This window comes from Brevibacterium sanguinis (genome assembly GCF_039528855.1).
Taxonomy (GTDB): domain Bacteria; phylum Actinomycetota; class Actinomycetes; order Actinomycetales; family Brevibacteriaceae; genus Brevibacterium; species Brevibacterium sanguinis.
Genome location: NZ_BAAAMB010000009.1, coordinates 318,372 through 363,983 on the forward strand (window position 1 = coordinate 318,372; position 45,612 = coordinate 363,983).

The 45,612-nt window shown below is 69.0% G+C and carries 39 protein-coding genes, 1 tRNA gene, 2 rRNA genes and 1 pseudogene; 9 read left to right on the top strand and 34 right to left on the bottom strand.

The genetic code is table 11. The annotated features are described in order from the left end of the window. Nucleotides 1-49 precede the first annotated feature (49 nt). From ABD154_RS11745 to ABD154_RS11765, 5 genes and pseudogenes are all read right to left on the bottom strand, one after another. Nucleotides 50-1,426 (bottom strand): NAD(P)/FAD-dependent oxidoreductase, encoded by a 1,377-nt coding sequence (locus ABD154_RS11745; protein WP_198498263.1) that lies wholly within the window; start codon nt 1,424-1,426, stop codon nt 50-52. Nucleotides 1,427-1,492: 66 nt separating this feature from the next. Continuing rightward, on the bottom strand, nt 1,493-2,803 hold the full coding sequence (locus tag ABD154_RS11750) for a S8 family peptidase (protein ID WP_198498262.1): 1,311 nt from the start codon (nt 2,801-2,803) through the stop codon (nt 1,493-1,495). Then, nucleotides 2,800-3,738, bottom strand: a complete 939-nt coding sequence (locus ABD154_RS11755; RefSeq protein ID WP_198498261.1) for a Ppx/GppA phosphatase family protein — start codon at nt 3,736-3,738, stop codon at nt 2,800-2,802. Before ABD154_RS11755 ends, ABD154_RS11750 begins: the two co-directional genes overlap by 4 nt. Nucleotides 3,739-3,861: 123 nt before the next feature. Then, nucleotides 3,862-4,356, bottom strand: a pseudogene (locus tag ABD154_RS11760) (DUF501 domain-containing protein); the annotation flags it as partial. After that, complete coding sequence (locus tag ABD154_RS11765; protein WP_198498260.1) at nt 4,356-4,856, bottom strand: FtsB family cell division protein; 501 nt, start codon at nt 4,854-4,856, stop codon at nt 4,356-4,358. The gene ABD154_RS11765 and the pseudogene ABD154_RS11760, both read right to left, overlap by 1 nt. A gap of 640 nt (nt 4,857-5,496) precedes the next feature. Between ABD154_RS11765 and ABD154_RS11770 the strand changes: the two genes are divergently transcribed. Next, nucleotides 5,497-6,600: a DUF559 domain-containing protein gene (locus ABD154_RS11770; RefSeq protein ID WP_198498259.1), complete on the top strand. Its 1,104-nt coding sequence runs from the start codon at nt 5,497-5,499 to the stop codon at nt 6,598-6,600. 421 nt (nt 6,601-7,021) lie between these two features. On the opposite strand, the gene eno is transcribed toward ABD154_RS11770, so the two are convergent. The 4 genes from eno to mfd all read right to left on the bottom strand — a co-directional run bounded on the left by eno (nt 7,022) and on the right by mfd (nt 13,315). Continuing rightward, nucleotides 7,022-8,302, bottom strand: coding sequence for a phosphopyruvate hydratase (eno, locus tag ABD154_RS11775; RefSeq protein ID WP_137824267.1), 1,281 nt, complete (start codon nt 8,300-8,302; stop codon nt 7,022-7,024). Between the two features lie 105 nt (nt 8,303-8,407). Further along, entirely contained in the window at nt 8,408-9,250 is an 843-nt protein-coding gene (locus ABD154_RS11780; protein WP_198498258.1) for a tyrosine-protein phosphatase, read from the bottom strand. Then, entirely contained in the window at nt 9,247-9,774 is a 528-nt protein-coding gene (locus tag ABD154_RS11785; RefSeq protein ID WP_232623534.1) for a MazG nucleotide pyrophosphohydrolase domain-containing protein, read from the bottom strand. Before ABD154_RS11785 ends, ABD154_RS11780 begins: the two co-directional genes overlap by 4 nt. Nucleotides 9,775-9,781: 7 nt before the next feature. Next, nucleotides 9,782-13,315: a transcription-repair coupling factor gene (mfd, locus tag ABD154_RS11790; protein WP_232623897.1), complete on the bottom strand. Its 3,534-nt coding sequence runs from the start codon at nt 13,313-13,315 to the stop codon at nt 9,782-9,784. Nucleotides 13,316-13,619: 304 nt separating this feature from the next. Here mfd and ABD154_RS11795 point away from each other — a divergent pair, with 304 nt between their 5' ends. Further along, nucleotides 13,620-14,336, top strand: coding sequence for a rhomboid family intramembrane serine protease (locus ABD154_RS11795; protein ID WP_198498256.1), 717 nt, complete (start codon nt 13,620-13,622; stop codon nt 14,334-14,336). Nucleotides 14,337-14,437: 101 nt separating this feature from the next. On the opposite strand, the gene pth is transcribed toward ABD154_RS11795, so the two are convergent. The 6 genes from pth to ABD154_RS11825 form a co-directional block, all read right to left on the bottom strand. Further along, nucleotides 14,438-15,040 (bottom strand): aminoacyl-tRNA hydrolase, encoded by a 603-nt coding sequence (gene pth / locus ABD154_RS11800; protein WP_198498255.1) that lies wholly within the window; start codon nt 15,038-15,040, stop codon nt 14,438-14,440. A 221-nt stretch (nt 15,041-15,261) separates the two neighbouring features. Next, a complete protein-coding gene (locus tag ABD154_RS11805; protein WP_198498254.1) occupies nt 15,262-15,909 on the bottom strand; it encodes a 50S ribosomal protein L25/general stress protein Ctc in 648 nt (215 codons plus the stop codon). Nucleotides 15,910-16,045: 136 nt separating this feature from the next. After that, nucleotides 16,046-17,098, bottom strand: a complete 1,053-nt coding sequence (locus tag ABD154_RS11810; RefSeq protein WP_198500921.1) for an alpha/beta fold hydrolase — start codon at nt 17,096-17,098, stop codon at nt 16,046-16,048. A 204-nt stretch (nt 17,099-17,302) separates the two neighbouring features. Further along, complete coding sequence (locus ABD154_RS11815) at nt 17,303-18,274, bottom strand: ribose-phosphate diphosphokinase (protein ID WP_198498253.1); 972 nt, start codon at nt 18,272-18,274, stop codon at nt 17,303-17,305. Further along, nucleotides 18,267-19,724: a bifunctional UDP-N-acetylglucosamine diphosphorylase/glucosamine-1-phosphate N-acetyltransferase GlmU gene (gene glmU / locus ABD154_RS11820; protein WP_137826788.1), complete on the bottom strand. Its 1,458-nt coding sequence runs from the start codon at nt 19,722-19,724 to the stop codon at nt 18,267-18,269. Before glmU ends, ABD154_RS11815 begins: the two co-directional genes overlap by 8 nt. A 35-nt stretch (nt 19,725-19,759) precedes the next feature. Continuing rightward, a tRNA-Gln gene (locus tag ABD154_RS11825) sits at nt 19,760-19,831 on the bottom strand. Between the two features lie 66 nt (nt 19,832-19,897). Here ABD154_RS11825 and ABD154_RS11830 point away from each other — a divergent pair. Together ABD154_RS11830 and ABD154_RS11835 are read left to right on the top strand one after the other, a co-directional pair. Beyond that, entirely contained in the window at nt 19,898-20,326 is a 429-nt protein-coding gene (locus ABD154_RS11830) for a hypothetical protein (protein WP_198498252.1), read from the top strand. A 139-nt stretch (nt 20,327-20,465) separates the two neighbouring features. Beyond that, entirely contained in the window at nt 20,466-22,994 is a 2,529-nt protein-coding gene (locus ABD154_RS11835; protein ID WP_198498251.1) for a UvrD-helicase domain-containing protein, read from the top strand. A 115-nt stretch (nt 22,995-23,109) separates the two neighbouring features. On the opposite strand, the gene ABD154_RS11840 is transcribed toward ABD154_RS11835, so the two are convergent. From ABD154_RS11840 to purN, 4 genes are all read right to left on the bottom strand, one after another. Beyond that, nucleotides 23,110-23,292, bottom strand: coding sequence for an antitoxin (locus tag ABD154_RS11840; RefSeq protein WP_137826786.1), 183 nt, complete (start codon nt 23,290-23,292; stop codon nt 23,110-23,112). A 230-nt stretch (nt 23,293-23,522) separates the two neighbouring features. Continuing rightward, nucleotides 23,523-23,774 carry a hypothetical protein gene (locus ABD154_RS11845; RefSeq protein ID WP_232623533.1) on the bottom strand — a complete coding sequence of 84 codons (252 nt, stop codon included), beginning with the start codon at nt 23,772-23,774 and terminating at the stop codon, nt 23,523-23,525. Between the two features lie 91 nt (nt 23,775-23,865). Further along, the gene (purH, locus tag ABD154_RS11850; RefSeq protein ID WP_198498250.1) at nt 23,866-25,413 is read right to left on the bottom strand and encodes a bifunctional phosphoribosylaminoimidazolecarboxamide formyltransferase/IMP cyclohydrolase; all 1,548 of its coding nucleotides are present in this window, start codon (nt 25,411-25,413) and stop codon (nt 23,866-23,868) included. After that, nucleotides 25,410-26,072: a phosphoribosylglycinamide formyltransferase gene (gene purN / locus ABD154_RS11855; protein WP_198498249.1), complete on the bottom strand. Its 663-nt coding sequence runs from the start codon at nt 26,070-26,072 to the stop codon at nt 25,410-25,412. Before purN ends, purH begins: the two co-directional genes overlap by 4 nt. Before the next feature lie 93 nt (nt 26,073-26,165). Here purN and ABD154_RS11860 point away from each other — a divergent pair, with 93 nt between their 5' ends. Beyond that, nucleotides 26,166-26,618 (top strand): hypothetical protein, encoded by a 453-nt coding sequence (locus ABD154_RS11860; RefSeq protein ID WP_137826783.1) that lies wholly within the window; start codon nt 26,166-26,168, stop codon nt 26,616-26,618. A 113-nt stretch (nt 26,619-26,731) separates the two neighbouring features. Here the strand turns inward: ABD154_RS11860 and ABD154_RS11865 are convergent, their stop codons facing one another. Continuing rightward, nucleotides 26,732-27,952 (bottom strand): cell division protein PerM, encoded by a 1,221-nt coding sequence (locus tag ABD154_RS11865; RefSeq protein ID WP_198498248.1) that lies wholly within the window; start codon nt 27,950-27,952, stop codon nt 26,732-26,734. A 117-nt stretch (nt 27,953-28,069) separates the two neighbouring features. On the opposite strand from ABD154_RS11865, the gene ABD154_RS11870 reads away from it, so the two are divergent. After that, nucleotides 28,070-30,307 (top strand): hypothetical protein, encoded by a 2,238-nt coding sequence (locus ABD154_RS11870; RefSeq protein WP_232623532.1) that lies wholly within the window; start codon nt 28,070-28,072, stop codon nt 30,305-30,307. Nucleotides 30,308-30,419: 112 nt separating this feature from the next. Here ABD154_RS11870 and ABD154_RS11875 read toward each other — a convergent pair whose 3' ends face one another. From ABD154_RS11875 to clpS, 10 genes are all read right to left on the bottom strand, one after another. Beyond that, entirely contained in the window at nt 30,420-31,838 is a 1,419-nt protein-coding gene (locus ABD154_RS11875; RefSeq protein ID WP_198498247.1) for an amidase, read from the bottom strand. A gap of 24 nt (nt 31,839-31,862) precedes the next feature. Next, nucleotides 31,863-33,641 (bottom strand): dipeptide ABC transporter ATP-binding protein, encoded by a 1,779-nt coding sequence (locus ABD154_RS11880; RefSeq protein ID WP_198498246.1) that lies wholly within the window; start codon nt 33,639-33,641, stop codon nt 31,863-31,865. 1 nt (nt 33,642) lies between these two features. After that, the gene (locus tag ABD154_RS11885) at nt 33,643-34,551 is read right to left on the bottom strand and encodes an ABC transporter permease (RefSeq protein ID WP_198498245.1); all 909 of its coding nucleotides are present in this window, start codon (nt 34,549-34,551) and stop codon (nt 33,643-33,645) included. After that, on the bottom strand, nt 34,548-35,495 hold the full coding sequence (locus tag ABD154_RS11890) for an ABC transporter permease (RefSeq protein ID WP_198498244.1): 948 nt from the start codon (nt 35,493-35,495) through the stop codon (nt 34,548-34,550). The genes ABD154_RS11885 and ABD154_RS11890 overlap by 4 nt, the downstream gene beginning before the upstream one ends. Before the next feature lie 12 nt (nt 35,496-35,507). Next, a complete protein-coding gene (locus ABD154_RS11895; RefSeq protein ID WP_198498243.1) occupies nt 35,508-37,007 on the bottom strand; it encodes an ABC transporter substrate-binding protein in 1,500 nt (499 codons plus the stop codon). A 145-nt stretch (nt 37,008-37,152) separates the two neighbouring features. Then, entirely contained in the window at nt 37,153-37,758 is a 606-nt protein-coding gene (gene rdgB / locus ABD154_RS11900) for an RdgB/HAM1 family non-canonical purine NTP pyrophosphatase (protein WP_198498242.1), read from the bottom strand. Then, nucleotides 37,755-38,480 carry a ribonuclease PH gene (rph, locus tag ABD154_RS11905; RefSeq protein WP_198498241.1) on the bottom strand — a complete coding sequence of 242 codons (726 nt, stop codon included), beginning with the start codon at nt 38,478-38,480 and terminating at the stop codon, nt 37,755-37,757. The genes rdgB and rph overlap by 4 nt, the downstream gene beginning before the upstream one ends. Before the next feature lie 119 nt (nt 38,481-38,599). Continuing rightward, nucleotides 38,600-39,421 (bottom strand): MBL fold metallo-hydrolase, encoded by an 822-nt coding sequence (locus ABD154_RS11910; RefSeq protein ID WP_198498240.1) that lies wholly within the window; start codon nt 39,419-39,421, stop codon nt 38,600-38,602. Beyond that, nucleotides 39,418-40,002 (bottom strand): DUF2017 family protein, encoded by a 585-nt coding sequence (locus ABD154_RS11915; protein ID WP_198498239.1) that lies wholly within the window; start codon nt 40,000-40,002, stop codon nt 39,418-39,420. The genes ABD154_RS11910 and ABD154_RS11915 overlap by 4 nt, the downstream gene beginning before the upstream one ends. A gap of 3 nt (nt 40,003-40,005) precedes the next feature. Continuing rightward, on the bottom strand, nt 40,006-40,311 hold the full coding sequence (gene clpS / locus ABD154_RS11920; RefSeq protein ID WP_140955566.1) for an ATP-dependent Clp protease adapter ClpS: 306 nt from the start codon (nt 40,309-40,311) through the stop codon (nt 40,006-40,008). Between the two features lie 52 nt (nt 40,312-40,363). On the opposite strand from clpS, the gene ABD154_RS11925 reads away from it, so the two are divergent. Further along, entirely contained in the window at nt 40,364-41,683 is a 1,320-nt protein-coding gene (locus ABD154_RS11925) for a nicotinate phosphoribosyltransferase (protein ID WP_198498238.1), read from the top strand. A 7-nt stretch (nt 41,684-41,690) separates the two neighbouring features. On the opposite strand, the gene ABD154_RS11930 is transcribed toward ABD154_RS11925, so the two are convergent. Together ABD154_RS11930 and ABD154_RS11935 are read right to left on the bottom strand one after the other, a co-directional pair. Beyond that, nucleotides 41,691-43,472, bottom strand: coding sequence for a DEAD/DEAH box helicase (locus ABD154_RS11930; RefSeq protein ID WP_198498237.1), 1,782 nt, complete (start codon nt 43,470-43,472; stop codon nt 41,691-41,693). After that, nucleotides 43,473-43,727 carry a DUF3039 domain-containing protein gene (locus ABD154_RS11935; RefSeq protein WP_137826860.1) on the bottom strand — a complete coding sequence of 85 codons (255 nt, stop codon included), beginning with the start codon at nt 43,725-43,727 and terminating at the stop codon, nt 43,473-43,475. 31 nt (nt 43,728-43,758) lie between these two features. On the opposite strand from ABD154_RS11935, the gene ABD154_RS11940 reads away from it, so the two are divergent. Together ABD154_RS11940 and ABD154_RS11945 are read left to right on the top strand one after the other, a co-directional pair. Then, nucleotides 43,759-44,274, top strand: a complete 516-nt coding sequence (locus ABD154_RS11940; protein WP_198498236.1) for a flavin reductase family protein — start codon at nt 43,759-43,761, stop codon at nt 44,272-44,274. Between the two features lie 131 nt (nt 44,275-44,405). Next, complete coding sequence (locus tag ABD154_RS11945) at nt 44,406-45,062, top strand: GNAT family N-acetyltransferase (RefSeq protein WP_198498235.1); 657 nt, start codon at nt 44,406-44,408, stop codon at nt 45,060-45,062. A gap of 185 nt (nt 45,063-45,247) precedes the next feature. Here the strand turns inward: ABD154_RS11945 and rrf are convergent. Both rrf and ABD154_RS11955 read right to left on the bottom strand, forming a co-directional pair. Next, nucleotides 45,248-45,367, bottom strand: a 5S ribosomal RNA gene (rrf, locus tag ABD154_RS11950). Between the two features lie 135 nt (nt 45,368-45,502). Then, nucleotides 45,503-45,612 (bottom strand): 23S ribosomal RNA (locus ABD154_RS11955); the annotation flags it as partial.

Sequence of the window (45,612 nt, forward strand, 5' to 3'; positions counted from 1 at the left end):
GGGGCTTCGGTCTCGCCTGCGGACTCTCATCCGTCAGACGCGGTCAGGATCAGGCCTTGACGGGCTCTTCCTTCTTGGGAACCGGCTTCGACTCCGCAGCCTCGACGAAGCTCTTGCGGGGCACGTCGAGGTCGACGAGCTCCGTGGTGTCGCGACCGAGGACGAAGTTGAGGATCCAGTTGCCGAAGACCTTGACCTTGCGGTCGATGCTCGGGATCGCGTAGCCGTGGTAGGCGCGGTGCATGAGCCATGCGAGGAGACCGCGGGCTTCGAAGTCGCCCATCTGTGAGACGCCCTTGTAGAGGCCGAGACCGGCGACCGATCCGATGGTCTTGTGGAAGTACTGCTTGAACTCGGTCTCTCCGCGCAGGGCGGCGAGCACGTTGGCGGCGAGCACGGGCGCCTGACGCACCGCATGCTGGGCGTTGGGCACGCAGTAGCCGCCGACACCGCCCCCGGAGAGGTCGGGCACCGCGGCATTGTCACCGGCGGCCCATGCCCCTTCGACGACGCCGTCTTCGCCCTCGACACGGAGGTCGGCGCGCACGGTCACGCGGCCGCGCTCGTCGATCGGCAGGTCGGAGTCGATGAGGACGGGGTTGGCCTTGACGCCGGCCGACCACACGATGGTGTCCGCGTCGAACTCCTCGCCGTTCGAGAGCTTGACGCGCTTGTCGGTGCAGTCCTGGAGGAACGTCTCGAGGTAGACGTCGATGCCGCGCTCGCGCAGGTGCTCGACGACCCAGCGGGCCTGTGCCTCGCCGACCTCGGGCATGACGCGGCCGAGGGCCTCGACGAGGACGAAGCGGACGTCGGCCTCGGTGAGGGTCTCGTACTGGGCGATCGCCGAGCGCACGACGTCCTCGAGCTCGGCGAGGAGCTCGATGCCGGCGAAGCCGCCGCCGACGAAGACGAAGGTGAGAGCCTTGCGACGCTCGTCGTCGTCCTCCATGAGGGCGGCGTCGGCGAGGCGGGAGAGGAGGTGGTCGCGCAGCGCGACGGCTTCTTCGATCCGCTTGAGGCCGATCGCGTTCTCCTTGAGGCCGGGGATCGGCAGGGTGCGGGCGACGGAGCCGGCGGCCATGATGATGTGGTCGTAGTCGAGTTCGAACGGCTCATCGTTCTCGGGTTCGACGACGACGAACTTGTCGGCGTGGTTGATCGACGTGACCTTGCCGGTGATGACCTCGGCGCCGGGCAGATTGCGGCGCAACGGCACGACGGCGTGGCGGGGCTCGATCGAGCCGGCGGCCACCTCGGGGAGGAACGGCTGGTACGTCATGTACGGGTTGGGGTCGATGACGGTCACGGTGGCTTCACCGCGGCCGAGATTCTTCAGCAGATTCTGGGCCGTGACGAGACCGAGGTATCCGCCGCCGACGACGAGGATGCGTGGACGCAGTTTCGAGTTTCTGATGAGAGCCATGACCCCATCCTAGGCCCTTGTGAAAACTTTCACTAATCATCATCGACGTCCCAGATGAGACGCGTATCACGGCTCGCCGAGTCGCCTGCGCATCCGCTTCCGGCGGGCGAAGACGATCGCTGCCACGGCGAGGAGGATGAGTCCGATGCCGCCGCCGACGCCGAGTGCGGCGTAGCCGAGCGTCGGCGTCGACTGGGTGGCGACGACGTCCTTCGGCGCGACGGCCTTCGGCTGTTCGCCCTCGGCGGGGGCGGCGGTCTCGGTCTCCGCTGCGCTGCCTTCGGCGCGCCGGTGCATCGTCACCCAGGAGGCGAGATCGTCGGCGGCGCTCGGCACGGTCTTCGGCACATCGGAGTCCATCGCCGCCTGCGGGTCGAGCCGACCCCAGCCGACGGTCGGGTCGGGCTTGTCGGCCGTGCTCTGGCCCGTGTGTCCGGTCACGGGCTTCGCGGTCGAGAGCAGCTTCGCGGCCACCTCGTCGGCGCTGAGGTCGGGGTTGTCCGCGCGGATCAGGGCGGCGACCCCGGAGACGACGGGCGCGGCGAACGAGCAGCCCTGGCCTTCGGCGTACCCGCCGGAGTAGAACGGGATGGGGATGTCGGCGGCGGGGCCCATGAGGTCGACGGCGGTGCCCGGTGCCGTCGAGGCGTCGAGCACCCGGCCGTTCTTCCCGAGTCCGCCGACGCCGATGACGCCGGGCACCGTCGACGGCGACCACGCCTGGGTTGCGCCCTGGGAGGCGTTGCCGACGCAGGCGACGACGAGGACGTCCTTCTCGTAGGCGTACTTGAATGCCTCGTCCCAGCTCGACGGCCACGCGGGGTCGTCCCAGCCCAGGGACATGTTGATGATCTTCGCGCCGTTGTCGACGGACCAGCGGATCGCCTCCGCCGCCTGCTCGCGCGTCGACCCAGAGTCCTTGGGACGGTCGGGGCCGAGCCACATCGAGGCGGAGAGGATCTCCGCGTCCGGGGCCACCCCGATCGGCCCGGCGCCCTCGCCCTGACCGGCGATGACGCCGGCCACGGCGGTGCCGTGGTGGATCGTGTCCTTGCCGCCGATCGGCGTCGTGCCGTCCTTGCCGAGGCCGCTGAAGTCCTTCGCGGCCGTCACGACGTCCTTGAGGTCCTCGTGGTCCTTGTTGACACCCGAGTCGATGACGGCGACCTTGACACCCTTGCCCGTCGTCGTCTTCCACAGCTCTTCGATGCCGTAGTCGCCGATGAACCACTGCCCGGGCCCCGGCTTCGGGGCGGCCAGCGCCGGCTGCGCGGTGCCGACGACGAGTCCGAGGACGAGGCCGATGAGCGCAAGCTTCGTCAGCGCACGGGGTCGGCGCCCGGTGCGCGTCGTCGGCGGTGCGCTGCTCCCGGTCATGACGCGAGGTCGAGGGCGATGCCGTCGAGGATGTCCGTCTCGGAGACGGTGATGGTGAGCTTGCCGCCCGCGGCGCGCACGGCGTCGGCGACCCGGGCGACGACGCGGGCGAAGATCAGCCCGCCGGCGGCGATGACGTCGACGCGTCCGGGGTGCATGTACGGCAGCGCGGCACGGGCCTCACGGTCCATCCGGAGGAGCGCGTCGACCTGGCGTTCGACGTCGGCGACGGTGAGCTTCGCCCCGTGGATGCGCTCGCGCTGGTAGCTGTCGAGGTCGAGGATGCCGGCGGTCAGGGTCGTCACGGTCCCGGCGACGCCGATGAAGGTGCGGGCCGCGGCCAGGTCGACCACCTCGGCGGCGCGATCGAGGTGCTCATCGATGTCGGTCACGGCGGCGCGGACCTGGCCGTCGTCGGGCTGATCGGTGCTCATGTGGCGCTCGGTCAGGCGCACCGATCCGATGTCCATGCTCACCGCGGACTCGACGGCCTCGGTGCCGAGGACGAGCTCCGTCGATCCCCCGCCGAGGTCCATGACGAGGAAGGGGCCCTCGGAGGCGCTGCGGCCCGCCGTCGCGCCGAGGAAGGAGAGGTGGGCCTCCTCATCGCCGGTGATGACGTCGGGGACGACGCCGAGGATCGCGAAGATCCCGGCGAAGAACTCGTCCCGGTTCTTCACGTCCCGGCTCGCCGAGGTGGCGACGAAGCGGATCTTCTCCGGTGCGAACTCTGCGGCGGCATCGGCGTACTCCTGTGTCACGGCGAAGGTGCGCTCGAGCGCTTCGGGGGCGAACTCCCCCGTGGCGTCGACTCCCTGGCCGAGGCGGACGATGCGGGTCTCGCGGAGGAGCTCGGTCATCGTGCCGGCCTCATCGATGTCGGCGACGAGCAGGCGCAGCGAATTGGTTCCGCAGTCGAAGGCGGCTACGCGCATGGTTCTCTCCTAGTCCGTCGTCTGCGAGGCGGCGTCGGCCGATGACGCCGCGGCCGGGGATCCCTGCCCCGTCTCCGAGCCCGCACCCGGGATCGACTCCGCGGTCGCCTCGGCGGGGGTGACGGCAGGGGTGGGAACATCGGTCATCAGTCCGATCGCGCGGTCGCCGATCGGGTTGGCTCCGGGCCCGGCGGCCAGGGCGTGGCCGACGAGGGCGTGAAGGCACTTGACCCGGGTCGGCATGCCGCCGGCGGAGAAGTCCGCGATCTCCTCGACCTCGGCGATGCCGGCGGCGCGGCCGATCTCGGACCGGACGGCGAGATAGGAGTCATGGGCCCGGGCATAGGCGGCGGCGAGCTCGTCGTCGGCGCCGAGCTCCGCGGTCCATTCGGCCATGATCCCCGCCGCTTCGAGGCGGGAGGACTCGGCGACGTAGGCCGGGTGGGTGAGGTAGAAGGTCGTCGGGAAGGGGGTGCCGTCCTCGAGGCGCGGGGCGGTCGCGACGACGAGGGGCTCACCGGTGGTGCTGCGGGCGGCGATGCCGACGACCCCGCGGGGAATGCGTCCGAGCTGCTCCTTCAGCGTTGCGAAGTCCGCCTCGGTGCACTCTGTGATCATCAGTCCGTTCCCGTCGTGTTGCTCGAATTGCCGACCTCCTCGATCGACTCCAGCAACTCAAGGTACCAGGCTTGGCTGCGCTGTGGGCGCGTTGTGTCCGAATCGTCATCGTCTTCCGAGTCCTGGTTGGTGACGATGACAGCGTTCTTGCCCTCTTCGACGTAGTACTGGTCCTCCCTGGCCTTGCGGGCGATGTAGGTCGGATCCTTGAGATTCTCGTTCTTCTCCCGCAGCGCCTCGACCTCGGAGCGGGTGGAGTCGATCTCGTTGTTCAGCGCAGCGATCTGCTGCGCCTGCTTGAGCGCGGAGTTGATCGAGGGGAGGAACGTCACGAGCACGATGGCGATGACGGCAAGGAAGACTCCGGCCTGCCAGGACATCCGGCGGCCGCGCGCATCACGGCTCGCGGTCGCCTCGACGACGGGTTTCGGGCGTCGCCGAGGAGCGGCCTTGCCGGGAGCCGTCTTCGGGGCAGTTCTTCTCGGTTTGCTCGGAACCATGACTCTTCCTCTGCGGCCGGGGATTGGGAAGGCAGCCGCAACACAGATAAGTCTGCCTGGTCGCATCGGGGCGAGCCGGGATTTCCACGCCGTGGCGTGTTCGGTGTCGGGGATTCCGCAGGCGTCGCGATGGCGTGGGAGCCTCTGCGGGAATCCTCGAGCGCGGGCAGGCCTCCGAGGTGGGTGCGAGCGGGACGGTGGCGACGATTAGCAACCGGGCTCAAGCCGCGATTCACACACCGCGCAGATTCACCGACGACCCGCAAGCGCACGCACAACCCGTGAGCCCACGTACGACCCGCAAGCTGCCTGCGCGACAACCCGCAGGCCCACGCACAACCCGCAGCTGCACGAACACCGCGGAACTCTCTGCGCACAACCCTGAGCCGCAGATCCACCGCGTGCACGGGTTGTCTGTGCCGCTCCACGGGCGGGATGCGAGAAACCGCCCGCCGACCGCGCCCCGCTCCGGACCAGCAGCAGCGCTCCCCCGTCCCGCCCGCGCATCCTCACCCCGCCCCTGCCACTGCGCGCCCGCCCGCCCTCGTTATCCACAGCCGCCCACACGCCATCCCCAGAGTTATCCACAGGACGGGAAGTTTCTATTGCGCTTTACTGACGTTTGATGCACTTTGTATCCATGTACCGAATACTGACGACCCAGGAACTCAACCGGCTCGGCTTCACCCACGAGGACATCCGATTCGCTCGCACATGCTGTCTGCTCCGACTCTCGCGCGGGGTCTATGTGGCCAGGCGCGTCTGCACGGTCGAGCGTCATCGCCCGCTCTGGGCGGGCATCGCGGAGAGAACGCATGACGAGCTCGTCGAGCATGGCGACAATCGCGACGCGATCAACGAACTCAGCGCCAAGGTCATGGCCAGGCGCGAACTCCAGTTCCAGCGACGGAACGCGAGGACCGCCTCGGCGACTGATACCGGGGATTCGGGCGCGGTGGGATCCGGGGATTCCGGTGCGGACGAGACGACCGACCACCCGAACCGCGAGGCGCAGTCAGGGGTCGACGTCGAGGTCGTCTCCCACATCTCGGCCGCCCTCGTCCACGGTCTGCCGGTCGCCTACCCGGTCACGCACCAGGTCGAAGTCGTGCGTCCCGGCGTCAACCGCCGGTACCCGAGCCTCCACGTCCGCGGCACGACGATTCCCGCTGCGCACTGGCAGCGCGTGGGCGGGATGCGGGTGACGACGCTCGAGCGCACCCTCGTCGACGTCGCCCGCACGTACAGTCTCGAGATCTCGGTGGCGATGATCGACGACGCCCTCCGGCGCTCACTGACGACGCTGGAGAGGATCCGCGCCGTCGTCGCGCAGGCGGTCGAGAAGCGGAACACGAAGCGGGTCGAGCGCGCCCTCGACCTCGCCGACGGACGTCGCGAATCGCCCGGAGAATCGATCGCCGCCGTCCGCTTCTACCAGCACGGCATCGTCGGGATGGTGCCCCAAGTGACGTTCCCGACCGAGCGGCAGAGGCCCGACATCCGCGTCGACTTCTGCCACAAGGGCGCGCGGCTCATCGTCGAGGTCGACGGAATCGGCAAGCTCTACCTCGGATCCGGCGTACCCCGCGAGGAGCTCGAGAAGGAGCGCCGCCGTGAGCAGTGGCTGCGCGAGCGCGGGTGGCGGGTCATTCGCATCAGCTGGAAGGAACTCTTCGAAGAGGCGAAGTTCAACGAGATCAAGCACGTCGTCATGGCGTCCGCGTCCGCCGCCTCGGCGGGGTGAGGTGCCGCCGGGGAGGGCGTGGGTGCCGCCGGCGCGGGGTGAGGTGTCACCTCGGCGGCGTATCGGGCAGCCGCTGAGCGTGAGGGCACTCCCCCTGCCCTCATGCTCAGCGGCATGAACAACCCCAGGACGGGGAGGGTGTCGCGCTCCGCGGGTGGGATGGCGAGCCACGGGGTGTGCATGGACGGGCACGGTGGACGAACCGCCCAGGGTTGTGCGTAGAACTCCGGGTGGTGCACAGAGTTCCGGGAGGTGGACCGAGCCCAGGGCAGTGGGCCGAGCGCAGGGTTATGCGTGATGTCCCTGGCGGGAGGAGAATCCTTCAAGCGCCGAGGCGGGGGCCGGGTGACCGCGAACGATCACTCGGCCCCCGCCTCGGTGTGGGTGCGACCCGCCGACAGGAATCTGCCGGCCCAGCCCCTCAGGCTTCGAAGCGCGGGAAGGCGCGCTTGCCGGCGTAGCGGGCGGCATCGCCGAGCTGCTCTTCGATGCGCAGCAGCTGGTTGTACTTCGCGACGCGCTCGGACCGAGCGGGCGCGCCCGCCTTGATCTGACCGGCGTTGGTCGCCACGGCGAGGTCGGCGATCGTCGTGTCCTCGGTCTCCCCGGACCGGTGCGAGATCATCGTCGTGTAGCCGTGCGTCTGCGCGAGCTCGACGGCGTCGAGGGTCTCGGTGAGCGTGCCGATCTGGTTGACCTTGACGAGCAGCGAGTTCGCGGTGTCGTTGTCGATGCCGCGCTCGAGGCGCTCCGGGTTGGTGACGAAGAGGTCGTCGCCGACGAGCTGGACCTTCGACCCGATCGCGGCGGTGAGCTTCGCCCAGCCCTCCCAGTCGTTCTCGTCGAGCGGGTCCTCGATCGAGACGAGCGGGTACTTGCTCAGCAGGTCCTCGTAGTAGGCGGCCATGTCCTCGGCCGACTTCTTCTCGCCTTCGAACTCGTAGGCGCCGTCCTTGAAGAACTCCGAGGACGCGACGTCGAGGGCGAGCGCGATGTCACGGCCCGGACGGTGACCGGCGATCTCGATGGCCTCGAGGATGAGGTCGAGGGCCGCGGCGTTCGACTCGAGGTTCGGTGCGAAGCCGCCCTCGTCGCCGAGCCCGGTGGAGAGGCCGCGCTCCTTGAGCACGCCCTTGAGCGCGTGGTAGACCTCGACGCTCCACTGCAGCGCTTCGTGGAAGCTCGCCGCACCGATCGGGGCGATCATGAATTCCTGGATGTCGACGTTCGAGTCGGCATGCGATCCGCCGTTGAGGATGTTCATCATCGGCACCGGCATGACGTGGGCGTTCGGGCCGCCGAGGTACCGGTAGAGCGGGAGATCGGCCGACACCGCTGCCGCACGGGCCACGGCCAGCGAGGTTCCGAGGATCGCATTCGCGCCGAGGCGGGACTTGTTCTCCGTCCCGTCGAGGTCGATGAGCGCCTGGTCGACGAGGCGCTGATCATCGCTTTCGAGGCCGACGATGGCCTCGTGGATCTCATCGATGACGGCTTCGACGGCGTTCGTCACGCCCTTGCCGAGGTAACGCTCGGGATCGCCGTCACGCAGCTCGACGGCCTCGAACTCACCGGTGGAGGCGCCGGAGGGCACTCCCGCGCGACCGACGGACTCGTCGGCCAAGAGCACTTCCACCTCGACGGTGGGGTTGCCCCGGGAATCCAAGATTTCACGGGCGTTTGCGGCAACGATCTCAGCCACTGATTACTCCTTAGCAGTCGGTGTCACATGGGAAACATGTGCCTGCCCGCAAGCTTAGTGCACAACCGGGCACCGCCCGGCCCCGATCGATGCGTGAAACCGGGCCTACGCCGCCTGCCCGTCGCTGACCTGCAGGAGCCGTTCACGCAGCCGCGCCGGAGTCTGCGGATCCATGCCGTTCTCGAGCAGGTACTTCTCCACCGCATCGTTGCCGTACGTCCGATCGAGGGAGGTCAGTATCCCCGCCAGCAGGTCGCGCGGGGCCGAGGTCGCCGCCTCGGCGAGGTTGCCGGAGATGCCGGCATCGGAATAGTTGCGCCTGATGCTCTCGAGGAAGGATCCGCCGAGGTGGTCCTCCGTGGCCGTGTAGTCGTCGAGGATGTCGTCCCGGTCGACCCCGAGGAGGGCGAGGACGAAGGCCGCGACGAGACCGGTGCGGTCCTTGCCGGCCGAGCAGTGGAAGACGACGCCGGTCTCGCAGCGATCGGCGACGGTGTCGACGGCGAGGGCGAGCCGGGGACCGAAGTGGGCGATGAGGTAGTCGTAGATGCGGCGCAGGGACCGGTCGCTGAGGTCGATCCCCGTGGTCTCGGCGAATTCGATCATCTCCTCCTGCGACAGCGGGGCGGCCGGGAAGAACTTGTCCTCGAAGACCGGCAGGGCGATGTAGTCGACGTCGAGGCCCTCGAGCGCATCGGGGTGCTTGGCCCGCTCGCCGATGTCGCGCAGGTCGAGCACCGTCGTGATCCCGAGGCGGGCGAGCTCCTCCCGGGACCGGTCGGTGAGCTGGGCGAGGCCGTCGGCGCGGAACACCCGACCGGTCGCCACCGACGATGCGCCGGCCGCCCCGGCGATGGCCCCGGCTGTCGCTGCTCCCCCGGTCACCGGTGCCCCGCCGAGGTCGCGGAAGTTGAAGGTGCCCTCGATGTCGATCCTGTCCAAGCTCACTCTGCGTCCCTCTCTGCTGGTGGTGCCGCGTCTGCGGCTGCCGCCGTCTGTGCGCGCTCTGCGGCTTTCTGTGCGCGCTCTGCGGCTTTCTGTGCGCGCTCTGCGGCTTTGATCCGACGGTACTCCCTCTCGACGTCGGCCAGTGCCGGCACGGGTCCGCTGCGCCCCTGACCGTCGAAGGTCAGCGGGTGCCGGCGGATGAGTTTGGCCTCGAGCCGCTCGATGACGTCTGTGAGCGTCGTCCCGTAGTCGCTTCCGCCGCTCTCGTCGAGGAGCGCGGCATGGAAGAGGATCTGGTAGAGGACGTCACCGAGTTCGTCGACGACGTGGTCGCGGTTGCCCGGCGACGGGTCGGCGGTGAGATCCTCGAGGGCCTCGATGAGCTCCTCGGTCTCCTCCCGGGCGTACCGCATGAGGCTCCGATGGTCCTGCTCGGACGACCACGGGCACCGTGCGCGCAGCACCGCCATCGCCTCGACGGCACCGTCCAAGCGCTCGGCCATGACCCCCGCGTTCTCGTCCACGGCCGCCTCACACCCCCGCGTCGACGACGTCGGAGGGGACGACCTCGGCGGGTGCGGCGGGCACGATCGCGTCGAGGAACTGGTGGGCCCAGCGGAGGATGTCCGAGTCCGTCATCTCCTTGGCCCCGAACCCGTCACCGGCCATCGGCTTGGGCACGAGGACCGAGCGGATGGCGGGTTTGAGCAGGGACTTCGGGTAGAGGCGCTTGAGCCGCACGAGCTGGGAGTCCTCGAGTTCGACGGGTCCGAAGCGGACGAAATTGCCCTGGACGACGATGTCGCTGACACCGGAGGCCCGGGCGCGGATGCGCAGTCGGGCGACATCGGCGAGAACCCCGACGGCCTCAGGATAGGGACCGTAGCGGTCGACGAGTTCGTCGAGGACCTCCTGGAGTTCGTCCTCGTTCGCCGCCGCCGCGAGCTTCCGGTACGCCTCGAGGCGCAGCCGTTCGTGGTCGACGTAGTCGGCGGGCAGGTGCGCGTCGACGGGCAGTTCGATGCGCATGTCCGCTTCCGGTTCGGTGTCCTCGCCGCGGAAGTTCGCGACGGCCTCCCCGACGAGGCGGACGTAGAGGTCGAAGCCGACCCCTTCGATATGGCCCGACTGCTGACCGCCGAGGAGGTTGCCGGCTCCGCGGATCTCCAGGTCCTTCATCGCCACCTGCATGCCCGCACCGAGCTCGGTGTGCGCGGCCAGTGTCGTGAGACGGTCGAGTGCGGTCTCGGTGAGCTGGGTGTCGGGCGGGTAGAGGAAGTACGCGTACGCGCGTTCGCGACCGCGGCCGACCCGTCCGCGCAGCTGGTGGAGCTGGGAGAGGCCGAACCGGTCGGCGTGGTCGATGATGAGCGTGTTCGCGTTCGCGATGTCGATGCCGGTCTCGACGATCGTCGTGCACACGAGGACGTCGTACTTCTTCTCCCAGAAGTCGACGATGACCTGTTCGAGCCGGTTCTCGTTCATCTTGCCGTGGGCGATCGCGATGCGCGCCTCGGGGACGAGTTCGGCGAGATGCGCGGCGACGGCCTCGATGTCCTTGACCCGGTTGTGGATGAAGAAGACCTGGCCCTCGCGCATGAGCTCTCGCCGGATCGCGGCCTTGACCTGCTGGTCCTCGTACTTCCCGACGTAGGTGAGGACGGGGTGGCGCTCCTCCGGCGGGGTCGCGAGCGTCGACATCTCCCGGATGCCGGTGACCGCCATCTCCAGGGTGCGCGGGATCGGGGTCGCCGACATCGCGAGGACGTCGACGTTGGTCCGCATCGCCTTGAGCGTCTCCTTGTGCTCGACGCCGAAGCGCTGCTCCTCGTCGATGATGACGAGTCCGAGGTTCTTGAACCGCACCTCGCCGCTGAGCAGGCGGTGGGTGCCGATGACGAGGTCGAGCTTGCCGTCGGCGAGGTCGGCGACGACCTTCTCCGATTCCGCCTTCGTCTGGAACCGCGAGAGCGCCCCGACGGTGACGGGGAATCCCGCATAGCGTTCGGCGAAGGTCTCGAAATGCTGTTGGACGAGCAGGGTCGTCGGGACGAGGACGGCGACCTGCTTGCCGTCCTGAATCGCTTTGAAGGCCGCACGCACGGCGATCTCCGTCTTGCCGTAGCCGACGTCGCCGCAGATCAGACGGTCCATCGGCATGGACTTCTCCATGTCGGCCTTGACCTCGTCGATCGTCGTGAGCTGATCGCCGGTCTCGACGTAGTGGAAGGCGTCCTCGAGTTCGCGCTGCCACGGGGTGTCGGGTCCGTACGCGTGGCCGACGGTGGCCTGGCGTGCGGAGTAGAGGCGCACGAGCTCCCCGGCGATCTCCTTGACGGCCTTGCGGGCCTTCGCCTTCGTCGTCTGCCAGTCGGCGCCGCCCATCTTGTTGAGGCTCGGGTTCTCCCCGCCGACGTAGCGGCTGACCTGGTCGAGGGCGTCGCTGGGGACGAAGAGGCGGTCACCGGGCTGCCCGCGTTTGGCGGGCGCGTATTCGATGATGAGGTATTCGCGGGTGTGCTTCGCCGCGCCCTTGCCCGTCGTCCGCTGGGTCATCTCGACGAACCGGCCGACCCCGTGCTGTTCGTGGACGACGAAGTCGCCGGGGGCGAGGTTGAGCGGGTCGACCTGGTTGCGCTTGCGACGGGTCGGCAGTCGGCGCATGTCCCGCGTCGAGGTGGCGGCGGCGCGACCGAGGACGTCGGCTTCGGTGAGCACGGCGAGTTTGAGGTCGTCGAAGACGAAGCCGCCGAACGGCGCGGCCGTCGTCACCGTCACCAGCGCCGGGGGCACATCGGTGGGGTCGTCGACGAAGGTCGCGGGGATGCCGGCCTCGGAGAACACCTCGACCATGCGCTTGCCCGGTCCCTGGCCCTCGGTGAGGACGAGGATCCGCCACTGGTCGTGGATGAGGCCCCTGACATCGGCGAGGATCGCCTCGACGTCCCCGGCGTAGCCCTTCGGGGGTCGGGCCGGGAGGGAGAAGATGTTGTCACCGGGAGCGGCGATCTCGGCGTCGGCGGCGAAGCCCCCGATCTCCCACCACGCGAGCCCGATGAGTTCGGCGCCCTCGCGCATCTCGTCGACTGTGCGGAACGTCGCCGCGGAGAGGTCGATGGGCGTCTCACCGCCGCCGGCGGCCCCCGACCACGCGGCTTCGAGGAACTCGTTCGTCGTCACGACGAGGTCGGCCGCGCGCGCCCGCACGCGCTCGGGTTCGGCGATGATGATCTTCGTGCCCGCCGGCAGGAGCGCGATGAGCGGCTCCATGCCGTCGGCGAGGACCGCAGTGAGCGACTCCATGCCCTCGACGGCGATGCCGGCGGCGATCTTCTCGAGCATGTCGGCAGCCGCCGGCAGGGTCGGGGCGAGCTCGGCGGCGCGTGCCCGCACGGAGTCGGTGAGGAGGAGTTCGCGGACCGGGGGTGCCGAGAGGCGCAGGGGCTCGGCGTCGGCCTCGGCGGCGATCGACCGCTGATCGGTGACGGCGAACTCGCGGATCTCATCGACCTCGTCGCCGAAGAACTCGATGCGCAGGGCGTGATCGGCCGTCGGCGGGAAGATGTCGACGATGCCGCCGCGCACCGCGTACTCGCCGCGACGGGAGACCATGTCGACGCGCGTGTACGCGAGTTCGGTGAGGCGGGCGGAGAGCTCCTCGATGTCGGTCTCGTCGCCGACGGCGACCTCGATCGGCGGGATCTCGCCGAGGCCCTTGGCCAAGGGCTGGAGGAACGCGCGCACGGGGGCGATGACGAAGGTGAGACCGCGGCCGGGCTTGGGGTGGGCGAGGCGGCGGAGGATCTCGAGGCGCTGGCCCACGGTGTCCGACCGGGGTGAGAGCTTCTCATGCGGCAGCGTCTCCCAGCTCGGGAAGACGGCGATCGACTCCGCGGGGACCCAGTCGGCCAGCGACCGCGCGAGGTCCTCGGCTTCGCGGGTCGTGGCGGTGACGATGAGCTGCGGGGAGGTGACCTCGCCCGCGGTCACCGTCCGGCGCAGGATCGAGGGCCACAGTCCGCGGATCGCGTCGATGGTGCCGTGCGTCGTCGCCGGGTCGCCCATGGCTTCGACGAGTTCCGTGACGGCGGGGTTCTGCAGCGTGAGATCGAGTCCGGTGAGCACCCCACAATTCTAGGCCACCCCACGGACACGGGACCCTGCTGTTCGCCGCCGGCGCACTGGGTCGGATCCCGGGCTCACACCCCACGCCCAGTTCAGGGTCACTGCTCACAGCGAACCGCCTCGGCGGGGTCAGGCAATGACCGCACTCCCGGACCCTGGACGGTCAGTGACGGAACGGTCACGATTGCCTCCGCACACGGGTGTCTCTGGGTGTTCTCCAAACTTCGTCTTGGATAATCGGGACATGAGCTCCGACGAATCCCCCCGCTTCACCGCCGAGGAGTCCCGCCTCCTCTTCGGCACCGACTCACCGTCTCCCGCCCAGCCCCAGGTGGGAGCCCAGCCGTCGCTGCGAGACCGCGTCAGATCGGCGGTCGGCCGCGGCGGCGGACTCTCACGGTTCGCGCCGGTCTTCGTCCTCCTCGCCCTCATGTGGATCATCGAGATCGTCGATGCGATCCTGCCCGCCGACCTCGACCTCCTCGGTCTCCAGGCCTGGAATCCGATCTCGCTCTACGGCGTCATCACCTCCCCGCTCCTCCACGCCGGGTTCGGGCATCTGCTCGCCAACACGTTCCCATTCCTCGTCCTCGGCCTCTTCATCGCCGCCGAGGGCGCACGCCGCTTCTGGCTCGTCACGGCGGTCACCGCGGTCGTCGCCGGGGTCGGGGCGTGGCTGACGACGATGCCGGGGACGTACATCGTCGGCGCCTCGGGGATCGTCTTCGGCTACTTCGGCTACCTCGCGGTGCGGACGTGGTTCACCGACGACGTCCTCCGCAAGATCATCTACTTCACGATCGGGTTCTTCATCTTCATCACCTACGGGGCCTCCCTCGTCTTCGGGATGCTCCCGCAGGCCAACGGCGTCTCGTGGCAGGGTCATCTCTTCGGCTTCATCGGCGGCGTCCTCGCCGCGTGGCTCATCCACCGCAGGCAGGGCTCGCGCACGACGGCGTGAGTGGTCCGGCTGCCGTGAACGGTCCTGTCGGCGTGAGCGCGGTGTCCGCGCAGATCTGAACCGACCTCGCCGAGGCGGTCCGCCCGTTGCGCGGCCCCGGTTCAGCTGCGGGCGTGGAACTTCTCCTGAACGGGCAGCAGGCCGTCGATGATGAGCATCTCGACGGCGTCGGCGACGTCGGAGACGAAGATCGGCAGCGTGGTGCGCTCATCCTTCGAGAAGGGCCGGAGCACGTAGTCGGCGGTGTCCTGGCGTCCGGGCGGGCGGCCGACGCCCGCGCGAATGCGCACGTAGTCCTTCGTGCCCAGCGACGAGGTCATCGACCGCAGGCCGTTGTGGCCGCCCTCTCCCCCGCCGATCTTCGCCTTGATCGTGTCGAAGGGCAGGTCGACGTCGTCATGGACGGCGATGATGCGGTCGGGGTCGATGCCGTAGAAGTCGGCGAGTCGGCGGACCGGGCCGCCGGAGTTGTTCATGTACCCCGTCGAGGTGGCCAGCACGACCCGTGGGCCGGGGACGCCGGGCACGCGGCCGTGCGGCAGCCGCCCGGTTCCCGCGTTCGCCGCCATCTTCGTCCGCTTGAGGGTGATCCCGCACCGCTGGGCGAGGTCGCCGACGACCATCTGACCGATGTTGTGCCGGGTCGCCGCGTACTCCGGGCCCGGATTGCCGAGTCCGAAGACCAGCCATGGTTCGCTGCTCATCGCAGTCCTCTCCTCATTCGTCCCCCGCCGCCTCGGCGAACCGTGCAGCGGCCAGCTGCGCACACGTCCGAACCGACGCGACGCGCTAGTCCGGCCGCGTCCGCTCACTCCAACACGTCCCACACTATGCAGTTCGGCGGGCCGCCATGGTGGCGGCCCGCCGAATCAGCGACTCACTAGACGGTGGCCGGTCTCAGACCAGCGCGGTCAGACCAACGCGGTCACTCCTCGTCGGAGGACTCGTCCTCGGAAGCGGCCTCGTCGGTCGACTCCTCGTCCGTGGTCTCCTCGTCGGTGGTCTCGTCGGCGTCGGACTCGGTGTCCATCTCGACCTCTTCGGAGATGTTGACGATGAGCAGCTCGGGGTCGGCGACGAGTTCGACGCCGGAGGGCAGCTCGACCTGGTCGGCGAGGATGTGCTCGCCGGCCGGGCGGCCTTCGACGTTGACCTCGAAGAGCTCGGGCAGCTTGGTCGCGTCGGCGAGGACGGCGAGCGTCGACTCGACCTGCGAGACCATGGTGCCGGGCGCGGCGTCGCCGATGACGTGGACGGGGACGTCGACCTCGATCTTCTCACCGCGCTTGACGATGATGAGGTCGACGTGCTCGATGTCGCGGCGGACGGGCTCGATCTGGACGTCGCGGGCGATCGCGAGGACGTTCTTCGATCCGTCGGTGCTCTCGATCTCGAGCAGCGCGTTGGCGTGCTTGAGGGCCATCATCGTGGCGTGGCCGTCGAGCGAGACGTGGACGGGGTCGCCGCCGTGGCCGTAGACGACCGCGGGGATGCGACCGGCGCGGCGGATGCGCCGTGCTGCGCCCTTGCCGAATTCGTCACGGGGTTCGGCGATGAGTTTGAAGTCAGCCATTTTCTCTCCTTCGTGGTGATTGCTCATGCACCACGGCGAAACAGCCAGCCGCACTCGGGTGCCGGGCACCGCAGGAGTGGGTCAGGACCGCGTCGATCACGGAAGCAGAGCCGCTTCCCTCGCCGAGGCAACCCGACTATTCTACGGCACCCTCCGAGGCTGCTCCAAGTCGCGAGGTCACCGCACTCACGCACGCCTCGATGCCCTCGGGAGTGAGCAGGATGTCGTAGTGGTTCGTGCCCGGCACCTCGACGATCCGCATCCGCGGCCACTCCTCGGCGAATCCCGCGACGACCGCGGGCGGGTAGAGTCCCGGTTCGGCGGCGACGAGGTCGCGTTCGGCGCAGAGGAACGTCACGTCGGCCTGGCGTTCGTCATCGCCCATCACTGCCGCGAGTGCTGCGGGGTAGGCCGTCCCTGTGTACATGTCCGCGGAGTCGGCCTGCATCGCCTCGACCGACGTCGAGGGCTGGAACGTGTCGTCGTCCTTCGCCGCGAGGTCGTAGACGAAGCTCTCGGTCGCGACCGTGTCGAGACCGTCGACGAAGGCGGGGTGGGCGGCGAAGAACGCGAGGTACTCCTCGACGGTGTCGAAGCTCATCGACAGCCGCTCGGCGGCCGGGCCGAGGACCGCGGCGATGAGATCGTCGGTGTCGAGCGCGGCGTTGAGCCCATCGTCGCCGTCACGGTCGGAGCCCTCGGCGGACGCCGGGTCCTCCCCCGCACCCGGCAGGGCGAGCGGGAGGGGAAGTCCCCCGTCGATGAGGACAGGGCCGCGGAAGCGGACGGTCGCCTCGGCGGCCTCCCGGCCATCGCTGTCGAGGGCGGCCGGCAGACCGGCCAGGGTCATCGCGACGAAGCCGCCCATCGAATGGCCGACGAGGGTGACGACACTCGAATCGGAGAACGTGTTGATCGCTGCGAGCACGTCCTCGGCATGCGCGAGCATCCCGAAGGGAGCCCCGAGGAGCCGGGAGTCGGCCCGTCCGCGCAGGTCGGGACCGATGATGCGGACACCGGGCAGGAGCGGGACGAGACCGGCGAAGAAGAGGTGGTTCGAGGTGATCCCGTGGATGACGCAGACGGTGGGCACGGGCCCGGGTTCGGCGGAGACCGGCTCCCAGACGCCGACGGAGAGCTGTCCTCCGGCGACGTCCACCCGGTAGCGGTTGTAGTCGTGGGTCGACATCGTCACGGCTCCCTTCCTCGGCTCACTCCTCAGTGTAGAACGCCCGAGCGCCCCGCTGGCCGCTCAGCCGCCCCGACTGCAGCCTGCCGAACCCAGCATGCCGACCGCAGCATGCCGACGGCAGCACGACGACCGCAGAAACCGGTCGGTGAATACCGAACGCACCCCCGCCGGCGGCAAGGGTGCGTTCGCAGGTGCGGGAGCTCAGACCTCGAAGAGGCTCGTCACCGACCCGTCCTCGAAGACCTCGTGGACGGCGCGGGCGATGAGCGGGGCGATCGAGAGCACCGTGAGCTTGTCGAAGAGCTTGTCCTCGGTCAGCGGCAGCGTGTTCGTGACGATGACCTCCTCGGCAACGGAGTTCTCGAGGCGCTCGACGGCGGGTCCGGAGAAGACGGCGTGGGTCGAGACGACGATGACGTTCTTCGCGCCGGCCGCCATGCAGGCGTCGGCGGCCTGGACGATCGTGCCGCCGGTGTCGATCATGTCGTCGACGAGCACGCACGTGCGGCCCTCGACCTCACCGACGACGCGGTTGGCCTTCGTCTCGTTCGGCCGGGTGATGTCGCGGGTCTTGTGGATGAAGGCCAGCGGCACGCCGCCGAGCGCGTTCGACCAGTTCTCCGCGACCTTGATGCGGCCGGCATCGGGCGAGACGACGGCGAGGTCGCCGGGGTACTTGTCCTTGACGTACCCGGCGAGGATCGGCATCGCGATGAGGTGGTCGACGGGACCGTCGAAGTAGCCCTGGATCTGCGCGGTGTGGAGGTCGACGGTGATGATGCGGTCGGCGCCGGCCGTCTTGTAGAGGTCGGCGACGAGGCGCGCGGAGATCGGCTCACGGCCGCGGTGCTTCTTGTCCTGGCGCGCGTAGGGGAAGAACGGTGCGATGACCGTGATCCGCTTCGCCGAGGCGCGCTTGAGGGCGTCGACCATGATGAGCTGCTCCATCAGCCATTCGTTGATGGGAGCGCTGTGCGACTGGAGGACGAAGACGTCGCAGCCGCGCACCGACTCGGAGAACCGGACGTAGATCTCGCCGTTGGCGAAGTTGTAGATGTCGGTGGGGAGCAGTTCCGTCCCCAGGTTCTCCGCGACCTGCTCAGCGAGTTCGGGGTTCGCCCGCCCGCTGACCAGAACGAGCTTCTTGTCGCCCGCCGTCGTTATCTCATTCACTGATCCGCTCCCCCTCGGATGCGGCCTCGGCGGCCCGCGCTGCGGGCGTGCCGGGGCGATTGGCTTCAACCCAGCCCTCCAGGTTGCGCTGCGGTGCCACATTGATGGCGAGCGCCCCTGCAGGGACATCCTTGCGCACGACGGTGCCGGCACCCGAGTAGGCGCCGTCGCCCACCGTCACAGGAGCGACGTACATGTTGTCCGAGCCCATCCGTGCATGCTTGCCGACCGTCGTGCGGTGCTTGGCGACGCCGTCGTAGTTGACGAACACCGAGGCGGCGCCGATGTTCGTGCCCTCCCCGATCTCCGCATCGCCGACGTAGGAGAGGTGGGGCACCTTCGCCCCGGGTCCGATCTCCGCGTTCTTCGTCTCGACGAACGTGCCGATCTTCCCGTCAGCGCCGAGGTTGGTCCCCGGACGCAGGTAGGCGAACGGTCCGACGCTGGCTCCGGGGCCGACGATCGCGAGCTCCGAATGCGTGCGCACGACCTGGGCTCCGGCCCCCACCTCGGTGTCCTTGAGCGTCGAATCGGGGCCGACGACGGCGCCGTCCCCGATGTCGGTGGCGCCGAGGAGCTGGACTCCGGGCAGGAGCGTGACGTCCTGGCCGAGGGAGACGTCGACGTCGATCCACGTCGTGTCCGGGTCGATGATCGACACGCCCGCGCGCATCCACTTCTCGCAGGTGCGGCGGTTGAGTTCCTTGCCCAGCTGCGCGAGCTGGACGCGGTCGTTCGCGCCCTCGACCTGCCAGAGGTCGTCGGTGGCGGTCGCCGCGACGGGCAGGCCGGCGTCATGGGAGACGGCGACGACGTCGGTGAGGTACTTCTCGCCCTGGGCGTTGTCGGTCGTCAGGGACGACAGGCCCGTCCGCAGGGCGGCGGCGTCGAAGGCGTAGATGCCGGAGTTGATCTCGTGGATCGCGCGCTCGGCCTCGGTGGCGTCCTTCTGCTCGACGATGCGCAGGAGGTTGCCGGCGCCGTCGCGGACGATGCGTCCGTAGCCGGTGGGGTCGCCCACCTCGGCGGAGAGGACGGTGACGGCATTGCGCTCGCCTTCGTGGACCTCGACGAGGCCGGTGATCGTCTCCGTCGTCAGCAGCGGCACGTCGCCGTAGGTGACGACGACGGTGCCGTCGAGGTCGGCGGGCAGCTGGGTGAGCGCGCATTCGGTGGCGCGTCCGGTGCCGGGCACCTCGTCCTGGTCGGCGACGAGGACGGTGCGCGTCGAAGTGATCGAGAGATCCTCGAGGTGGGCGACGAGCTGGTCGCGCTCGTGCCGGACGACGACGACGAGGTGGTCGGGAGAGGTCCCCGCCGCCGCGGCGATCGCGTGGTGGAGGAGGGAGCGACCGCCGATGGGGTGCATGACCTTCGGCAGTGCCGACTTCATCCGGGTGCCCTGGCCGGCGGCCAGGACGATGACGGCTACGGGTCGGGTCTGCGGCATGTGAAAAGAATCCTTCGCAAGTCGGATGGGGCCAGCTCCGCCCATAGGATTCGAACCTATACTGCACGGCTCCAAAGGCCGGCGTGCTGCCATTACACCAGGGCGGAACAGCGTGCGCCAGTCAATCAGGGCCCGCGCTCACGAGACACCATCATGCCATTACGATGAACGGTATGGAAATTCTGCGCGAGGTACTGCTCACCCTTCATCTTATCGGCATGGCGATCATCGTGGGAGGCTATTTCACGGTCATCCGCGCCCCTCGCGTGCTGCCCGGAATGCTCCATGCCTCGTACCTCCAGCTCGTCACCGGACTCCTCCTCGTCGGGCTCGCGGAGATGGGTGACGGCCAGGTCGACCACATGAAGATCGGCATCAAGCTCGTCGTCGCGATCCTCGTCACGGTCTTCGCCTTCATCGGCAACCGGCAGCAGAAGCGGTACGCCGCGGGACTCGACGACGGCGGACTCGCTGCAGGCGGCACGGCCGGCACGGGTGCCGGTGGTGCTGCCGTGGCGACGAAGAACCCCTCGGCGACGATGGCGCATCTCACGTTCGCGTTCGCGATCATCAACGTCCTCGTCGCGGTCTTCGTCGGCTGACCCGCGTCCTCAGCACGCCCGCGGGCGTGGGGAAACCCGGCGCCGAGCTGTTCATCGCTGTGCTGACGGGCGCCCGGATGTCTGCCGACGGTGAGGGCGTCCCCTCGCGTCAGCGGCGACCGGTATCGTGGACTCCGACATGACTGAGAACTCCTCCATCACGGCTGCCTCCCCCGCCGACGAGCTGCTGTCGGGACTCAACCCCCGCCAGCGCGAAGCCGTCGTCCACACGGGCTCTCCCCTGCTCATCGTCGCCGGCGCCGGGTCCGGCAAGACGACGGTGCTCACGAGGCGCATCGCCTACGCGCTGGCCACCGGACGTGCGCACCCGGGCGAGATCCTCGCGATCACGTTCACGAACAAGGCAGCGAAGGAGATGGCCGAGCGCGTCTCGGCGATCGTCGGACCCGCCTCGCGCTCGATGTGGGTCTCGACGTTCCACTCCTCGTGCGTGCGGATCCTCCGGCGCGAGGCGAAGACGCTGGGCATGAAGTCGAACTTCACGATCTACGACGCCCAGGACGCGCAGCGCCTCGTCGCGCAGATCCTCAAGGAGCTCGGTCTCGATTCGAAGAAGTACGCCCCGCGGGCGATCCTCCACCGGATCTCGAACCTCAAGAACGAGCTCCAGACGGCCGAGGACTTCGTCCCCCGTCCCAACAATCCGGCCGACGAGGTGCTCGCCGACGTCTTCCGCCGCTACACCGCGCGCCTCAAGCTCGCCAACGCCTTCGACTTCGACGACCTCATCGCCGAGACCGTCCACCTCTTCGGCGCCTTCCCCGAGGTCGCCGACTACTACCGGCGCCGGTTCCGGCACATCCTCGTCGACGAGTACCAGGACACGAACCCCGCCCAGTACGCGCTCATCCGCGCCCTGGCCGGTGACGGCGCCGGGGGCTCCGGCGGTGCCGAGCTCACCGTCGTCGGCGACGCCGACCAGTCGATCTACGCGTTCCGCGGGGCGACGGTGCGCAACATCGTCGAGTTCGAGAAGGACTTCCCCGCCGCCGAGGTGGTCCTCCTCGAGCAGAACTACCGGTCGACGCAGAACATCCTCGACGCCGCGAACGCCGTCATCGCCAACAACCAGGACCGCAAGGAGAAGCGTCTGTGGACCTCCGAGGGCGGAGGCAAGCCGATCGTCGGCTGGGTCGCGGAGAACGAACAGGCCGAAGCACGGTTCGTCGTCGACCACATCGATGAGCTCATCGACGACGAGAAGTACACGTACGGCGACTTCGCCGTCTTCTACCGCACGAACGCCCAGTCCCGCGCGATCGAGGACGCCCTGGTCCGCTCGGGCATCCCGTACAAGGTCGTCGGCGGCACGCGCTTCTACGAGCGCCGGGAGATCAAGGACGCCCTCGCCTACCTCCGCGTCATCGCCAACCCCGACGACGACGTCAACCTCCGGCGCATCCTCAACGTGCCCAAGCGCTCGATCGGCGACCGCACCGAGGGCATCATCGCCGACTTCGCCGACCGGGAGGGCATCAGCTTCTACGCGGCCCTCGGTCGCCTCGAGGAGATCCCCCACCTGCCCTCGCGGGCGCAGACCGCGGTGCAGAAGTTCTACGACCTGCTGAGGGATCTCTCCGCGACCGCCGAGGCGGCTCCCGTGTCCCGTGTCATCGAGGCGATCCTCGAGCAGAGCGGGTACCTCGAGTCCCTTCAGAAGAGCACGGACCCGCAGGACGAGTCGCGGGTCGACAACCTCGCCGAGCTCGTCGCCGTGGCCGAGGACTTCGCCGCCACCCGCACGATCGCCGCCGCCGATGATGAGGAGACCGCGGAATCCGACGCCGTTCCCTCCGACGCCGTGGAGGCGAAGGGCGACGACACGAGCGCTGCACCAGAGCCGGAGGATGCCCTCGCCGAGGCGACCGCCGAATCCGGTGCCGACGCTGAGTCCTCCGACGTCGAGTCCCCCGCCGAGGCGGCCGGCAGCTCGTCGATCGATGCGTTCCTCGAGCAGGTCGCCCTCGCCTCGGACACCGATCAGATCCCCGACGCCGAACTCGGTCAGGTCACGCTGATGACCCTGCACACGGCGAAGGGCCTCGAGTTCCCCGTCGTCTTCCTCACCGGACTCGAGGACGGCGGCTTCCCGCACGCGCGGTCCTTCGAGAATCCGAGCGAGCTCTCCGAAGAGCGTCGCCTCGCCTACGTCGGCCTCACCCGGGCCCGCCAGCGGCTCATCGTCACGCGTGCCGAGACCCGCAGCATGTGGGGCCAGCCGCAGTACAACCCGCCGAGCCGGTTCCTCACGGAGATCCCGGAGAACCTCATCGAGTGGGAGAGCACCGGCAGCTTCTCCTCGGCGCTCGGCAGCGGCGGGGGCTTCGGCTCAGGATCGCGCGGCTTCGGCTCCGGCGGCTACGGTTCGGGCAGCGGCTACGGCGGCGGGTCGACCCGCGGTTCCGGATCATCGCGCAGCAGCCGGTCGTCCTCGTCGACGGCGGGCGGCTTCCCCAACCGCATCCGCCCCAACCGCGAAGTCATCTCCGTGTCCGTGGGTGAGAAGGTCTCCCACGAGTCATTCGGCCTCGGCACCGTCACCGAGGTCAACGGCGTCGGCGACAAGGCCGTCGCCGTCGTCGACTTCGGCTCGCTCGGCACGAAGCGCCTCCTGCTCCGGTACGCGCCGGTCGAAAAGCTCGGCTGAGTCGACTCCTCAGGTGTCCGGGCGCGAAACCGGTGCCCGGACACGAAGAAGCGCCGAGGTGAAATCGCTTCCACCTCGGCGCTCATCCATGCCGGACGCGGCTATGGATTGAAGATCATTCGTTGCCAATCGCACCGTCGGCGCCGTCGCGGCCCTGGTTGATCTGGTCCTCGAACTTGCCTCCGGAAAGGTTGTTGGCTGCGTCAGCGCCCTTGTCCAGGCCCTGGTCGCTGAGTTCTTCACCCTTATCGCTATTCAAGGCGTCCTTGGCTTTGTTGGTGAGGTCATCAAATCCCATGCTGTCTCCTTTCATCGGAAGAGGCCCTCTCGGACCTCCTGACGCAGTCCACGATGCCACTTCCCGCGCCCGAGACAAGGTGGGGAGCCGGATTTCACAGCCACCTCACAAAGTGACGAAGGTCGCAACTACAGTAGCCTGCCTCCGTCAGGCGTCGCTCCTGGTGGACTCCGGTGCGAGGTCGGGGCACTCACACGGCGGAGACTGCAACGGTGTGTCCGGGCCGCGGCTCAGCGGGTCTGGGGGACGACGAAGGCGAGTCCGACGAGGAGGACGGCGAAGATCAGGCACGTGAGAATGTCGACGGTCTTCGACCTGTTGCCCCAGAACTCGCCCCAGGGTGCCGGCATCGCGCGCAGCATCGCGAGTCCTGCCGGGACGGCGGCGAGCACGATGGCCGCCAGGCGGAAGTCGATGAACGCCGAGGCCGCGGCGATGACGATGGCGACGAGACAGGCCAGCAGCACCCAGTCCTTCGACACCGGGTGGGCGTACCGGCGCTTCCAGTAGATCCAGCGCTTGGCGACCGCCCCTCTCCCCCGCCGGGCATGGCGGGGAGAGGTGCGGGTGCGCTCAGTGGAAGAAATGGCGGCTCCCCGTGAGATAGAGGGAGACGCCCGCGGCCTCGGCGGCGGCGATGACCTCGTCGTCGCGGATCGATCCGCCCGGCTGGACGACGGCAGTGACCCCGGCGGCGAGGAGGATCTCGAGGCCGTCGGCGAACGGGAAGAACGCGTCGGAGGCGGCGACGGCCCCGGCGGCGCGTTCGGCCCCGGCACGGTCGACGGCGAGCTTCGCGGAGTCGACGCGGTTGACCTGTCCCATGCCGACGCCGACCGAGGCCCCGTCCTTCGCGAGCAGGATCGCGTTGGACTTCACCGCCCGGCAGGCCTTCCACGCGAATTCGAGGTCGGCGAGGACCTCGGGCGTCGCCGCCGGTCCGGCCGCCAGCGTCCACGCCTCCGCGGAGTCGCCGGCGGCCTGGAAGACGTCGCGGTCCTGGACGAGGAAGCCGCCGGTGATCTGCGTGAGCTCGCGGGCCGGGAAGTCGACGTCGCCGAGTTCGATGAGGCGGAGGTTCTTCTTCGCGGCGAGGATCTCGAGAGCCTCGGGCGAGAACGACGGTGCGGCGAGGCATTCGGTGAAGATCGGCTTGATCGATTCGGCGAGCGCGGCGTCGACCTCGCGGTTGACGGCGATGACTCCGCCGTAGGCCGAGAGCGGGTCGGAGGCGTGCGCGGCCCGGTGCGCCTCGGCGGGGGTGTCGGCGACGGCGATGCCGCACGGGTTCGCGTGCTTGATGATCGCCACGGCGGGACGGTCGAAGTCGAAGGCGGCGCGGATCGCGGCATCCGTGTCCGTGTAGTTGTTGTAGGACATCGCCTTGCCGCCGAGCAGTCTCGCGCCGGCGATTCCCCGGGTGCCGTCGGTGTAGACGGCGGCTCCCTGGTGGGGGTTCTCACCGTAGCGGAGGTCGTCGAGCTTGACGCCGGTCAGTCCCGCGAAGTCCGGCTGCGTTCCCTCGGCGGCGAGTTCCCCGGCGAACCAGGCGGCGACCTGGGAGTCGTAGGCCGCGGTGTGGGCGAAGGCGCGAGCGGCGAAGGCCCGTCGGGCCCCCTCGTCGAAGCCCTCGGCGGCTGCCGCATCGACGACCGCAGCGTAGTCGGCCGGGTCGGTGACGACGGTGACGGTGGGGTGGTTCTTCGCGGCCGCCCTGACCATCGAGGGACCGCCGATGTCGATCTGCTCGATGCAGTCGTCGAAGCCGGCGCCGCTGGCCACGGTGTCGGCGAACGGGTAGAGGTTGACGACGACGAGGTCGAACGGCGCGATCTCGAGTTCGTCGAGCTGCTCGAGGTGATCGGGCTTGCGCGAATCGGCGAGGATCCCGGCGTGCACGCGCGGGTGGAGGGTCTTGACCCGACCTTCGAGGGTCTCGGGGAAGCCGGTGAGCTCCTCGACCTTCGTGACGTCGACCCCGGCATCGGCGATCCGCGCCGCCGTCGATCCTGTGGAGACGATCTCGACCCCGGCCGCGGCGAGCCCACGGGCGAGCTCCTCCAGACCGGTCTTGTCGTAGACGCTGATGAGCGCTCTCCTGATCGCGCGGGTTCCTGTCACTGATCCTCCTTGGGGTGCGGTGTGGATGGAGTCGGGTCGGACGGTCGGGCTCGGTAGCCCTGCACGCGGCGACCGTCGATGTCGAGGTCGTTGTCCGTGAGGAACGCCAGCAGTCGGACGACCTCCTCGCGTTCGCGGGTCTTGATGCGCTCGTGCACGGTCTCCTCGGTGTCGCCGTCGTGCACGGGGACGGCGAACTGCGTGATGATCGGCCCGGTGTCGACTCCGGCGTCGACGAGGTGGATGGTCCCCCCGGTGACCTTGACCCCGTGCGCGAGCGCGTCCCGGACGCCGTGGGCCCCGGGGAACGCGGGCAGCAGTGCGGGGTGGGTGTTGATGATGCGATCGGGGAAGGCGGAGATGAATTCCTCGCCGAGGATGCGCATGAATCCCGCGGACACGACCCAGTCCGGGGCGAAGTCCGCGACGGTGTCGCGCAGCGTCCGGTTCCACTCCTCCCGGGTCGCGCTGTCCCGGGGGCGGACGACGAAGGTCGGGATGCCCGCCGCTTCGGCCCGGGCGAGGACACCGGCGGTTGCCGCATCGGAGCCGATGCCGACGATCTCGACACCCGCCTCGGCGCGGGCGGGCCCGGCGAAGGCGTCGATGACGGCCTGGGTGAGGGTGCCTGAACCGGAGGCCAGGAGAACGATGCGCACGGATCCATTCTATCCACGCGTCGGCCCGTGCCCGTCCCGGGTGCGCTGCTCCGCGCCGAGGCGTTTGCCAGTCGACTGTGACAAAATGTGGGGGTGACGTCACCGAACAGCACCGAAGAGAAGAACGCCCCCACTCCTGAAGAGGAGAGGCAGGCAGCGCCCGCGCGACACGGACTCATCCTCGTCCTCCTCGTCCTCGCCGCCGTGCTGACGTTCACGTACCCGCTGCCGTTCAAGCTCGCCGCGGCCGGTTTCGCGATCGCCGCCATCGTGTGGTCGATCCGCTACATCATCGCCGTGGTCAGGGCGAAGCAGCGTCGCAGCATCTCACTCGGCGTGCTCGGCGGACTGCTGAGCATCTACCTCATCTTCTCCACGATGTCCTCCGTCGTCCTCTGGCCCGTCCAGACGGCGTACGAGGAGTGCGTCCGGGATGCGATCACCCAGCAGGCCGAGCTGACGTGCGCGAGCGACTACGAGACCGGACTCGGCGACTGGTTCCAGCAGATCACCGGACAGGAACTCGATCTTCCCGGCTCGAACTGAGCCGGCGCTGAGCCGCCGGGCAGTGGTGACCCGACCAGCGGCGCGCGCGTCCCGCCGAGCCGCTGGTCGGCGTTGAGCTGACCCGGCCGCGGCGGCATCCGACCTTGTGAGTTTCAGAGCTCCTCGTGGTCGGCGGCCTCGACGGCGTCGTCGAACTGCATGTGCGAGAGCTTCGTGAGCACGAGTCCGAGGCTGAGCCCCACCCCGATCCACCCGCAGACGGCGAGCGCCGAGGTCAGCGGGGAGGGTCCGAAGGCCGCCAGGCCGAGCGGTCCGATCGCTCCCCGGGAGAACAGGGCGATCGTCTCGGCGGTGACGAAGAGGATCCCGCCCGCGATCGCCAGTCCCGTCCACGATGCCGCGTGAACGGCCCGGGCGTGGGTGCGGCCGATGACGACGCTGCCGACGCCGAGGAGGACGAGCAGGGCCGGTGCGGCCCTCGTCCACACCGGGTAGTCGCCGACGAGCAGCTCGAGGACGGGCACCGGCGGAACCGGGCCGGAGACCGTGCTGAACACCGAGCTCACCCCGCCGGCGCCGATGCTCACCCCGGTCCCCGCGATCCACGACAGGGCGCCGAAGAGGGCGCCGGGGGCGAAGAGCAGCTGGAGGACGGTGAGTCCGATGCCCGCCGACAGGGGCGAGCTGTAGGATCCCATCGCCTCGGCGAGGTCGGACCAGCGCAGGACGAGGGCGGCGCCGATGACGACGACGGCGAGGGAGGCCGCACCCCACAGGACGCGCCGGGCCAGAGCGACGGCCGTCTGCCACAGTGCGGGATCGAGGTCGGCGAACCATGGGATGTCGACGACGCCGCGGGCCCGGACGTAGCCTGCGGCGAACGCGGTGACGAGGAGCACGAGCAGTCGGAGGAAGCCGAGGGGGGTCATCGTCGCCTCGCCGACGATGAGGGACAGGGCCACGAGCGGACCGGCGTAGGCGAGCGCGAACCCGGCGAGCGCCATCGCGCACATCGCCCACCAGGGGGTCTCCTCTCCGTCGTCGGAGCGGATCGGATCGGCGTCCGAGAGGGTCGAGACGAGCCGGGACGCTCCGGCGGCGAGGAGCAGCCACACGCCGAGGGTGACGAGCCCGGGGGCAAGCGAGAAGTCGAACCCGATCGTCGAGACGCTCAGACCGTGGACGACCGCCCACAGGGCGAACGCCCACTCGGGAATGATCGAGTAGTCGAGCTGAGCGCCCAGCCCGACGATCCAGAAGACCGTCGCGACGACGAACGCCGAGGGGATGACGATGAGGTCGAGGCGGAAGGCCTCGACCAGTCCGAGGAGGACGGGATGGCGCGTGGTGCTCTGATGTGGAGAAGTGTGCATCGTTTCCATTTTCGCTGACCGACAGTCGACTTCCCGGTATTGACCGCGCGAAACTCATCTCAGGGACGTACAATTGCGCCAGAACGCGCGTGTCGGAAGTTAAGGAAGCAGCGAGCGATGAGCAATGGGAATGACGAACAGAACGTTCCGCCACCACCCAATCAGCCCCCGGGTCGCAACGGCGCCGGAGACGGCAAGGACCCATCGACGCCTGCCGACAGCGATGCGGTGAACGCAGGCTCGGGTTCCGATGCGACCTCGGCGGGCGGCCCCGCAGAGTCCGCGAAGGGCACGCCTGCCGGGCCAGCGAAGGGCACCGAATCCACTGGGGACAGCGCCCGGCCGGTCGGTCGTGACGCCGGCAAGACCGACGCTGGCGCGTCCGCCGGAGCGGACAAGTCGGACGCTGCGGTGAAGCCCGGCGGTGCAGAGAAGTCGGACGGCACAGACAAATCGGACGGCGCAGCGAAGTCCGCTGACGCACAGGCCCCGAGTGATGACACCGTGGCGATGCCCGCCCCCTTCTCCGCGGATCGTTCCGAGTCCGCGAACCGGCCGGAGTCAGCCACTGGCGGCGAATCGTCCTTCGGCGACAGCGCCCCGCCGCTGCAGACGCCCGGCGGCCAGTCCGGCCCCCGGGATCAGAGTGCCTCCGGACCGGGCGAGCGCCCCGGCACCGGCGGTCGTGCCGATGCGCAGCCGTCCGCCCCGCAGTTCGGCGCCCAGAACAGCAGCGCCGCGGGTCACGGTTCCCCCGGGAACGGTCCGCAGGGCAACGGCCCACAGAGCAATGCACCGCAGGGCGACGGCCGACCGAACGGTGGTCCCCGACCGGATGACCGTCAGGGCAGCGGCGCGGCTCCGTTCGGTGCCGCGGCAGCCGGCGGCGTGGTCGGCGCGAGCTCCGCGTATCCGAACGGTCCTGCGCAGAATGGCCCTGCACAGAATGGGCCGGGCCAGAACGGTCCAGGCCAGAGCGGTCCTGCGCAGAACGGCCCCGGCCCCTATCAGCCCGGACCAGGCCAGAACGGACCCGGCCAGGCGGGCGGCAACGCGTACGGCAGCAGCTCGTACGGCAACGGTCCCTACGGTCAGACGAATCCGTACCAGTCCCCGACGGGCTCCGGACCTCAGACCGCCTCCGGACCTCAGACCGCCTCCGGACCCCAGACCGGGTCGGGCCCCCGGACCGGGTCGGGACCCGGATCGTCGCAGGCGCTGCCCCAGCCGGCTCCGGCCCCCGGGTTCTCAGGCGGCACGACAGCCACCTCGCGGGCCGCGGCGCGTCCGACGAAGAAGAAGGGCAAGCTGCCCCTCTTCATCGCCCTCGGCTCGGTTCTCCTCGTCCTCGTCCTCGTGCTCGTCGGGTTCCTCGTCATCAACTCGGTGAACAAGAACAACTACGGTCCCGACACCGTCGCCGAGGACTACGTGGCGGCCCTCAACAAGGGCGACTTCGCCGCGGCGGAGAAGATCGCCCCGTCCCCGCGCCCCGAGGGCACGAACATGGACCTGCTGTCGAAGAACTTCACCGACGCCTCCTCGGCGAAGATCGAGAACGCCAAGGTCGAGACCTCACAGGTCGACGGCGACAGCGGCAAGGTCACCGTCACCTACGAGCTCGACGGCAGCACGTACAACGTCGACCTGCCCGCGAAGAAGGACGGCAAGCAGAACCTCTTCTTCGACAAGTGGACGCTCACGGGTCCGGCGCTCCACGTCATCTCGCTCGACGTGCCCGCGGCCGACGGCCTGAAGATCAACGGCACCGACTACACGGCGCAGGCAGGCACGACCGCCTTCGCCGTCTACCCGGGCAACTACGACTTCTCGATCCCGGCGAGCAAGTGGGTCTCCGAGGCCTCCGACACGGCTGCGGCGAACTTCCCGCAGGCGTACGCCCCGGGCGATCAGCCGAGCACCGACCAGGTGTCGCCGCTCACCCTCAATCTCGCCCTGTCCCCGACGCCTGATTTCGAGAAGGAAGTCCAGAAACAGGTCGAGGCGGAGCTCAACAAGTGCTTCGACAACAAGGACATCAAGCCCAAGTGCAAGTTCATCAAGTTCGATCCGACGCAGATCCCCGTCGGCGGCACCGATGACAAGCTCGAAGACCTCGCGAAGGACAACACCGCGAAGTGGACCATGAAGAAGATGCCGCAGGTCAAGGCCTCCTTCGGCATGGGTGACACGAACACCGGGTCGTTCTTCACCGAGACCAACGGCACGTTCGACTTCAGCGTCGACGGCAAGGCCGCCGGTTCCTCGTACTTCTCCAACGACAACCCGCTGTCGGTCTCCGGCAGCGTGAACATCGAGGGCGACACACTCACAGTCGAGTTCTTCGACTTCTGAGCCGCCGCTGACGGCCGCAGACGCTGAGGGCCGGGACTCCGCTGCGGAGTCCCGGCCCTCAGCGTCTGCGCATCCGGGTGCCGGCTACCGGAGGACGATCAGCTGCGGGGCCTCACCCGAGGTCGGCCGGCTGCGGGGCGGGAATGCCCGCCGCAGCCTCGAACCACATGCCGGCGGCCATGACGAGCCGGTCGGCGAACCGACAACCTGCGATCTGCACGCCGACGGTCCGGCCGTCACCGGTGTACCCGCCGAGGACGACGGCCGCCGGCTGCTCGGACATGTTGAAGGGCATCGTGAAGCCGATGTGCCCCATCTTCTCGCTCGCGTCCGGATACGGCATCGGCCACTCGGCGGGAAAGGACGCCCCGGGGGCGACCGGCGAGAGCACGAGGTCGAACCCGTCGGTGGCAGCGACGGTGCGGCGCCGGATCTCCTGCACGCTGTGATAGCAGTCCATGAGCGTCGTGCCCGTGACGTGGGCCCCGCCCTGCGCCCATTGGCGGATGTAGGGCAGGATGAGATCCTGCTCGGCGAGCGGCAGAGCGCGCAGGTCGTTCCATGACCGCACCCGCCAGAACAGGTCCATGTCCCCCAGCAGGTCGTCGTCGATGAATGGGTCGACGTCGACGACCTCGGCACCGGCGGCGGCGAACGTCCGCCCCGCCTCGGCGATCACCGCGGCGACCTCCGGGACCACCGGCTCACCGCAGCCGGCGTCGAGCTGGAGACCGATCCGCAGTCCCTGCGGCGAGAAGGCCGCGTCCGGGGTCAGCCCGGCAGGTCCGAGGTCCTCCTCGGCATCGGCGGCGAACCTCGGCAGCCGCGAGTAGTCGCGGTCATCGGGCGCGGAGATGACGGGCATCACCGCTGCGACATCGGCCATCGACCGGGCGAGCGGACCCGCACAGCGTCCGAGGTAGGGGACGTCGAGTGGAACCCGACCGAAGCTCGGTTTGAGACCGGCCAGCCCCAGCCACGTGCACGGCAGGCGGATCGACCCGCCGATGTCCGAACCGATGTGGATCGGGCCGTACCCGGCCGCGGCCGCGGCTCCGGCGCCCGCGCTCGACCCTCCCGTCGTCAGGCTCGGATCGAGCGGGGAGCGGGTGATCCCGTGGAGGGAGGAGACTCCGGAGGAGAGCATCCCCCAGTCCGGCATCGTCGTCGACCCGACGATGACGGCACCGGCCTCCTCGAGTCGTGCGGTGATCGGCGCATCGTGGTCGGCGACGGGAACCTCGACCCAGGCATGTCCCGAGGGCATCGGCACTCCCCGGCGCGCGATGTTCTCCTTGATCGTCACCGGCACTCCGTCGAGGCGACTGAGCGGGCGGTTCTCCCGCCACCGCTTCGCACTCGCTTCGGCGGCCGCTGTCGACCGCGCATCATCGCGGTGGACGAGGGCGTTGATGACCGGTTCCCACGCGTCCATCCGCTCCGCCACGTCGGCCAACACGTCGCGCGGATCGAAGTCCCCGGCGGCGAAGCCCGCGGTCATCTCCGCGGCTGAGCGGTCGGCCAAGGTCATCGTCGTCCTTCTCTCTTCTCGGGGTCAGCGGGCGCCGGCGAGCGCCTCGGCGAGGTTGGGCGTCGCCGCGATGAGGCTTCTCGTGTACTCCTCACGCGGGTGCGCGTAGACGCACTCGGTCGTGCCGGCCTCGACGATGCGGCCGTCCTTCATGACGATGACGTCCGAGCACAGGTGCCGGATGACGCCGAGGTCGTGGGAGACGAAGACGAGGGTGAGGGCGTAGTCGTCGACGAGGTCGCTGAGCAGATTGAGCACCTGCGCGCGCACGGAGACGTCGAGGGCGGAGACCGGTTCGTCGGCGACGAGGATCTGCGGGCGGGAGACGAGGGCGCGGGCGATCGAGATCCGCTGCCGCTGACCGCCGGAGAACTGGTGCGGGTACCGGCGCATCGTGGCCGGGTCGAGGTCGACGGCGCGCAGCATCTCCTCGACCCTGGCCTCCCGCTCCTCCCGGCCGATGCCCTTGGCGATGAGGGGTTCGGCGACGATGTCGGCGATGCGCATGCGCGGGTCGAGGGAGGCGAACGGGTCCTGGAAGACGATCTGCAGGTGCTCCCGCAGGGTCTTCAGCTCTGCCGCGGACGCCGATTCGACAGTGATGTCGCCGACGCGCACGTGCCCGGTCGTCGGGGTGTCGAGGCCCGCGAGGATGCTCAGCAAGGTCGACTTCCCCGACCCGGATTCGCCGACGATGCCAAGCCGCTGTCCGCGGGCGACGCTCAGGTCGATGTTCTCCAGGGCCTGGACGGGCCTGCGGCGGCGGAAGAGGAGACCGCCCGAGCGGTAGAGCTTCGAGACGCCGGCAACGTCGATGAGCGGGTCCGGGTCTCCCTCCTCGGGTGCCCGCGGTGCCCGGTCGACGATATCGTGCGCCGAGGCGGTCGCCGGCCCCTCCGTCACCTCAGCGGCGGGCGGCGGGGCGAATCTCGAGAACCTGTCCGCCCGCTCGGTTCCGCCGGGCCCCGCGTACTCCCCCGCGGTGCGCAGGGTGAAGAGCCGTCCGTTCTCATCGGTGGCCTCGAGATCCGAGGAGGCGAGGAGGCCGCGGGTGTACGCGTGCTGGGGATCGGTGAAGACCTCCGCGACGCTGCCGGTCTCGACGATCCGGCCCCGGTGCATGACGATGACCCGCTCGCAGATGCCGGCGACGACGGCGAGGTCGTGGGTGATGAAGAGGAGTCCCGCCCCCACGGCTCCGACGCGTTCGGAGATGAGGTCGAGCATGTGCTTCTGCACCGTGACGTCGAGCGCCGTCGTCGGCTCGTCGCAGATGAGCAGGCGCGGCGAGTTCGCGAGCGCGATCGCGAGCATGACCCGCTGCCGCTGGCCGCCGGAGAGCTGGTGCGGGTAGGCGAACCGCGCCCCGTCGGGGTCGGGCATGCGCACGCTGACGAGGAGCTCCCGGACCCGCGCGGGGATCTCAGTCCGCGGCACGCCGCCGTGGAGGCGGAGCACCTCGGCGATCTGGTCTCCGACGCGCATGAGCGGGTTGAGCGCGCTCATCGGCTCCTGGAACACCATCGAGACGAGGTCCGAGCGCATCCGGGCCAATCGGCGTTCGCTCGCCTCGAGGACGTTGCCGTCGAAGCCCGCCAGGGTCACGGAGCCGGTGGCGGAGAGCTCCTCGGGCAGCAGCCCCATGATCGACAGCGCGGTCAGGGACTTCCCCGATCCGGACTCCCCGATGAGTCCGACCCGCTCCCCCGGCGCCATCGTCAGGGACACGCCGTCGACGACGGGGGTGTCGGCATCGGCCGGGGTGATCGTCAGCCCGGCGACGTCGAGGAGGGTCTCGGCCATCTCAGCGCACCTCCATCTTCGGGTCGAAGCGGTCCCGCAGCCCGTCGCCGAGGAGGTTGAATCCGAGGACGGCGAGCGCGATGAACAGGCCCGGCCACAGCGCGAGCTCGGGGTGAGTGGTGAGGAACTGCTGGGACTCCTGGAGCATCCGTCCCCATGACGGCACCGGCGCTTGGGTGCCGAGACCGAGGAAGGACAGCCCCGCCTCGGCGAGGACGGCGATGGCGAACGTCACGGACGCCTGGACGATGACCATGCCGGCGATGTTGGGCAGGACGTGGACGACGGCGATCGCACCGGGGCTGCGATTGGCGGCGCGGGCCGCCCGCACGTAGTCGGAGCCGAGCACCTGCAGCGTGCCGGAGCGGGCGACGCGGGCGAACCCGGGGATCGAGGCGATGCCGACGGCGGCCATCGCCGGTCCGGTGCCGGGTTGGTAGACGGCGGCGAAGATGATCGCCAGGAGCAGGGCGGGGAAGGCGAGGAGGATGTCGTTGGCGCGCATGATCGCCGCGCCGATCCACCCGCCCCACGGGTACTGGGCGAAGACGGCGGCGAGGATGCCGATCGGGGTGCCGATGAGCAGGGCGATGCCGACGGCGACGACGCCGACCATGAGCGTGATCCGCGCACCGTACATGATCCACGTCAGGGTGTCGCGGCCGAACCGGTCGGTGCCGAAGGGGTGCGCCGGGCTCGCGGATTCGAGGCGCGCGGCGGGGTCGACGGCGCCCGGGTCGTACGGGGTCCAGACGAAGGAGACGAGCGCGAGGGCGACGATGAGGACGACGAGGACGCCCCCGATGAGCAGCGGCGCACCGAGGCGGCGCCGTCTCCGCCGGCCGGGGGCGGAGGGCGCTGCCGCGGCGGGGTCGGTGGCGACGGTGTCGCGCGGGTTGGGCTCGCTCATGCGGCATTCCTCAGTCGCGGGTCGACGACGGGATAGAGGAGGTCGACGATGAAGTTGATGATGAGGACGAGGACGATGAGGACCATGACGATGCCCTGGACGGTGAGCAGGTCCCGGTTGGCCACGGCCCGCACGAGCTCCGAGCCGATGCCGGGGAGGACGAAGATCTGCTCGATGACGACGGCGCCGACGAGGAGGGTCGCGAGCTGGACGCCGGCGACGGTGATGACGGGGATCGCGGCATTGCGCAGACCGTGGGCGAAGAGCGCCCGAGTGCGGGTCAGGCCCTTCGCCCGGGCGGTGCGGATGAAGTCCTCCCGCATGACGTCGAGGACCGCCGAGCGGACGTAGCGGGTGAGGATCGCGGCCTGGACGAGAGCGAGCGCCACGACGGGGAGGACGAGGCCTGCGAGGAAGTCGCCGAAGCCCTCGATCGGCGCCGTCCACCCCTGGGAGGGGAACCATCCCAGGGTGAGGGAGAAGACCATGACGAGGAGGATGGCGGCGAGGAAGTTGGGGATCGCGATCCCGATCTGGCTGAGACCGGAGATCGTCGCGCCCACCCAGTTGCGCTGCTCGAGGGCCGCGAAGGTGCCCAGCGGCACGGCGATGGCGACGGCGAGGACGATCGCGGTGACGACGATGATCGCGGTGACCTGGACGCTGTCGACGATGACCGGGGTGATCTGCGTGCCCGTGACGTACGAGGTGCCGAAGTCGCCCTGGACCATGCCGCCGACCCAGTCGAGGTAGCGGACGATCGGGGGCTCATCGAGACCGTACTGGGCTTCGAGGGCGGCGACGGCCTCCGGCGTCGCGTTCGTCCCCAGCGCCACCTGAGCCGCATTGCCCGGCAGGACGCTCATCAGCGCGAAGACGATCACCGAGGCGACGAGGAGGGAGAGGAGGAACTGGACGAACCGACCGAGGATGTAGGCGAGCATGGGCGACGGGTCTCACGCCCAGCTGAGATCGGCGATGCGGAAGGCGTCGGAGACGCGGTTGGCCGGGATCCCGCTGACGTCGGCCTTCGCGACGACGAGGTTGGGGAAGAGGAAGAGGAAGTCGGCGGCGGCATCCTCGGTGATCGTGCGCGCGATGTCCTTCATGCCGGAGATGTACTCCTCCTCGGTGCCGGTGTCGGCCTTCTCCGCGAGCTCCTTGATTCTCGTGTCGTCGTAGCCGGTGTAGTAGTCGGAGGAGAACACCGTGAGCAGGTCGCGGGGTTCGGCGTGGTTGATCACCGACATGTCGTAGTCGTGCTTCGTGAAGGTCTTGTCGAGCCACACGGCGGGGAACTCCTGCGTCTCGATCCTCGCTCTCAGCCCGACGGCCTCGAGCTGGGAGGACACGATCTCGGAGATCGCCTTCGCATACGGCAGGTTCGGCACGGTGAAGGCGAACTCCTCGCCGCTGATGCCCGCCTCGTCGACGAGCGTCTTCGCCTTCTCCGGGTCGTAGGGCCACACCTGAGTGAGGTCCTCGTAGTAGGGGTCCGTGGGCGGCACCATCGACCCGATGAGCTCCCCGTAGCCGGCCCACGCGGTGTCGAGCACGGCCTGGCGGTCGACGGCGTACATCACGGCCTCGCGGGCGGCCTTGTCGGCGAAGATGCCCTCGGCGTTGTTCATCGAGAGGACGACTTCGCCGTTCGTCGTCCCGGACACGATCTGGTACTCGTCGCTCTGGAACTCGCTCGCGAGCTCCGGGGCCTGCAGGTTCGAGACGACGTCGATCTCCCCGGACTTCAGGGCGTTCGCCGCCGACACGGCGTCCTTGAAGTACTTGAACTCGACGTTGGCCACCGCAGGCTGCTCACCCCAGTAGTCGTCACGGGCGACGAAGTCGATGGACTGACCGCGGGTGAACGCGTCGACGGCATACGGGCCCGTCCCGATCGCCTGGTTCGCCAGGTCGTCGGTGCCGGCGGTGTCGAAGACGGCGCCGACGAGGGTGGTGAGGTTGAACAGCCACATGTTCGACGGCTTCGCCAGGGTGATCTCCACGGTCGAGTCATCGGGGGTCGCGATCTCCTCGACGATGTCCATCTTCGACTTCAGCGGATTCTGCCACTCGTTCTGCACGCGTTCGTACGAGTACTTCACGTCCTCGCTCGTCAGCTCCGCGCCGTTGGAGAACGTCACACCGTCGCGCAGGGTGAACGTGTAGGTCCGCCGGTCATCGGAGACGTCCCACTCCTGCGCGAGGGCGGGCTGGATCTTGCCCTGCTCGTCGACGCGGACGAGGGATTCGTAGACGTTCTCCATGAGCGCCTCGGGGATCGCCACCCCGGAGGTCGAGGTGAAGTCGAGGTTGACCGGTTCGGCGGTGAACGCGATCGCCATCGAGTCGTTCTGCCCCTCCCCCGGGTCCGAGGCTCCCGCGGAGCACGCTGACAGGAACAGGGTCGCAGCGGCTGCGGCCGCGACCAGGAGTGTGGCGCGCGGAGTCTTCATCGTTCACCTCGTAGTTCGGGATGCCCATCGGCTCTGTCAGTGTATCCGAGCCCGGACCCCGTGAACGTGGCGGGGGTCACATCGTGAGCGGCTGATCTGGAACGGGACTGCCGCCTACAGTCAGGACCCCGTCACCGAGGCGGTCTCAGAGCCCCGATTCGGCGCCGAGGATCGCGGCGAGCGCGTCGAAGGCGATGCGCCGGTGCGAACGCGCGTTCTTCTCCTCCGGCGTCATCTCGGCGGCACTGATCTCCGACCCGCTGGGGACGAAGATCGGATCGTAGCCGAATCCGCCGTCCCCGGCCGGAGCGGTCGCCAGGTGCCCGGGCATGACGCCCTCGGTGACGAATTCGCGTCCGTCGGGGGTGACGGCGGCGGCAGCGCAGCGGAACTGGGCGCCGCGGTGCTCGACGGCGATGTCGGAAAGCTGGGCGAGGAGGAGCTCGAGGTTCGCGGCGTCGTCTCCGTGCCGGCCGGCCCAGCGGGCGGAGAAGATGCCCGGGGCCCCGCCGAGGACGTCGACGGCGATGCCGGAGTCATCGGCGATCGCCGTCTTCCCGGTGGCCCGCGCCGCGGCCCGGGCCTTGATGAGCGCGTTCTCCTCGAACGTCACCCCGGTCTCGGCGACATCGGGCAGTCCCGCCTCGGCGGCGGTGAGCACCGTGGTGTCCTCACCGAGGACGGGCAGGAGGATGGAGAGGAGCTCGCGCTTCTTCTTCTCGTTGTGGGTGGCGAGGACGAACGTCGTCATCGGCCGAGCACTTCGACCTGGAGTTCGGTGAGGTCCGCACAGCCCTTCGCGGCGAGGTCGAGGAGGGCACCGAGTTCGTCCCGGTCGAACGGGGCGCCTTCGGCGGTGCCCTGGACCTCGACGAACTTGCCCGACCCGGTCATGACGACGTTCATGTCGGTCTCGGCCGTCGAGTCCTCGACGTAGGGCAGGTCGAGGACGGGCGTGCCCTCGACGATGCCGACGCTGATCGCGGCGACGGAGTCGATGAGCGGGCGGTTCGCGGCCGGGATGATGCCGCTCGAGCGTCCGCGCTCGATGGCATCGGCCATCGCGACGTAGGCGCCGGTGATCGACGCGGTGCGGGTGCCGCCGTCGGCTTGGAGGACGTCGCAGTCGAGGACGAGGGTGTTCTCCCCGAGCTTCGTCATGTCGATGACGGCGCGCAGGCTGCGGCCGATGAGGCGGGAGATCTCATGGGTGCGGCCCCCGAGCTTGCCCTTGACGGATTCGCGGGTGCTGCGGGAGTCCGTGGCGCGCGGGAGCATCGCGTACTCCGCGGTCACCCAGCCGCGGCCCTGGCCCTTGAGCCAGCGGGGCACGCCCTCGGTGAGGGAGGCCGCGCACAGGACGCGGGTGTTGCCGAACTCGATGAGCGCCGAGCCCTCGGCCGTGGTGATCCAGTTGCGGGTGATCTTCACATCGCGGAGTTCGTCCGCCTGTCGTCCGTCGGCACGCGTCATGGTTCGTCCGTCCTCAGTCTCGGTGGGTGGTGGGTCGGTGTTCGATGGCTCTGTGGGTGGTGGCTCTGTGGGTGATGGCTGGTCGGTGGTCGGTCGTCAGCGGAGTCGGCGAGGCGGCCTCACACGGTCCACCAGGCTCCGGGCTTCGCGAGTTCGATGGGTCCACGGTACTCGCCTGCGGCTTCGCCGCGGACGATCGTGCAGTTCGTCCACACCGGGATGTGGGTGAGCACGAGCGACTTGACGTCGGCGGTCGCTGCGACCCGACCAGCACGGCGACCGGTGAGGTGGACGCCGCGCACGGTGTCCCGGCCCTCCTGGAAGGCGGCTTCGCAGAGGAAGAGGTCAGCGCCTGCGGCAGCGGCGACGAGGTTGTCGCACTCGTCGGTGTCGGCGGAGTAGACGAGCACCCGGCCGGCGGCATCGGTGATCCGCAGCGCGTAGGTCTCGACGGGATGGGCGACGAGGAAGGCCTCGACGGTGAGCGACCCGATGGTCATCACGGCCCGGTCGTCGAGGTCGACGAACTCGAAGGGCCGGCCGAAGTCGGTGTCCTCGCAGCCCTCTGCGACCGGGGACTTGCCCGGCGGCGTCTGGTAGGCCCGGGTCAGCCGCTCTTTCGCCCCGGCCGGGGCGAGGACGGTTGTGCGGGTCCTGATGGTGCCGGTGTCGGTGATATCGCCGCTGAAGAAACGCGGGTCGTAGCAGTGCCGGACGTAGAGCCCCATCATGTCCATGCAGTGGTCGGGGTGGAGGTGGCTGAGCACGACCGCGGACACGGAGTCGAGGTCGACGGCCTGCTGGAGCGGGGTCAGCGCCCCGGATCCGAGGTCGAGCACGATCCTCGTCGGGGACTCCTCGTCGGTTTCGACGAGGTAGCAGCTGGCGGCGGATCCGGGTCCGGGGAACGAACCGGCGGTGCCGAGGGCGGTGAGTCTCATGCGTCGTCGTCCCCCTGCATCTCCGCGAGCAGGGTCGTCGTCAGACGGTCCTGGATCCAGGTCAGGAAGTCGTAGAGGGTGAGGGTGAGCTCTTCGGATTCGTCGAGGTCGCCGCGGCGGGCGTACGTCTCCTCCTGGGCCTCCTCGGTGTCGATGCCCAGGCGCACGGCGAGGACGAGCCGCAGGTCGTTGAGCCCCTTCATCCATGCGAGGACCTCGTCGCGGGTCAGGGTGATCGCGGCTCCGCGGCGCAGGCCCATGAGGATGATCCGCACGTTGTGCGCCTTCGCCTGGGCGAGGTCGAACTCGGTGAGGCGGCGGAACTCCGCGGACCGCTCCTCATCGAGGGGGTCGACGTCGGGGAAGAGGCGGAGCAGGGCCGGGTCGTCGGGTCGGGGCCGCTCGATGAGGCCGAGGCGGGCCTCCCAGTTCTCCGAATCGGGTCGGCTGTCCTCATCGCCGTCCTCGGTCTCCTCGGTCAGCAGTGCGGCGAGGTCGGTGAAGACGGTGAGCATGAGGGAACGTTCGTTGTCCTCGAGTCTGAGGACGACGTCGTCCCCTCGAGCATCTATCGCGGCCATGCGTCAGTCGGATCCTGTATCTGGTTGGCACGCGGCCCACAGACCGAATTCGTGCATCGCTTGGGTGTCGCGCTCCATCTCCTCGCGCCCGCCGGTGGCGACGACGGAGCGCCCGTTCTCGTGGACTTCGAGCATGAGCGTGTGCGCCTTCTCCGCGGAATAGCCGAAGTAGCTCTGGAAGACGTAGCTGACGTAGCTCATGAGATTGACCGGGTCGTTGAAGACGACGGTCTTCCATGGTCGGGCCCTGTCCTGGTCGGTGCGCTCCCGGACATCGGGCTCGAGGACAGGGGTCGTTGGATTGCTCACGTTTCCACAATACGGCAGATCGCCGAGGCTGTCGTGACGTAAGATCGCGCCTATGAGTGATCTCACACGCACCGGTTCCACTGCGTTCTTCACCGATCAGTACGAATTGACGATGGTGCAGGCCGCCTTGAGATCCGGAGCTGCTCACCGCCGCAGCCTCTTCGAGGTCTTCGGCCGCAGCCTTCCCGCCGGACGCCGCTACGGCGTCGTCGCCGGCACCGGTCGCATCCTCGAGATGCTCGGGGACTTCCGCTTCGACGATGAGCAGCTGAGCTTCCTCAGCCGTGAGCAGATCGTCGACAGGGAGACCATCGACTGGCTCGCGAACTACCGGTTCACCGGCACGATCCGCGGGTACGCCGAAGGGGAGATCTACTTCCCGGGCTCACCGCTGCTGACGATCGAGGCGAGCTTCGCCGAGGGCGTCATCTTGGAGACCCTCATCCTCTCCGCGCTCAACTACGACTGCGCGGTCGCCTCGGCGGCCTCCCGCATGGCGCAGGCCGCCGGTGATCGTCCGTGCGCGGAGATGGGCGGGAGGCGGACGAACGAGCATGCCGCCGTCGCTGCCGCCCGCGCGGCCGTCATCGGCGGGTTCTCCTCGACGTCGAACCTCGCCGCGGGCCTCGAATACGGGCTGCCGACGATCGGCACGTCGGCCCATTCGTTCACGCTCCTCCACGACTCCGAACGCGAGGCGTTCGCCGCGCAGCTCTCGTCATTGGGCACCGACACGACGCTGCTCCTCGACACCTACGACGTCGAGGAGGCGCTGCGGACGGCGATCGATCTCGCCGGCGACCGCCTCGGCGGGGTCCGCATCGATTCGGGTGACCTCATCGAGCAGGCCAGCGAGGTGCGGGCAGGCCTCGATCGCCTCGGGGCGACGGACACGACGATCACGGTGACGAGCGACCTCGACGAGTATGCGATCGCCGCGCTCGCGGCCTCCCCCGTCGACGCGTACGGCGTCGGCACCCGGGTCGTCACCGGGTCAGGGGCGCCGGCGGCGGGACTCGTCTACAAGCTCGTGGCCCGCGCCGACGAGGCGGGGACGTGGACGGCGGTGGCGAAGAACTCCAGCGGCAAGCCCTCCCGCGGCGGTCACAAGGAGGCCAGGCGCCTCATCGATGGGGCGATCGCCGTCGAGGAGGCCGTCGGCATTCCCGACCTGCCCGCCGATCTCGACGACGGCAGGCACCTGTCGGTCGACCTCGTCGTCGCCGGTGAGGTCGATGAGTCGTTCACCGGTCCCGGCGGGGTGAAGAAGGCGTGCGCCCGCCACGACGAGTCGCTGGCCGAGCTGCCGCGGTCGGCCCGCCGCCTCCAGGACGGCGAGCCGGCGATTCCCACGGTCTTCTACGCGAACTGAGGCCGCGTCACTTCCGGCCGATGAACCAGCCCTGAAGCTTCTTGATCCGCGCCTGGATCTGCTCACGGGTGGCCTGGGCGACTGCCGGGCCGCCGCACGCCTTGCGGAGTTCGACGTGGACGTTCTTGTGCGGGGTGCCCGTCCGCCGCGACCACGCGCCGACGAGGCTCTGGAGCTGATCGCGCTCCTCCTTCATCGCCCGGTGCTCGAGTTCGCTGGTGTGGACCTCCGCCGCGGGCGGGGCCGCCGCGGTCTTCCGCTGCGCCTGCCTGGCCTGCTGGGTGCGCAGCAGCTCGTGGACCTGTTCGGGTTCGAGGAGGCCGGGGATGCCGATGAAGTCGAGTTCGTCCTCGGAGCCGATCGCGCCACCGGTGCCGAACTCACCGCCGTCGAAGAGCACCCGGTCGAAGAGCGCCTCGGCGCCGAGGGCTTCGAACGACCCGAGCTGATCGGATGCGCCCTCGTTGCGATTGGCCTGTTCGAGGGCCTGATCGTCGAAGACGACGACGTCGTTCTCGTCCTCATTCCGCGGCCGGTCGAGGGCGTGGTCGCGTTCGACCTCCATCGTGTTGGCCAGGGCGAGGAGGATAGGGACCGAGGGGAGGAACACCGAGGCGGTCTCCCCGCGTTTGCGGGCGCGCACGAAGCGGCCGATGGCCTGCGCGAAGAAGAGCGGGGTCGACGACGAGGTCGCGTAGACGCCGACGCACAGGCGCGGGACGTCGACGCCTTCGGAGACCATGCGCACGGCGACCATCCACCGGTCCGTCGAGTTCTGGAACTCCTCGATGCGCGCCGAGGCGCCGGCTTCGTCGGAGAGGACGACGGTGGGCCTCTCCCCCGTGAGTTCGCGCAGCACCTTCGCATAGGCGCGGGCGGCGTCCTGGTCGGTGGCGATGACGAGGCCGCCGGCGTCGGGGACCGTGCGGCGGACCTCGGTGAGCCGGATGTCGGCGGCCTTGAGCACGGCCGGGATCCAGTCGCCGGCGGGATCGAGCGCGGTCCGCCAGGCCTGGGAGTTGATGTCCTTCGTCGTCTCCTCGCCGAGGACGTGCGACATCTCGTCTCCGGCCTTCGTCCGCCAGGACATCGCACCGGCGTAGGCGAGGAAGAGGACGGGGCGGACGACGGAGTCCTTGAGTGCGCGGCCGTAGCCGTACGAGTAGTCGGCGACGGAGGTGCGGATGCCCTCGGCGTCGGGGGCATAGGTGACGAACGGGATCGGCGAGGTGTCCGACCGGAACGGGGTGCCGGTCAGCGACAGGCGCCGCACCGCCGGACCGAAGGCCTCTCGCACGGCGTCGCCCCAGGACAGGGCGTCACCGGCGTGGTGGACCTCGTCGAGGATGACGAGGGTGCGCCCGGCAGCGGTGCGGTTGTGGTGGAGCGTCGGCTTCGCGGCGACCTGGGCATAGGTGAGGGCGACCCCGTGGTATCCGGGGGCGTGCTTGCCCTGCGAGTTCTTGAAGTGCGGGTCGAGTTTGATGCCGACGCGCGCGGCCGAATCGGCCCACTGGACCTTGAGGTGTTCGGTGGGCGCGACGACGGTGACGCGGTTGACGACGCGCTGGGCGAGGAGCTCAGCGGCCAGGCGCAGCGCGAACGTCGTCTTGCCGGCGCCCGGGGTCGCCACGGCGAGGAAGTCCTTGGGCTGATCCCGGAAGTAGAGGTCGAGGGCCTCGGCCTGCCATGCGCGCAGTTTGCCGGCCGTTCCCCACGCTGCGCGCTCGGGGAAGGCCGGTGAGAGCTGTTCGGCGGCGGAGGTCCCGGGGAGACGTTCCGCGGCCATCTACTCCTTGGGTCCTTCAGGCATCGATTCGAAGATCTCTTTGCACTTCGGGCAGACGGGGAAGCGCTCGGGGTCCCGGCTCGGCACCCACACCTTTCCGCACAGGGCGATGAGCGGAGTGCCCGTGACCATGGACTCCATGATCTTGTCCTTGGGCGCGTAGTGGCTGTACCGTTCGTGGTCACCGGGTTCGACAAGCTGCTCGCTCTGCTCGCGCTCGATCGTCGCCGAACCGCCTGTAGCTGGATAGGTCATGGCTCCATTGTAGTTCCCTAGAATGAGAACCATGGATCGGTCCCACGAGTATTCGCTCACAGAGCGCTACCAGGAGCTCAGTGACGACATCGCCGCCGCCGTCGCCGTGGTCTCGGCCAGGCGCGGGCAGGCGGCGCACGCGATCACCGTCGACTCGTTCCTCGATGTCTCCTATGATCCGCCGACGATGGCGGTGAGCATCTACTCGGGGTCGCGGATGATGGAGACCTTGGAGATGAGCGACCATTTCGCGATCTCCGTCCTCGCCTCCGATCAGCGGGATCTCTCCGAGCGCCTCGGCGCCTCGGGTCAGCCGCTCTACGGTGCGCTCGGCGGGATCGGGAACTTCCCCGCGCCCCGGTCGGGACAGCCCGTGCTCGACGGCGCGATCGCCTGGTTCGAGCTCCGGCTCACCGACATCCTCGAGGTCGCCACCCACAGTCTCGTCGTCGGGGAGGTCATCGCCCTCGGAGCCGGCGCCGACAGCGGCAAGTCGCAGCCGCTGTTGCGGTGGCGCAAGGCGTACGGCACCATCGGCCCCCGCTGACCCTCCCCTCCCCGCACCGCGATAGGTGCGCGACGCGTCGCTCCCAGCACGCGGAGTCCCCTTTCGTCACGCTGAACCCCCTACGTGACGCTGCGCCCCATTTCGGGATCCCTGAGCCTTAGACTCGGGGCATGGACTTGGCAGCGATCTGGCCGCCCTTCGGGCTGCGCATCACGATGGGAACGATGGAGCTCACGCCGACACGGGAGTCCGATTATCCCGAGCTCGCGGAGATCGCCCGTGGTGGAGTCCGACGTGACGATGCGCCGGCGTTCCTCGTCGACTGGGATTCGGGAACCGATGAGGAGATCGCGAAGAACATCGCTCACTTCCAGTGGGCCACTCGGGCGAACTTCTCACAGCAGGAGTGGACGATCGAGTTCACCGTCCGAGTCGACGGACGGGTCATCGGCCTGCAGGGCATCACCGGCAAGGACTTCCTCGCCACGAAGTCGGTGACGACAGGATCGTGGTTGGCACGGGTCGAGCAGGGTCAGGGGTATGGGACGCAGATGCGTCGTGCCGTCGTCACCGCCTTCGCCGAGAACTTCGACGTCGAGGTCTTCCATACCGCGCATATCGACGGCAACGATGCGAGTCGCCGGGTCTCGGAGAAGCTCGGCTATTCTCCGAACGGGCAGAAGCGCATCGTCGTCCAGGACGGCAACGCGCACACGGAGCATCAGTTGGTGCTGCCGGCTGCCGACATCATCCGCGGGCCCGAGCCGGTCGAGGTCACCGGCACCGAGGCAGTCCGCCGTTTCCTCGGACTCGACACCCCGACCTGAACGCAGCAGGCACCACCGCCGGCCCGAAGCCCGATCCGATGGGTGAATGCAAAAAGTGGGGACCTCACCAGTCCCCCACCACCACACCAACCGGCCCGACACTCGGTCCGGTGCGTGAATGCAAAAAAGGGAGGGAACCCTGGTCCAACCAATTGTTGAACCAGGATCCCCTCCCCCAAAGAATATTGCGGCAGTCACTTACTCTCCCACAACCACCAAGTTGCAGTACCATCAGCATGACATGGGCTTAGCTACCGGGATCGGAACGGTTAACCGGGCGTTTCCCCACCACTATCACCACCGCAAAACCAACCAACCACCCACACACACTTACCTGTGTGTGGTAATGGTCCAAGAACCGCACAGCGAACGCGAACACCACACAGTGGTCTCATCAAAAACCCGTTGTAACTTTCCCGCACACACCAACCCCGAAAGGGTTGTGTGAGTGATCGGCGTATTAGTACCAGTCAACTCCACACATTGCTGTGCTTCCATACCCGGCCTATCAACCCAGTGTTCTCCTGGGCACCTCCCCCCACAAAATGGG

What these genes read in the sequence shown, in the direction of transcription:
- ABD154_RS11745 (WP_198498263.1), bottom strand. Translation starts at nt 1,426, where the DNA reads ATGGCTCTCATCAGAAACTCGAAACTGCGTCCACGCATCCTCGTCGTC.
- ABD154_RS11750 (WP_198498262.1), bottom strand. Translation starts at nt 2,803, where the DNA reads ATGACCGGGAGCAGCGCACCGCCGACGACGCGCACCGGGCGCCGACCC.
- ABD154_RS11755 (WP_198498261.1), bottom strand. Translation starts at nt 3,738, where the DNA reads ATGCGCGTAGCCGCCTTCGACTGCGGAACCAATTCGCTGCGCCTGCTC.
- ABD154_RS11765 (WP_198498260.1), bottom strand. Translation starts at nt 4,856, where the DNA reads ATGGTTCCGAGCAAACCGAGAAGAACTGCCCCGAAGACGGCTCCCGGC.
- ABD154_RS11770 (WP_198498259.1), top strand. Translation starts at nt 5,497, where the DNA reads ATGTACCGAATACTGACGACCCAGGAACTCAACCGGCTCGGCTTCACC.
- mfd (WP_232623897.1), bottom strand. Translation starts at nt 13,315, where the DNA reads ATGGGCGACCCGGCGACGACGCACGGCACCATCGACGCGATCCGCGGA.
- ABD154_RS11795 (WP_198498256.1), top strand. Translation starts at nt 13,620, where the DNA reads ATGAGCTCCGACGAATCCCCCCGCTTCACCGCCGAGGAGTCCCGCCTC.
- pth (WP_198498255.1), bottom strand. Translation starts at nt 15,040, where the DNA reads ATGAGCAGCGAACCATGGCTGGTCTTCGGACTCGGCAATCCGGGCCCG.
- ABD154_RS11805 (WP_198498254.1), bottom strand. Translation starts at nt 15,909, where the DNA reads ATGGCTGACTTCAAACTCATCGCCGAACCCCGTGACGAATTCGGCAAG.
- ABD154_RS11810 (WP_198500921.1), bottom strand. Translation starts at nt 17,098, where the DNA reads ATGTCGACCCACGACTACAACCGCTACCGGGTGGACGTCGCCGGAGGA.
- glmU (WP_137826788.1), bottom strand. Translation starts at nt 19,724, where the DNA reads ATGCCGCAGACCCGACCCGTAGCCGTCATCGTCCTGGCCGCCGGCCAG.
- ABD154_RS11830 (WP_198498252.1), top strand. Translation starts at nt 19,898, where the DNA reads ATGGAAATTCTGCGCGAGGTACTGCTCACCCTTCATCTTATCGGCATG.
- ABD154_RS11835 (WP_198498251.1), top strand. Translation starts at nt 20,466, where the DNA reads ATGACTGAGAACTCCTCCATCACGGCTGCCTCCCCCGCCGACGAGCTG.
- ABD154_RS11840 (WP_137826786.1), bottom strand. Translation starts at nt 23,292, where the DNA reads ATGGGATTTGATGACCTCACCAACAAAGCCAAGGACGCCTTGAATAGC.
- ABD154_RS11865 (WP_198498248.1), bottom strand. Translation starts at nt 27,952, where the DNA reads ATGCACACTTCTCCACATCAGAGCACCACGCGCCATCCCGTCCTCCTC.
- ABD154_RS11870 (WP_232623532.1), top strand. Translation starts at nt 28,070, where the DNA reads ATGAGCAATGGGAATGACGAACAGAACGTTCCGCCACCACCCAATCAG.
- ABD154_RS11875 (WP_198498247.1), bottom strand. Translation starts at nt 31,838, where the DNA reads ATGACCTTGGCCGACCGCTCAGCCGCGGAGATGACCGCGGGCTTCGCC.
- ABD154_RS11880 (WP_198498246.1), bottom strand. Translation starts at nt 33,641, where the DNA reads ATGGCCGAGACCCTCCTCGACGTCGCCGGGCTGACGATCACCCCGGCC.
- ABD154_RS11885 (WP_198498245.1), bottom strand. Translation starts at nt 34,551, where the DNA reads ATGAGCGAGCCCAACCCGCGCGACACCGTCGCCACCGACCCCGCCGCG.
- ABD154_RS11890 (WP_198498244.1), bottom strand. Translation starts at nt 35,495, where the DNA reads ATGCTCGCCTACATCCTCGGTCGGTTCGTCCAGTTCCTCCTCTCCCTC.
- ABD154_RS11895 (WP_198498243.1), bottom strand. Translation starts at nt 37,007, where the DNA reads ATGAAGACTCCGCGCGCCACACTCCTGGTCGCGGCCGCAGCCGCTGCG.
- rdgB (WP_198498242.1), bottom strand. Translation starts at nt 37,758, where the DNA reads ATGACGACGTTCGTCCTCGCCACCCACAACGAGAAGAAGAAGCGCGAG.
- rph (WP_198498241.1), bottom strand. Translation starts at nt 38,480, where the DNA reads ATGACGCGTGCCGACGGACGACAGGCGGACGAACTCCGCGATGTGAAG.
- ABD154_RS11910 (WP_198498240.1), bottom strand. Translation starts at nt 39,421, where the DNA reads ATGAGACTCACCGCCCTCGGCACCGCCGGTTCGTTCCCCGGACCCGGA.
- ABD154_RS11915 (WP_198498239.1), bottom strand. Translation starts at nt 40,002, where the DNA reads ATGGCCGCGATAGATGCTCGAGGGGACGACGTCGTCCTCAGACTCGAG.
- ABD154_RS11925 (WP_198498238.1), top strand. Translation starts at nt 40,364, where the DNA reads ATGAGTGATCTCACACGCACCGGTTCCACTGCGTTCTTCACCGATCAG.
- ABD154_RS11930 (WP_198498237.1), bottom strand. Translation starts at nt 43,472, where the DNA reads ATGGCCGCGGAACGTCTCCCCGGGACCTCCGCCGCCGAACAGCTCTCA.
- ABD154_RS11935 (WP_137826860.1), bottom strand. Translation starts at nt 43,727, where the DNA reads ATGACCTATCCAGCTACAGGCGGTTCGGCGACGATCGAGCGCGAGCAG.
- ABD154_RS11940 (WP_198498236.1), top strand. Translation starts at nt 43,759, where the DNA reads ATGGATCGGTCCCACGAGTATTCGCTCACAGAGCGCTACCAGGAGCTC.
- ABD154_RS11945 (WP_198498235.1), top strand. Translation starts at nt 44,406, where the DNA reads ATGGACTTGGCAGCGATCTGGCCGCCCTTCGGGCTGCGCATCACGATG.